Consider the following 55,618-nt stretch of genomic DNA (forward strand, 5'->3'; position numbering starts at 1 on the left):
ATCCTCGACGGCGTCCGGGACGGCAACATCGTCGTCCTCGAGTCGGGGCTGACGCCCGACGAGGAGTCGAAGCTCATCGAGGTGACGATGAGCGAGATCAACCCGGACGGCTTCTCGGGCATCGAGATCGAGAGCTTCCCGCAGGACCAGGCGTCGGACACGAGCCTGCTCGGGCGCCTGATGGGCAAGCAGGAGACCTCGAAGCTCACGGTCATCGGGCCGGCCAACCAGATCCAGTCCCTGCACAAAGACGAGACGCTCATCAGCGCGCTCATCTCACGCAAGTAGAATGCCCCACCAGTGCACGAACTGCGGGCACGTCTTCGAGGACGGCTCCAAGGAGATGCTGTCGGGGTGCCCGGACTGCGGCGGGAACAAGTTCCAGTACCACCCGGGCGAGGTGCCGGACGAACCCGCCGTCGACGACGCCGAGCAGTCGGAGCCGCCGGAGCCAGAGGGCGGGTCGGTGACCGGTGCGGTCGGTCGCGCCGCGAACCGGGTCCGGGACGCCGTCTCCAGCGGGCCGCCGTCCACGGACGCCGTATCCGACGAGGACGAAGCCACTGACGACGGTGCTACGGTCGACACTGCCACCGGCGACGACGGTGCTACGGTCGACGCTGCCACCGGCGAGGACAGTGCCAACGCTACGGCGACTTCCGACGACGAGGACAGTGCCAACGCTACGGCGACTTCCGACGACGAGGACGCAGTCCCGCAGTCTGGTGGGCCGACGTCGTCGACGGCCGACCCGGACCGCGCCGGGTCGGGCGCTGCACCCGAAACGGAGGAGGTCGAGCGCGCCGACTCCGGTACCGACCCCGCCGTCGACGGGGTCGACACCGGCGACACGGCGACCACTGCCGACGCCGCCGACGAGGCCGGCGTGCAGGCGTCGACGGCCGACGAGGAAGACGGCGCGCAGGCCGACGCCCGAAGCGAGGTCGTGGACATGTCCTCGCTCCCGGACCGCGCGGACGATGGCCGCGTCGTCAAGGAACCCGACGACTCCGAGGACCGCCCGGACATCGAGGACCTCCGCCAGGAGCTCAACGACCAGTTCGAGTCCATCCGCATCGTCGCGCCCGGCCAGTACGAGCTCAACCTCATGGAGCTGTACGACCGCCAGGAGTACATCATCGCGCTCCAGGAGGACGGTCAGTACGTCATCGAGGTACCCGACGCCTGGGAGGCGCCCGACCCGACCGAGACCGAGTAACGCGACACCCCCATCCACCACCGGATGGACAAGTCGGTCCACCCGGTGGCGCGAACGAGCGAGCGCCCGACGCGAACAGTCCCACTACTCCATCCTCGCGCTCGTTTACGCCGCTACAGAACCCTCCAGCCACAGCTTCGGCTCCTCCACTCACTCGCCACGACCGACACCAGCCACAGCTCCACCGCTTCTCGCCCGCGGCCCGATAGCCGTCGGCGTCCTGGCTTGCCGGGTGCCGAAGTTGTTTTCCGCTGTGGCTCCCCCAGTCGGATAGATGCCGTCCCTCCGCGACCGCGCGCAGGCCGTGCTGGCGCTGTTCCCCGCGTACCTCGCGCGCTTCGGGCTCGTCGACCGCCGGAAGGGCGAGGAGGCGTTCGACCTCGCCGTCCCGGCGATGGTCACGGGGGGCTTGCGGACGCTGCTGCGGACGGCCGACTTCTTCATGGTGAGCATCGCCGCGGGGTCGACGGCGGTCGCTGCCCTCGAGTTCGGGTTCCAGTACTACTTCATCCCGTTCGGGCTGGCGCTCGCGCTCACCTCCGGCACCATCAGCGTCGTCTCCCGGTTCAAGGGCGCCGAGGACCACGGCGAAGCAAACTTCGCGCTGAAGCAGTCGCTGTGGCTCTCGCTGGTCATCTCGGTTCCCATCACGGTGGGGACGTGGGAGTACGCCGACGTGCTCGTCGGCCTGCTCGCGAACGACCCCGAGACAACGCGGCTCGGCGCCGCCTACCTCCGCGTCGTGATGCTGTCGGTCGTGTTCCGGTTCTGGAGCATGACCGCCGCCCGGGCGCTCGCGGGCGCCGGCGACACCCAGACACCGATGTACGTCCGGCTCGTCACGCTCCCGACGAACATCGTGTTGAACGCCGTGCTCATCTTCGGGCTGTGGCTGTTCCCCGAACTCGGTGTCGTCGGCGCGGCGTGGGGGACCGCAATCGCGAACGCGGTCGCGGGGCTCGTGTTCTTCGCCATCCTCGTCTCCGGGCGCTGGGACGTCACGCTGGAACTCGGCGGCAAGCAGTGGGACTGGGCGGTCGCGGCCGAAATCGTGCGGGTGGCGTTGCCGCTGGCGGGCACCCGGCTGTCCCGAACCTTCGGCCGGTTCCCGTTCCTGTTCGTGCTCGGGCTGTTCGGGCCGGCGGTGGTCGCCGCGTACGCCATCGCCCGTCGCGTGATGTTGCTGGCGCTGATGCCCGCGTGGGGCTACTCGACGGCGTCCTCGACGCTCGTCGGGCAGCGCCTCGGCGCCGACGACCCCGACGAGGCCGCCGAGTACGGCTGGCAGACGCTGCGCATCGCGCTCGTCACCCAGCTCATCATCGGCGCCGTGCTGTTCGCGGCGGCGGCCCCGATTTCGCGGGCGTTCGACGCCGGGAACCTCGACCTGACGGTGACGTTCGTCCGGGTATTCGGGCTGAGCGTCGCCGGGTTCTCGGTCGCTCGCACGCTCCGTGGCGGCCTCCGGGGCGCCGGCGACACCCGCTGGCCGCTGTACGGCGGCCTGCTCGGCACGTACGTCGTGCGGCTGCCGCTGGCGTTCCTCGCGCTGCCGGCCAGCCAGATTATCGCCGCGGGGCCGTGGGTCCTCGACTTCACTCTGCAGTCGTTCTCGCTGGGGCCGCTGACGGTGCCGACCGTCGCGCTGGGCGCGCTGACGGTTCCTGGCGTCTCGTTCGCGCCCGGGATGGGGTGGGGACTGGCCGCCATCTTCGCGGCCATCCTCGGCGACATGTACACGCGCGCCGCCGTCAACTTCGTCCGGTTCCGGTCGGGCGCGTGGCGAGCGTACGGCAGACCGACGACCGCCGACTGACAACCCGAACCGGTGCCGTCCGACCGACGCCCCGGTCGCCGTCGACGGCCGCGAACCGTCTCACTCGCGGCGAACGCCACGGATTTAAGGGACGCCGGCCGAATCCATCGGACATGAGCACGTCAACGAAGCTGGTCGTCGCGACGGTCGCCATCGCCGCCGTACTGTCGGTCGCCGTGATGCTGCAGGTCGGGTGATGTTCTCCGAGCGCGAGCTCGACGGCGAACTCGCGGCGGTCCGGGACGCCTACGCGCCGGGCGCGGTCGTCCTCGACTGCGACCGCGACTTCGAGACGCTGCCGCCAGAGCACCGCGAGGACCTGCTGTTGCTCGTCGACGAGCTGACGCCACGGGAGTACGACCAGTCGTGGCTCCCCGCGGACAGCCCCGAACTGCTCCGCCAGCTCGCGACCACCGACTTCGTCGTCGGGATGCCGGGGGACGGGGCGGTCGCGTGGACCACGCAGACCGACCCGCCGCTCGTGTTCGTCAAGGCCCGCATCGAGGGCACTCCCGCGGCCTTCGCGGACTTCCTCGTCGCCGAGGCCCTCGTCGAAGCGGGCCTCGGGCTCCCCGAGCAGTTCCTCGGCTTCTTCAGGGAGGAGTACCCCGACTTCGCGGCGGCCGTCGACGGCGACCCGGCGACCGCCTACCAGCTCGGTGCCGCCGTCGCGACCGCGTTCCGGGGGCTGCACACGCGCCGCGAGTTCGAGACGTGGGACGCCGACTTCCCCGGCCTGCACGACGCCTGGGTGGACGCCGGCGAGCGAATCCATCCCCGGCTGGACGGGCTTGCGGGGGAACTCGCGCACGGCGAGACAACGTTTGCGGACGCCGCCGAACTGGCGTGCAGCGCCGTGAAACACGACGCCGACGTGCCCGCGCCGTTCGCCGCACTCGACTCGCCGGCGTTCCGCCGGCACGGCGCCGAGTACGCCGTGACGTGGGCGCAGAAAGTGTTCGACGCGGAGTGAGCAGCTGCCGGCGGCCGGCAACAGCGACCCGCCTTCTCAGTCGTCGGTGACGGCGACGCCGCCGTCCTCGTCGAGTTCGATGACGAGGTCGCTGGCGTCCCGGAAGTTCGCGAGGGCGTCCTCGTCGTGGACCTCCTCGGAGACGTGGACGAGCGCGACGGCGTCGTGCCGGTCGAGGAGCCCGTCGAGCCGCTGGAGGGCGTCGAGCGCCTGCGCCTCGTCGGCGTAGTACGCGAGCTCGGTCAGCGAGTCGAAGCTGACGCGGCGCTTCCCGGGATTGTCCGTGAGGAACTGGTCGACGGCGGAGAGGATGCCGTCGACGTCCTCGGGCCGGGAGACGTAGTGGATGTGGCTGGCGCCGCGCCGCGAGTAGCCGCGCTCGACCGACAGCGTGTCCAGGATCTCCGCGCTGTCTTCGTCGACGTCGTAGTACTCGAGCTTCTGGGTGACCTCGCGGGCGGTAGTGCGCGTGGAGACGACGAGGAAGTGGTCGGTGTCGGTCTTCAGGAAGTCGGTGTCCATGCGGTCGGTCTCTCCCGTGGACGGGTGCACGAGGAGGACGACGGTGCCGCCCGGCACGGAGTCGGGCGCACCCTCGATCGCGAGGTCGTAGTCCATACCGGGGCGAAGCGCGCCCGTCGTCTTAACGCTGCGGGTGACCGCGGACAGCCCCAGTGGTCTCCCGGTTTCGCCTCACAGCAGGCTGTCGGCGGTCGCGGCGCCGACGACGCTGAAGATTGCGCCGACCGACACCGCCTTCGCGGTCAGGGGTGCAATCACGCCCATTCCGGCGCCGAGCTCGAGCTGTCCGGCGAACGTCGTCGGAGCGGTCAGCGCCAGTGACAGCACCAGAACCGAGCCGAACGACACCACCATCAGGGAGACGAACCGAACCGGGACGCCGACGACCTCCGCCTCGCGGTCGGGGTCGCGGCCGTCGTCGGTCTTGTACAGCGCGCCGTAGCCGATGACGGCGACCATCAGCACCGTCACGGCGGCGTGGTACCAGTGCATCCGGCTGGCGAGCAGCCACACCTCCTCCGTGACGACGAACGGCCCCGCGAGCACGAACCCGCCGACGATCTGCTGGGCGGTGTCGGCGTACGCGTACCGCTTCCGACCTCTGGCCATACCCAGAGCCACGCGAACCACTGGCAAAACGCCATCGGGTGCGGCGGGCTCGAACCCGCATCCGCGTCAGCGGAACGTGGCCCCCACAATTCCGCCCGCGAGCAGGCTGCCAACGTGTGGGACGTGAGCGATGCCGAACGCACCGACACCGTAGACGAATACGACCCCGACCGAGACGCCACAGACGAGTGCAGCGATGGCCCACACAGGTCCGGGAGGTACTGTCGGCAGGCTTCGCTGGGGGTTTTGGCCCGCGAGCCACCCGAGCATCCCGAACGCGCCGCCGCTCGAACCGACGTAGGACTCGGCGCCACCGATTGCGGTCTGGAGCGCGAACCCGGCGCCGAGTGCGCCGAGGGCGCCGGCTGCGAACGCGGCGAGCAGTGGCCCGGTCCCGTAGTCGGGTTCGATGATGCTTCCGAACCCGAGCACCAGCTGGACGTTGATGACGAGGTGGAGGAATCCGCCGTGTGCGACGGCGCTGGTCGCCACTGCCCACAGCCACGCGGGACGGTTCGTGTGGAAGTAGAACGCGCGTTGAAGGACCGGTTTCGGGACGCCGAGCGCCGGCAGCAAGACCTGCTGGAGCGTGGCGACGGCGACCATGACGGCGACGAGCGCGGTGGCGCCGGGGGCGCCAGTGCGGTCCACCGCCGCACGCCACTGTGTTTCGACTCTGCTGGCGACTGACATCGCCGGGTGGACGCAGGGTCGGGTGTTAAGCGTTGGCTTGGAGGCCGCCAGGACTCGCCGCTGGTCCGCGTCCGGTGGCGTTTTGCCGCCCGCCGTTCACCGTACTGGCATGAGCGTTCGCGAGGAGTTCGACGAGTGGGCGGCGTCCGGCCGCGACAGGGGGATGGAGGACCGCCACTGGCACACCGCCAAAGACGTGCTCGCGCGGATGCCCGTCGAGGCCGACGACACCGTGCTCGACCTCGGCACCGGCAGCGGGTACGCGCTTCGCGCGCTCCGCGAGCGCGGGGTCGCCCGGGGCTACGGGCTCGACGGCGCGCCGGAGATGACCCGGAACGCCCGGAGCTACACCGACGACGACGACGTCGGCTACGTGGTGGGCGACTTCGGGAGCCTGCCGTTCGCCGACGACTCGGTCGACCACGTGTTCTCGATGGAGGCGTTCTACTACGCCAGCGACCCCCACGAGACTCTCGAGGAGGTCCGGCGCGTCCTGCGGCCGGGTGGGACGTTCTACTGTGCGGTGAACTACTACGAGGAGAACGTCCACAGCCACGACTGGCAGGAGTCGATCAGCGTGGAGATGACGCGCTGGGACCGGACGGAGTACCGGGAGGCGTTCCGCGAGGCGGGGCTGCACGTCGCCGAGCAGGACAACGTCGCCGACGAGGAGACCGAGATTCCGCCCGCGAGCGAGTTCCCCCACGAGGGCTTCGACACTCGCGAGGACATGGTCGAGCGCTACCGCACGTTCGGGACCCTGCTCACCGTCGGCGTCGCGCCCTGAGCCGGGCGCCAGACCACTACTACTCCGGGAGCACGTCGGCGGCCTCGGGCGGGAAGGTAACGGTCGCCGGCCCCGGCTCGGGCGCGTCGGTGGTCTTCACGAGCAACTGGGTGCCGTGCCAGTCGCAGTACACCTTGTAGGCGTCCCCGAGGAACTCCGCGCGCTCCACGACGACGTCGAGTTCGTTTCCACCCGAACCGAAGGACAGTGCTTCGGGTCGGAGGCTAACGGCAACGTTGCCGGATGCGGATTCGGCCACGTCGAAGGACGCCGAACCGACGGCCACCGAAGACCCCCTCGTTTCGAGTGGAGACGCCGATCCGTCGACGACGTTGTTGTCCCCGACGAACTCCGCGACGAACCGAGAGGCGGGCTCCCGGTACACCGCCTCGGGTGTGCCGACCTGCTCCACGCGGCCGTCGTGCATCACCGCCACCCGGTCCGAGACCGACAGCGCCTCCTCCTGGTCGTGGGTCACGTAGACGGTCGTGATGTCCAGTTCGCGCTGAATCTCTTTGACCTTCCCGCGCAGCCGCTCGCGGAGCCGGGCGTCCAGCGCGCTCATCGGCTCGTCGAGCAACAGCACGCTCGGCCCCGGCGCGAGCGCGCGAGCCAGCGCCACCCGCTGTTGCTGGCCGCCGGAGAGCGCCGACGGCTCACGGTCCTCCATCCCGGGCAGGTCGACGAGCTCCAGCAGTTCGGCGACGCGCTCCGCGGTCGACACGCCGTCCGGCGGGTCCCGGAACCGCAGCCCGTAGGCGACGTTCTCGCCCACCGTCATGTGCGGGAACAGCGCGTAGCTCTGGAACACGATGCCGACGTCGCGGTCCTCCGGTGGCACGCCGGTCGTCGACTCGCCCCCGAAACGCACGTCCCCGCCGTCCGGGTTCTCGAACCCCGCGATCAGGCGCAGCGTTGTCGTCTTCCCGCAGCCGGAGGGCCCGACGAGCGTGAAGAACTCGCCGTCCGCGACGGTCACCGAGACGTCGTCGACGGCCCGGGTCGGCCCGAACTCGCGGACGAGGCCGTCCAGTTCGACGCTGGTCACGCTCGAAGCACCCCCTGGTCGACGCCAGTCATGGTCGGTACCGCCCCCCGACGCGGTCGATGACCACGAAACTGGCGGCCGTCACCGCCAGCAGCACCGTCCCCATCGCGGCCGCCGGGCCAGTGCTCGGGCCGGCGGTCCGGTCGACGAGGAACCGCTTCAGCGCGACCGGCATCGTGTAGACGCCGTCGCCCGCCAGAATCACCGTCGAGTCGAACTCGCCGATGCTGATTGCGAACGCGAACGCCGCGCCCGCGAGCACGCCCGGCCACACGAGCGGGAGTTCGACGTCCCAGAGCGCCCGCCCTCTGCTCGCGCCGAGCGCACGCGCCGACTCCACGAGCCGGCTGTCGACGGCCGACAGCATCGGTGCGACGTTCCGGACGACGAACGGGTAGCCGGCGACGGCGTGGGCCATCACCACCACGACCGGCCCGACGAGGCTCACCCGGTAGTCGCCGACCTCGACGCCGAACACCAGCGAGCGCAGCAGCCCGAACCCGACGACGATGCCGGAGACGGCGATTGGCGCCATCAGGACGGCGTCGACGACCTTCCGACCGCGCCCCCCTCTGGCGGAGAACGCCCCGACGACGACACCCATCGGCAGCGCCACGGCGAGCGCCGCGACACCGAACTGCAGCGAGTACCGGACCGCCGTCGCCGGCTGCGTGCGGCCCCCGCTGGCCTGCCGGTCGACGAGGAACCGCCACCAGCGCAGCGTCGGCTCCTCGAGGCCGCCGACGCTCGCCAGCACCATCGACGCCAGCGGCGCGACGAACACGGCCGCGACGACCACGCCGTAGACGCCGATGCCGGACCGGACCAGCCACTCCCGGGGCCCGGACGCGTCGAACAGCCGGTGGCGGGCCAGCGGGTTCGCGGTGCCGTCGGCGGACTGGCTGCCCTCGTACCGGAGGTAGGCGTACGTCAACGCCAGCGAGACGACCGTCTCCAGCGTCGCGAGCCCGGCCGCAGTCGCGTAGTCCAGTTGCTGGATGCGGGCGTACAGCCACACCTCCACGGTCGCCAGCTGGAGGCCGCCGAGCGCGAGCACGATGGGGAACGACATGAACGTGAACACGAACGTCAGCAGCGCGCTCGCCGCCAGCGCCGGCACCAGCTGGGGCGCGACGACGTCCCGGAACGCCCGCAGCGGGCTGGCGCCCAGCGAGCGCGCGGTCTCCACGGCGCTGGCGTCGACGTTCTCCCACGCCGTCGCCACCATCCGCGTGACCAGCGGGGCGTTGTAGAAGGCGTGTGCGAGTACGACGACCTCCAGCGTGTAGAGGAACTGCACGCGCTCGAGGCCGAGCGTCGACAGGACGCCGTTCAGCGTGCCGAACTGGCCGAACGTCGCGACGAACCCGACGACGACCATGATGGAGGGCAGGACGAACGGGAGAATCGTCAGTGACTGGAGCGTGCGCCGACCCGGGAACTCGAAGCGCGCGAGGACGTACGCGCCCGGCAGCCCGAGCGCGACGCTCGCGAGCGTCGACAGCGCCGCCTGGTAGGCCGTGAACCCGAACAGCCCCTTCCTGACGCCGGGGTGGACGACGAACAGGTCGGGCAGCAGCCCGGTCCAGCCGGCGACGATGTGGACCTCGGCGAGCCACGCAGCGACGTCGCCCGGCACCCGCAACGGGTGGGCGAACACACCGTGGGCGGCCCCCATGTAGAACTCCGAGGTGAGAATCGCCCAGACGGGGTTCTCGGGGCCGAGCGCCTCCACGAAGACGGTCCAGACGGGGTAGTAGAACACCGCCGCGAGCACGGCGAGTGTCCCTGCCCCCGCCAGCGGGAGCGCGAACCGGTCGGCGGCCCGGCTCAGCGTCGCCCATGCGCTGGCGGCGGTTCGGCGGCTCCCCCGCACTAGTTCGTGGCGACCTGCCGCGCCCACGCCTCGGTCCACTCGCCGACGTTCCCGGCGAGCTCGTCGTACGTGAACGTCACCGACTCCGGCGGCTCGTGGGCGTACTGGGCGTACTCTTCGGGGAGCTCGGCCGTCGTCGTCGCCGGGAACTGGACGTTGTTCACGGCGATGTTCCGCTGGGCGTCGTCACCGAGCGCGAACTCCACGAACTCGGCCGCCAGCTCCGGCTCGTCGGAATCGGCGAACCGTGCGACTGCCTCGGGGTTCGCGTACCCCTGGTCGTTCAGGAAGCCGACCTGGTGGCGGGGGAGCTGGTCCTCGTCGTTGTAGTACACCTGGTCGGTGGAGTAGGAGACGACCATCGGGCGTTCACCGTTCAGGAACGCGTCGTAGGCCGGCTGCCAGTCGTCCAGCACGCGCACGTCGTTGTCGACGAGGCGCTGCCAGTAGTCGAGGTACTCGTCGGGCCCGTACTCGTGGACGGTCCACAGCAGGAACGCCCGCCCCGGGTCGCTGGTCTGGGCGTTCTGCGCGAGCAGCGCGCCCTCGTACTCGTCGGTGGTCAGCGCCTCGAACGTCTCCGGGTCCTCGACCGTCGTGCCGTCGTACACGAGCGAGATGTACCCCGTGTCGTAGGGGAGCGCGCGGTTCTGCGGGTCGATGCGGAGGTCGTCTTTGATGCGGTCGCTGGCCGCGACCTCGCCGGCGAGCTCGTCGAACAGCCGCTGGTCGTCGCCGAGCGCCTCGTCGACGCGCACCAGCTCGCCCGTGTTCAGGCCGACGAAGAGGTCGGCGTCGATGCCCACGCCTTCGCGCTTGCGCTCGATGAACTGGTTGACGCCGTTGCTCGGCGCGCTGAACTCGACGGTCGAGTCGTGTTCGGCCTCCCAGGCCGCTTTCAGCCAGCGGCCGGCGGTTCCCTCCTCCCCGAAGAACGAGTCGTAGGTCGCGACGCGGAGCGTCTCGGCGTCGCCGCTGGTCGTGCCGCCGGTCGTGGCTCCCTCCGTCGTCGTCGCGTCGTCGGTCGTCGTGGTCGCCGTGCTGTCGTCGCCGGTGTCCTCGACCTGGAGACAGCCCGCGACGGCGATGCCGGCCGCCCCTACGCCGACGCTCCGGAGGTAGTCCCGACGCCTCATTAGCCGGTTGTTCCACGCGGTTGTGGTTAAGCTCGTCGCTCTCTGTGCCGTCGCAGCGAGCGAATACTTATCCCACTCCCGTCGGTACTGCCGGCAGTGCAACTGTCTCGGACCTCCTGGCTCGCCGTCCTCCTCGCCGCCCTCGCCGTGCTGTCGACGCTCGTGCTCGGCGCCGTCGTCGGCACCGTCTTCTTCGCCGGCACGGTCGCCTACCTCCTCATCCCCGCCGTCCGGCACGTCGAACGCGTCGGCGTCTCCCGGTGGGTCGCCAGCGCCCTCACCGCAGCCGCCGTCTCGGCCGCCGCTGTCGTTCCGTTCGCGCTCGCGGTGTCGGCCGGCCGCGGCCGCATCGCGGACGCCATCGACGCCGCCGGCGACCTCCCGGAGACGTACTCGGTGAGCGCGTTCGGCTACGAGTACGTCGTCGACGTCAGCCTCGCCATCGACGCCGTCACCTCGTACGGCGCCGACCTCGCCGTCGAACTCGCCGGCCAACTCCCCGTGCTCGCGCTCAAACTCACGCTGTTCGGCGTGCTCGTCTTCGGCCTGCTCGTCGCCCACGAGGACGCGGAGCGAGCGCTGCTCGCGGTCGTCCCGCCGGACTACCGGGACGTCGCCGGGGCGCTCGGCCGGCGCGCCCGCGCCACCCTCTACGCCATCTACGTCCTGCAGGCAGCTACCGCCGTCGCCACGACGCTGCTGGCGCTGCCCGTCTTCTACGTCTTCGACGTCCCCTACCTGCTCACGCTGTCGGTCGTGGCTGGCGTCCTCCAGTTCGTCCCCATCGTCGGCCCGTCCGTCGTCGTGTTCGGCGTCGCCGCCTACTGGGCGGCGACTGGCGCGGGCGACGCCGCCCTCGTCTTCCTCGTGGTCGCGGGCATCCTCGTCGCGTGGCTGCCGGACGTGCTCGTCCGCCCTCGGCTCTCCCGGGAGACCGCCGACCTCCCCGGCAGTCTCTACTTCATCGGGTTCACCGGCGGCCTGCTCACGGTCGGCGCGGTCGGCGTCATCGCCGGCCCGCTGGTCGTCGCGCTCACCGCCGAGGCGGCGTCCCTGCTGGCGTCCGAGCGCAACAGCACCGCCCAGACCACGCTGTCCGGCGGCGAGGCCGACCCCTGGGACGAGACGGCGCCGAGGACCGCCGAGAGAGAGGACGGCCCCGCCGAGTCCCCGCCGCCGGGTGCTGGAGACGGAACCGACGCCGACGCCGGAACCGAGCAGGACGGCTTCGGCGCAGGGGGCGATGGAGACCCCGGAGACACGCCAGACCTCGGAGACCACGACGACGACACCGTCGACGCCGCTGGCGACCCCTCGTGACTACGCTGTCGGCCGGCCGTCGCCCTCCCACTCGGTGAGACTCCCCTCGTAGAACGCCACGTCCGGGAACCCGAGCCAGCGCAACACGACGAACGTGTGGCTGATACGGCGGGCGGTGTTGCAGTACAGCACCACGCGCTGCTCGCGGGTGACGCCGCGCTCGGCCAGTAACTCCTCGAGGGCGTCCCGCGCCTTCAGCCCGCGCGTGTCGTCGTCGACGAGCTCCTTCCAGTCGACGTTCACCGCGCCGGGGATGTGTCCCTCTTCGAACTCCCACGGCTCGCGGGTGTCCACGACGACGGCGTCGTCGGCGTCGGCGGCGGCCGCCACGGCGTCGGCGTCCACGAACACGTCGGTGTCCGCCGTGCCGGCCTCGTAGTCGGTCCGTGTCACGTCGGGCGCGTCGCTGCTCGCCTCGTGGTCCCGAATCCACGCGCTGTAGTCACCATCGAGCAGCGCCAGGTTCTCGTGGCCGTAGTAGCGGGCCGTCACGAGGAACCGCGCCGCGAACACGCCGTGGGTGTCGTCGTAGGCGACGAGTGTGTCCCCGCCCTCGACGCCCGCTTCGGAGAGCAACGTCTCCCAGTCCTCGCGGGCGGGCAGCATCCCCTCTGGGCCGCCCTCGGACCGGAACGAGTCGAACGGGACGTTCACGGCGCCCGGCACGTGTCCGATGCCGTCGTACTCCCACGCGTCCCGGACGTCCACGACCCGCACCGAATCGCGGTGGTCGGCGAGCCAGTCCGCGGCAACCACCCAGTCGTCGGTCATCGACTGCGTGTTCGCGCTCCCGACCTAAAGCAGTCCGGCCCGCGGCACGGCCGCCCGTCACCACGCCGCCCGGAACCGAGAAACGAGCAACGATTGCCGGTTTCGGGCCGGCCGCCACCCCTGTACCACGCGACCAGACCGCGACACCGGCGAACCACGCCGAGACCCGGCACGGACGGGGGAACTCGCCGCTGAGACGGAGAGTTATGTAGGTGGCAACACACTAGCCGTCCATGGCAGATTACGCCAACGACGTACTCGTCACTGCGGACTGGGTCGAAGACAACCTCGACCAGTTCCAGAGCGACGACCCCGGCCACCGGCTCGTCGAAGTCGACGTCGACACCGAGGCCTACGAGGAATCGCACGCCCCCGGCGCCATCGGATTCAACTGGGAGACCCAGCTCCAGGACCAGACCCAGCGCGACATCCTCGACAAGAGCGACTTCGAGGAGCTCCTGGGCAGCCACGGCATCACCGAGGACTCCACGGTCGTCCTCTACGGCGACAACTCCAACTGGTTCGCCGCCTACACCTACTGGCAGTTCAAGTACTACGGCCACGAGGACGTGAAGCTCCTCGACGGCGGCCGGGACTACTGGCTCGAACACGACTACCCGACCACTGACGAGGTGCCGGACTTCCCGGCGGCCGAGTACAACGCCCGCGGCCCCTTCGAGGGCATCCGCGCGTACCGCGACGACGTCGAGCACGCCATCGACAGGGGCCTGCCGCTCGTCGACGTGCGCTCGCCAGAGGAGTTCAGCGGCGAGATTCTCGCGCCGCCGGGCCTCCAAGAGACCGCCCAGCGCGGCGGCCACATCCCGGGCGCCAGCAACATCTCGTGGGCCGCCACGGTCAACGACGACGGGACGTTCAAGTCCGCCGACGAGCTCGAGGAGCTCTACGGCACCGAGGGCATCGACGGCGACGAGACCACCGTCGCGTACTGCCGCATCGGCGAGCGCTCCTCGATCGCGTGGTTCGCGCTCCACGAACTGCTGGGCTACGAGAACACCGTCAACTACGACGGCTCCTGGACCGAGTGGGGGAACCTCGTCGGCGCGCCAGTGGAAACAGGCGAGGGCGAGTGAGGGACGAACGAGCCCTCGAAGTGTAGCGGGGAGCGAAGCGACCCGCGAAACCGGCAGCGGCGACGACTGACTGAGTAGCCTCGCAGCCACACCAGCCCACGTTTCTTCCCCGACGCCAGCATACAAGCCGCCAGCGACCCACACCCGTAGTATGGACGCCAGCGAACTCCACGAGTCCGTCCGTGCGGACAACGACACGGCGCTGTCCCGGCTCGGCTCCTCGAAGTCCCTGTACGCCGACACCGGCGGCGAGATGGCGGCCGGCCCGGTGCTGGAGGCCGCCGCCGACGCCGAGTACGCCGCCGCCGAGACGTTCGAGGCGTGGGCCGACAGCGAGGACGACCCGGACGCCCGCGAGAGCTTCGCCACCACCGCCGGCGAGGAGCGCGACCACTACGACGCCGTCGCCGCTGAACTCGACGCCCACGACCCCGGCGCGGTCGAACGTGCCAGCGGGCACGCGAGCGCGATGCAACAGCACCTCCGCAGCCTCGACGGGACCGCCGCTCGCGCCGGCGGCCTCCTCGGGCGGCTGCTCGCCACCGAGAAGTCCAAAGAACAGCTCACGGGCTTCTTCGTCGGGCAGGCCGACCCCCAGACGGCACAGCTCTTCCGAGACCTCAAGGGCGACCTCGACGACCAGCTGGAACGCACCCTCGACCTCCTCGACGCCGTCTGCGAGACGGACGAGGACTGGGACGCCGCGAAGGCCGCCGCCGACGCCGCCATTCAGGCTGCTTACGACGAGTACACCGAACAGCTCGAAGCGATGGGCGTCAACCCCAAGCCGGTCTGCTGACGGACGTCTCTTTCCTGTCGCTCGCTCCCCGCTCACGCATTCGACGGTCCCGCGTCGCTCTGAACCGCCCGCCGCTCGGCTCGCGACTGCCGGTGCCGACCGGCTGTCCGGTCGCGACTACACGCCCTCGACGCCCGACCGGTACTCGCGCAGCTCCGCGAGCGCGTGCTCGACTGTGTCGGCCGTATCGTCGTCGACGCCCTCGCTCACGTCCGTGAGCACGTGCTCGATGCGTGCGAGTCGGCCGTGGTCGGGGCCGCGGTCCCGGGCGGCCAGCGCCGCCACGGCATCGGACTGTTCACGGAGTCGGTCGCCGGCGTCTCCGGACGCGCGCTCGGCGGCGTCGTCGAGCAGTTCCGCTGCGGTCGCGAGGTGGTCGCTGGGCATAGTCGAACGTCTGACCGCGAGGGACAAATAGCTACGCGAGCGCGAGCGCCGCCGCGGGCTGTTGGTCGAGTCTCGTCGGGCACGCGCTCCTCGGCTCACTCCGTTCGCCGCTCCGCCTCGTGCCCGCGCCGAGCGCGGGCACGCTGCTCGCGGCTCCCGCTGGTCACCGCTCGCTGTCCCGTGCCCTCCCTTCGGTCGGGCACGCTCCTGAAGTACGCTGCGCCCCTACCCCGGCGCAATGAGTGACGCCAGCGGCCCACTGCAGCCGGACCGGCCGGAGGTCGACGTGCCGTTCCGCGTGGACGCACCCTTCGACCCGGCGGGCGACCAGCCGGACGCCATCGAGGAACTGGTCGCGGGCTACGAGGAGGCGGGCGCCGAGAAGCAGACGCTGCTCGGCGTGACCGGCTCGGGGAAGACGAACACGGTGTCGTGGGTCGTCGAGGAGCTCCAGCAGCCGACGCTGGTCATCGCGCACAACAAGACGCTCGCGGCCCAGCTCTACGAGGAGCTCCGGAACCTCTTCCCGGACAACGCCGTGGAGTACTTCGTCTCCTACTACAACTACTACCAGCCGGAGGCGTACGTCGAGCAGACGGACAAGTACATCGAGAAAGACGCCTCCATCAACGACGAGATCGACCGGCTGCGGCACTCCGCGACGCGCTCGCTGTTGACCCGGGACGACGTCATCGTCGTCGCGTCGGTGTCGGCCATCTACGGGCTTGGTGACCCGCGGAACTACGAGGGAATGAGCTTGCGCCTCGAGCGCGGCCAGACAATCGAGCGCGAGCAGCTGCTCGCGAAGCTCGTCGACCTGAACTACGAGCGCAACGACGTCGACTTCACGCAGGGGACGTTCCGGGTGCGCGGCGACACCGTCGAGGTGTACCCGATGTACGGCCGGTACCCCGTCAGGGTGGAGTTCTGGGGCGACGAGGTCGACCGGATGGCGAAACTCGACCCCCTCGAGGGGACCGTCGAGAGCGAGGAGCCAGCAGTCCTGTTCCACCCGGCGGAGCACTACTCGGTGCCCGACGACGAGATGCAGCAGGCCATCGAGACGATTCGCCAGGACATGCACGAGCGCGTCCGGCACTTCGAGCGCGCCGGCGACATGGTGGCCGCCCAGCGCATCGAGGAGCGCACCACCTTCGACCTCGAGATGATGGAGGAGGCGGGCTACTGCTCGGGCATCGAGAACTACTCGGTGTACCTCTCGGACCGCGAGGTCGGGGACGCCCCCTACACGCTGCTGGATTACTTCCCCGACGACTTCCTCACCGTCATCGACGAGTCCCACCGCACCGTCCCCCAGATCAAGGGCCAGTACGAGGGCGACAAGTCCCGCAAGGACAGCCTCGTGGAGAACGGCTTCCGGCTGCCGACGGCCTACGACAACCGCCCGCTGACCTTCGAGGAGTTCGAGGAGAAGACCGACCGGACGCTGTACGTCTCCGCCACACCGGGAGACTACGAGCGCGAGCAGTCCGCGAACGTCGTCGAGCAGATCGTGCGCCCGACGCACCTCGTCGACCCCGAAATCTCGATTGCCGACGCGACGGGGCAGGTCGAGGACCTCATGGACCGCATCGACGAGCGCGTCGAGCGCGACGAGCGCGTGCTCGTCACGACGCTCACGAAACGGATGGCCGAGGACCTCACCGAGTACCTCGAAGAATCGGGTGTCGCCGTCGAGTACATGCACGACGAGACGGACACCCTCGAGCGCCACGAGCTCGTCCGCGGGCTGCGCCTCGGCGAGTACGACGTCCTCGTCGGCATCAACCTCCTCCGGGAGGGACTGGACATCCCCGAGGTGAGTCTGGTTGCCATCCTCGACGCCGACCAGCAGGGGTTCCTGCGCTCGGAGACCAGCCTCGTGCAGACGATGGGGCGCGCAGCGAGAAACGTCAACGGCGAGGTCGTGCTGTACGCCGACGAGACCACCGACGCGATGCAGGCCGCCATCGACGAGACCCAGCGCCGTCGCCGCATCCAGCGCGAGTTCAACGAGGAACACGGCACCACGCCGACCACCATCGAGAAGGCCGTCGGCGACATGAACCTCCCCGGCGCCGAGACCGACACCTCCGACGTCGCCGGCGACGGCCCCAGCGACGAACAGGAGGCCGCCTTGCTCGTCGAGGACCTCGAAGAGCGCATGGAGGAAGCCGCGAACAACCTCGAGTTCGAGCTCGCCGCCGACATCCGCGACCGGATGCGCGAACTCCGCGAGGAGTTCGACCTCGACGGCGGCGATACCCCCGAGGACCCAGGCGGCGTCGCACCCGAGACCGACGACTGGTAGCGGGTCCGCCGGCTCAGGTGGTTGCGGTGGTGGCTCTCTCGCGGGCGTCTCAGTCGCTGCAACCAGTGGGGGCTTTGATACGGCTAGTTACCCGAACAGGTGACACATGCCTGCAATCGAGACCGACGGCCTGACGAGGCGCTTCGGCGACCTCACGGCCGTCGACACCCTGGACCTCACAGTCGAGGACGGCGAGGTGTTCGGCTTCCTCGGGCCGAACGGCGCCGGCAAGTCCACGACCATCAACATGCTGCTGGGGTTCCTCAAGCCGACCGACGGCGCCGCGACGGTGCTGGGCCACGACGCCGCGGGCCAGTCCCGCGCGGTCCGCCAGCGCACCGGCCTGCTCCCGGAGGGATTCGAACTGTACGAGAACCTCACCGGCCGCGAGCACGTCGTCTCCGCAATCGACACGAAGAACGCCGACGACGACCCGGACCACCTCATCGAGCGCGTCGGCCTCGACCCCGAGGCCGCCCAGCGGCGCGCCGGCGGCTACTCGAAGGGGATGACCCAGCGGCTCGCGCTCGCCGTCGCGCTCGTCGGCGAGCCGGACCTCCTCATCCTCGACGAGCCGTCGTCCGGTCTCGACCCGAAGGGCGCCAAGCTCCTCCGGGAGATCGTCCGCGAGGAGGCCGACCGCGGCGCGACCGTCTTCTTCTCCAGTCACATCCTCGGGCAGGTCGAGCAGGTCTGCGACCGCGTCGGCATCATGAACCAGGGAGAGATGGTGGCCGTCGACACCATCGACGCGCTCCGCGACCAGATGGGCGCCGAGTCCCTCGTCGCGGCCGAGGTCGCAGCGAGCCCCGACCCGGACGCGGTCGCGGCGGTCGACGGCGTCCGCGAGGTCACCGTCGACGGCAATCACGTCGAAATCGCGTGCACGCAGCCCCGGGCGAAGATGCCGGCGCTGCGCGCGCTCGACGACGCGGCCACCGTCACCGACATCGCCGTCGAGGACGCCGACCTCGAGGCGCTGTTCGAGCGGTACACCGGCGACGACCCGGGCGACGGCAGCGGCGCAGAGGAGGCCGAAAAAGCGCCCGAGTCCGCCGCGACAGCCGGAGGTGAGGACGTGTGAGCCTGCTGACGGTCGCCCGCGACGACTTCACGAACGCCCGCCGGTCGTACGCCGTCCTCGGCGTCGTCGGCGTGCTCACGAGCATCGTCGCGCTCATCTTCGTCTCCGAGATCGGCGTCTACGACGACCCCTTCCGGACGCTGTTCGACGTCTCCTTCTTCCTGTTCCTCGTGTTCCCCATCGTGCTCGCGCCGCTGACGTACCTCGCCATCGCCGGCGACCGCGACGGCGGCGCCATCAAGTACGCGATGGGGCTGCCGAACTCGCGGGCCGAGTACGTCTTCGGGAAACTGCTGTCCCGGCTCGGCGTCACGCTGTTCGCAGTCCTGTTCGCCGTCGGCGTCGGGTTCCTCGTCGCGCTCGCGACGTTCGTGAACGCCCCCGACGTCGTCATGTTCGCGACGTTCGCGGGCGTCTCCCTGCTGTTCGCGTTCGCGTTCGTCGGCGTCTACGTCGGCATCTCCGCGGTGACAGCGAGCCGGTCTCGGGCGATGCTGGGGGTGTTCGGCGCGTACTTCGTGCTCGTGCCGTTCTGGTTCGGCTTCCTGCCCGTCATCTCGCTGACCGAACTCCTGCGGACGGCCGCCGACCTGCTCGGCGTCACGCTCTCCCAGAACACCGTCCAGTTCGTGCAGGCGCTCTCGCCGGCCACCGCCTACCTGTACAGCACCGAGGTCGTCTACCAGAGCGTCCTGCCGAGCGCGACCTATCAGAACATGACGGCGACGTTCACCGAGGTCCCCGACGAGATCTACCGCGAGTTCTGGTTCAACGCCGCGACGATGCTGGTCTGGGGCGCCGGGTCGATGCTCGTCGGCTACCTCTCCTTCCGCCGGTCGGAGCTCGGCTGACCGGCCTGCGGCCCGCTCGCCGGTTTCTGCGGCAGTGTTCGCCGCTTCGCTCGTCGAAGAAATCAACGCTTTTCAGGCCTCGACTAATTAGCCGGCGGCACTATGTCGACTGTCGCCGCGACCGAGCGTAGCCGCCCTGGACACCCGATTCAGCCGCCCACAGCGGAGGGGTCCGCGGCGTGACCGACCCCGGCGCTCCCTCCAGCCGAGAACGAGCGACGAAGCTCTTCCTGAAGTACCAGCACGTCTTCGTGTTCCTGGCGCCCGCCGTCTTCGTCGTCGGCGTCTTCTTCGGGCCGCTGGCGCCCGCCGACCCGGCGCCGGGCTACTGGACGAACTACTGGTGGCTGTTCCCCGTGTTCCTCACGGGTGCGACCATCGTGAACACCGTCGGCATCAGCGGGTCGGCGCTGTTCGTGCCGTTCCTCATCTTCGTGTTCCCGCTGTTCGCGGAGCCACTGGAAGCCGAGACGCTCGTGAAGATCGGACTCATCAGCGAGTCCTTCGGCCTCTCCAGTTCCTCCATCGCGTTCGTCCAGTACGGGCTCGTCGACCGGAAGCTCGCGCTGTCGCTGGTCGCCGGCGGGCTGCCGTTCGTCGTCGGCGGCGCGCTGCTGTCGTTCGTCATCCCCGAGCCCGTGTTCCACGCGTTGCTCGGTATCGCACTGCTCGCGGCGTCCTATCTCCTCTTCAGGGCCGACCTCGGGCACGGCGACACCGCCGACAGCGACAACGACCAGCCGACGGCGGCCGCCGACGGCGGCTCGAACCTCCCGGACGACCCCGGCAAGCTCGGACCGGCCGGCGTGCGCGTCGACGACGACGGCGCCGTCACGCGCGTCGACCGCGACGGCGACACCTACGAGTACGACCGCGGCGGCTACCTCCGGCGGTTCGCGAACTACAGCGTCGGCGGCACCTTCCAGGGACTGGCCGGGTTCGGCATCGGCGAACTCGGCATCATCTCGATGCTGTCCTCGAAGATTCCCGTGCGGGTCGCCATCGGCACGAACCACATCGTCGTCGCGAGCACCGCCATCATCGCGTCGCTCGTCCACGTCTTCGGTGGCGGGCTGGTCGGCGCCGGGCACTCGATGGACCTCACGACGACGCCGTGGAACATGGTCGTGTGGACGGTGCCGGCGACCGTCACCGGCGGTCAGGTCGCGCCGTACGTCTCCGCCGCGCTGGACACGGAAACCATCAAACAGGGCGTCGGTGGACTGTTCGCCATCATCGCGACGGCGCTGTTCCTGATGGCCACGGGGGGAATCTGACGTGTACGAGACGATTCTCCTCCCGACCGACGGCAGCGAGGGAACGGCGGCCGCGGCCGAGCACGCCGCGACCGTCGCGGCGGCGTTCGACGCGACCGTCCACGTCGTCTCGGTGGCCGACGAACGCAACCGCTTCGAGTCGCCGAGCGCCGGGCTCGCCGGCGAGGCGTGGGCGGAACGCGAGCACGAGCGCGCCGAGACCGCGGCGCGCGAGACGGCAGCCGCGCTCCCCGATGATGTCCCCACCGAAACGGCTGTCGTCGAGGGCATCCCTCACGAGGCCATCGTGGAGTACGCCGACGACGCCGGCGTCGACGTGGTCGTGATGGGCACCCACGGCCGCACGGGGCTGGACCACTACCTCGTCGGGAGCGTCGCGGAGAAGGTCGTTCGCACGTCGCCCGCCCCGGTGTTGACGGTGGGTCTGGACGACGACCCGGCGGACGGGACGGACGGCGAGTAACTGTCGGCGCTACTGCTCGTACAGTTCGGCCTGCTGGTCGACGTAGCGGCCGGGCCACTCACGGACGTGGCGCTGCAGGCGAGCGACGACGCGGGAGAACGGGCGTGCGAGACGCCAGCCGAGGCTCTCGTCGGACCGTCCGCCGTCGCCGTCGATGCGGCCGCGAGACCCGCCGTCGTAACTCATTACACGTGGGCATACGCCACCCCTGCCAATAAATATCATGGTCGTTCCTGCAGGCTGGGGCGGCGTGCGCTCCGCGACCTACAGCCGGCTCGCGATGGTCTCGGCGGTCGCCTCGCCGACGCCGTCGACGTCCCGGAGGTCGTCGACGGAGGCCTGCCGGACGCTCTCCACGCTCCCGAACCGGCGCAGCAGCCGCTTCCGGAGCTCCGGCCCGACGCCCTCGACGCCGTCCAGCGCCGTCGACACGTCGTCCCGCAGCGTCTGGTGGTACGCGACCGCGAACCGGTGGGCTTCGTCGCGCACGCGCTGCAGGACGTGCAACTGTGGCGCGTCGTCGTCCCAGTCGTACGTGCGGTCGGGCGTCACCACGACCTCCTCGTCTTTCGCGAGCGCGACCACCGCCTCCGGACCGTCCCAGCCAGTCGCCTCGACGGCGTCCAGCGCGGCGTCCAGCTGGCCTCGTCCGCCGTCTATCAGGAGGAGATCGGGGTCCGGACGGTCGTCTCTCCCGTCGACGGCGCGCTCGGCGCGCCACCGCACCAGCCGGCGCATGTTCGCGTAGTCGTCGTTCTCGTCGTCGAGTTTCTTCCGGCGGTAGTCGGCCGTCTCCGCGCTCCCGTCCACGAAGCAGACGTCGCTGCCGACGACCGCCTTCCCCTGCGCGTGGCTCACGTCGAACCCCTCGATGCGCTCGGGCCGCGGGACGCCCAGTGTGTCCGCGAGCGCGCCGAGCTCGTCCTCGCCGCCGGACCGCCGGTGAGCGTTCTTCAGCGCGAGGTCCACCAGCGTCGCCTCACGGCCGGCGCCCGGTACTGTGACCTCCACGCCCGCCGCCTCCAGCCACGCCGCCACCTCGTCGTCGCCGTGGGGCTCCGGCAGCAGGATTCGGTCCGGCAGCTCGCGCTCGGCGTAGTACTGCGTGAGGAACGCCGCCAGCACGGCAGCCACGCGGTCCTCTCCCTCGGGCGCGTCCAGCCGGTGCTGGTCCCGCTCGACGAGCTGGCCGTACTCGGCGTGCAACCGCGCCACGGTCGCCGAGTCCCCCTCCACGGCGACGCCGAGGACGTCCGTCGTCGCGGCGCCATCGTCCTCGTCGCCAGCGGCGACCGCCGCGCCCGCGCCGTCGTGGAACCCCTCGACGACGGCCAGCCGGTCCCGGAGATTCGCCGCGCGCTCGAACTCCTGGGCCTGGGCGGCCTGCTCCATCTCGCGGCGAACCGGGTCCGCGAGCGCACCCGTCTCCCCCTCGAAGAACCGCCGCGCGCTCTCCACGTCCGCCCGGTACTGCTCGGCGCCTATCTCGCCCGTGCAGGGCGCCGTGCACAGCCCCATCTCGTAGTCGAGACACGGCCGGTCACGGTTCCGGTACTTGTGTTCGGAGCACCCCCGGAGGCCGTACACCTCCCGAATCGCCTTCAGGACCGTCTCCACGCGGCCCTTGTCGGTGTACGGCCCGAAGGCCACCGCACCCGGGTCCGGGTCGCGGGTCACCTCGATGCGGGGCGCGTCGTGGTCCGTGAACTGCACCAGCGGGTAGGACTTGTCGTCTTTCAGGCGGACGTTGTACCGCGGCTGGTGGCGCTTCACGAGGTTCGCCTCCAGCAACAGCGCCTGCGTCTCGGTATCCGTCACCGCGAACGCGAGGTCGTCCGCGCGCTCGACCATCCGCGCGATGCGCTCGCTTCGCGCGTCCGCGTACGACCGCACCCGGTCCCGGATGTCCACGGCCTTCCCGACGTAGAGGACGGTGCCGTCGCCGCCCCGCAGGTCGCTCTCGCTGCCCGCGTCGCTGGCAGCTTCGCCGCTCGCGCGTTCGTCGTCGCTGCGCGCCGACCGCTCCACGAACTGGTAGACGCCGGGCTCCGCCGGCAGGTCGCTGGCTCGCCCCCTGACCTCGTCGGCGTCCATCGCGTCGACGTAGGTGCGTCCCGGCTTTCAACCACGCGGTCGCCGCCGCCGTCGCTGGCGCTGCGAACCGTCGCCACCCTTACGAGCGCTCCCGGAGTTTCATCGGCCGATGACCTCCGCTCCCACCCCGAACCCCGACACAGCCGACTCGTCGCCGTCGTCGTCGTCGCTGTTCTACGACACGTGGCTGGACTACCTCCTCGTGGCGTTGCTCGCCGTCGAGGGCGTCGTCGGCGCGTGGCTCGGCGTCCTCCTCGCCGGACGCGTCGACCGGTCGCTCGCCGACGACGTCGCCGCCGAGTTCCTCGCGGACCCCGAGGCGGCGTCGTTTCCGCTGTCGGAACCCGAACTCGCCGACACCCTCTACACGCTGCTCACGTGGGTGAGCGGCGCCCTCGTCGGCGCCGGCGTCCTCACCGTGCTCGTCGCCGTCCTGTTCTACCGGTACCGCGGCGACGTCCGCGACCGGCTCGCCGACGGGCGGCGACCGCCGCGGTGGCACGCGCCCCTCCTCGGCGGCCTGCTCGCGACCGCACTGGTGTTCGTTCCGCCGGCCCCACAGGCCCTCGGCGGCGCCGTCGCGGGCTACGTCTCCGACCGCAGCGCCACCGTCGACGGCGCGCTCGCCGGCCTCGTGTTCGGCGCGCCCGCCTACCTCCTCTGGCTGGCCGTGCTGGCCGCCGCGGTCGTCGCCGGCGTCCCGGCGCTCGCCGGCATCGCCGCCATCGCGATGGCGCTGTACCTCGCCTTCGACGTCGTGCTGTCTGCGGTCGGGGGACTGGTCGGCGGGTTGCTGTCCTGACGCGGCGATTCTCGGAATCTTAGAACGTGTATCAGCTTTTCTGTGGGTGTTCGGGGTAGGTTCACGTGGAGCGCTGCCTGCCAGCGCGCCCAGGAGGGACCCACAGTGACAGTAGACGCCGACTGGACCATCGTCGTCCCCGTCAAGCAGGTGCCCGACGCGGACGACGTCACGATCGACCCCGAGACCGGGACGCTGAACAGGTCGGACGCGCCCGCGGTGCTGAACGCCCCCGACTACAACGCCGTGGAGGCCGCGCTCTCGCTGCGGGAGCGCGCCGGCGGCGAGGTTGTCGCGGTGACGATGGGGCCGCCGTTCGCCCGGGCCGTCCTCGAGACAGCCGTCGCGCTCGGCGCCGACGACGCCGTGCTGTTGACCGACCGCGCGTTCGGCGGCAGCGACACGTGGCCGACGAGTCTCGCGCTCGCTCGCGCCGCCGACGAACTGGACGCCGACGTCGTCGTCTGCGGCGAGGAGTCGACGGACTCCTCGACGGGCCAGGTGCCGCCGGGCATCGCCGCGCACAACGGCTGGGCGCAGCTCACGTACGCCGAAGAGCTCGAACCCCGGCCCGACGACGACGAGCTGGTCGCCGTCCGCGACGTGGAGGGCGGCCACGAGCGCGTCGCCGCCGAGACGCCCGTCGTCGTCGCCTTCGAGTACGGCGAGAACGAGCCGCGTGCGGCCGGCCTGCACCGGAAGATCTACGCCGAGACGGAGTTCGAGCCCGAGGAGTGGTCCGCCGAGGACCTCGGCATCAGCGAGCAGGTCGGGCTCGTGAACTCCCCGACGAAGGTCGGCGGGATGGACACCGCCGACCCCGTCGAACGCGAACAGGCGGTCGTCGACGACGTGGACGCGCTCTCCGACCGCATCACGGAGGTGACTGCCGATGACTGACGACGACACCGTCCACGAGGACGTCTGGGTGTTCGTCGAGGAGCACGGCGGCGACGTCGCCGGGGTCTCCTGGGAGCTGCTCGCGAAGGGCCGCGAGCTCGCAGACGAGACCGGCGAGGACCTCGTCGCGCTCGTCGTCGGCGAGGGCGTCGACGACGTCGGCGCCGAGGCCGTCGAGCGGGGCGCCGACCGCGCGCTCGTCGCCGACGACCCCGTGTTCGAGCCGTACCGCGCCGGCCCGTACGGCGACCAGTTCCGGGCGCTGGTCGAGGAGCGCCGGCCGTCCATCGTGCTCATCGGCGGAACGACCACCGGTCGGGACTTCGCCGGCCGGGTCGCGGTGCCCGCCGACGCCGGCCTCACCGCCGACTGCACCGAACTGGACGTCGACGACGAGGGGCTGTTGCTCGCCCGCCGGCCGACGTTCGGCGGGGACGCGATGGCGACCATCAAGTGCCCCGACCACCGGCCGCAGATGGCGACCGTGCGGGCCGGCGTCTTCGACGCCGCCGAGCGCGACCCGGACCGAGACGGCGACGTCGAAGCCGTCGACGTGGTCGTCGAGGCAGACGACGCGCTCTCTCGCGTCCTCGAACGCGAGGTCGGCGACGTGGCGGACATCACGGACGCCGACGTCGTGGTCGCGGGCGGCGGCGGCACGGAGGGCGACTTCGCGCCCGTCGAGGCGCTGGCGGACGCCCTCGACGGCGAGGTTGCGGCGTCCCGGAAGGCCGTCGACGAGGGCTGGGTCGAACCCGCCCGGCAGGTCGGCCAGACCGGAAAGACGGTGCGGCCGGACCTCTACGTGGCGGCCGGCATCAGCGGCGCCGTCCAGCACGTCGAGGGCATGAACGACGCCGAGACGGTCGTCGCCGTCAACACCGACCCGAACGCGCCCATCTTCGAGCACGCCGACTACGGCATCGTCGGGGACCTCCACGAGGTTCTCCCAGAACTGACCGACCGACTCGGGGGCCGAAGCCCCCCGGAACCCACTGCCTGAGGTGACACACATGGAGACACCAGACTACGACAACGAGTTCGACGCCATCGTCGTCGGCGCCGGGCTGGCTGGCAGCGCCGCCGCGCTCGCGATGGCGAACCAGGACCTCGACGTCCTCGTCCTCGAGCGCGGCCAGTCACCCGGCACGAAGAACGTCTTCGGCGGCGTCCTGTACACGCCGACCGTCCGCGAACTGGTCGACATCGACGACGCGCCCCTCGAGCGGTACGTCGCCGAGAAGCGCTACGGGGTGCTCACCGAGACCGACGAGACCGCCGTGACGATGCGGCCCGGCGAGTGGCTGGAGGAGCCACACAACGATTCGTACACCGTCCTCCGCGGGAGCTTCGACGAGTGGTTCGCCGAGCAGGCCGTCGACGCTGGCGCCACGCTCCTGACCGAGACGACCGTCACCGGTCTCGTGCGCGAGCCCGGCGGCGGGGCGGCCGAGGGTCGCGTCGTCGGCGTCGAGACGGACCGCCCCGACGGCACCATCCGCGCACCCGTCGTGGTCGTCGCCGAGGGCGCCAACTCCCTCGTCAGCGAGGGCGCCGGGCTCCGCGACCACCACGACCGCGAGGACGTCGCCGTCGCCGCCAAGGAAGTCCTCAAGTTCGACCGCGAGACCATCGAACAGCGCTTCCGCCTCAACGGCGACCAGGGCGTCGCGTACAACTACTTCGGCGAGGGCGCCGTCGGCGACGCCGTCGGCGGCGGCTTCATCTACACGAACAAGCGCACCGTCAGCGTCGGCGTCGCCTACAGCATCGAGGACGCCGTCGCCAGCGACCAGAACCCCGAGGAGACGCTGAACGACTTCAAGCAGCACCCGGCGGTCGCGCCGCTCGTCCGGGGCGGCCGCACCGTCGAGTACTCCGCGCACGCCATCCCCGAGGGCGGCATCGACGCCGTTCCGGACCTCGTGAGCGACGGCGCGCTGCTGGCCGGTGACGCCGCCGGCCTCGTCCTCAACAACGGCGTCCACCTCGAGGGCACGAACATGGCCGTCGAGTCCGGCTATCAGGCCGGGCGCGCCGTCGCGGCGGCGGTAGACGGCGACGACGGCAGCGTCGACGACCGTGCGCTCGCGACCTACCCCGAGGAGCTGGCCGACTCGTTCGTCGTCCAGAACCTCCAGCACTACGACTTCTTCCAGGAGCTGGCCGTCGAGGACCGCGAGTTCCTGTTCTCGGAGCTGCCGCGCGCGCTCGCCGACGCGGAGACCGAGTACTTCGCCGTCGACCGCGACCCGAAGGAAGCCCACGCCGAAGCCGCCAAAGACCGGCTGCTTGACGCCGCCGGCGGCTACGTCGGCGCGGCGAAACGAGCCTGGAAGTACCGGAAGCTGCTGTCGTGACCACTACCAGACAATGAGCACCACGTCACCCACCACTGACCGCGACGCGCTGCCCGACGTGCCGGACGTCGAGAACGCCTCGACGGAGGACCGGCTGTACGCGGACAAGTACACCGACCACGAGGACTCACACCTCGGCGTGAAGGTCGCCGGGTTCTGCACCGACAAGTGCGACACCGACGACTGCGTCGCCGTCTGTCCCGCCGACGTCTGGCGGGTCGAGGGCGACGACGAGGTGCCGACCATCGCCTACGAGAACTGCCTCGAGTGCGGGTCGTGTCGGTTCGCGTGCCCGCACAACAACGTCGCCTGGGAGTACCCGGAGCGCGGCGCGGGCGTCTCCTACAAGTACGGGTAGGAGTGACAGGCCCGCGTCACGACGAACGCTTCAAGGACACCCTCGGCGAACGGTTACACATGAGCGACACCGAGCGGGTCTGGCTGGTCTTCCGCGAGTACACCGACAAGGGCCTCCTGAGCCTGACGTACGCCACGCCGGACGGCGAGTACGTCCACCACAAGCAGCGCTCGCTGAACGCCGGCGACCCGACCGCAGCCATCGACGTCGACGCCGACGACCTCGACCCGGTCGAGGACGCCGAGGACGTCGAACGGTACGGCCACGAGGCCGCCCGGATGGCCGAGGAACACGACCCCGACGACACGGTCTGAGGCCCGAACCGAGCGACAGCCACGCCTCCTTCTCGCGCCGCCGCCGCGCTGGCGGTCGGCTGCAGGCCGCTCGCTGCCCGACGCTTCGACCGCCTCGGGCGCTGAAACACCGACTCGCGGTCGCTGCGTCTGAGAACCACCACAACCACTTTATAAACGGATACAGACGTTCCCACGTATGCCAGCCATCGAACTGCACGGCGTCACCAAGCGCTACGGTGACGTCACCGCCCTCCACGACCTCGACCTCACGGTCGAGGACGGGGAGATATACGGCTTCCTCGGCCCGAACGGCGCCGGGAAGTCGACGACCATCGACATCCTCCTGGACTTCGTGCGACCGACCAGCGGCACGGCCAGCGTGCTCGGGATGGACGCCCAGACCGACTCGCAGGCCATCCGCCGGCGCATCGGCGTGTTGCCCGAGGGCTTCCACGTCTACGAGCGGCTGACCGCCCGCCAGCACCTGAACTTCGCCATCGAGTCGAAGGGCGCCAGCGACGACCCCGAAGCGCTCCTGGAGCGCGTCGGCATCCCGGACGCCGTCGACCGCAAGGCGGGCGGCTTCTCGAAGGGGATGCAACAGCGGCTCGCGCTCGCCATCTCGCTCGTCGGCGAGCCCGACCTCCTGATTCTGGACGAGCCGTCGACGGGGCTGGACCCGAACGGCGCCCGCGAGATGCGCGCCATCATCACGGAGGAGGCCGACCGCGGCGCGACCGTCTTCTTCTCCAGTCACATCCTCGAACAGGTCGAAGCGGTCTGTGACCGCGTCGGCATCCTGAAGAGCGGCGAACTGGTCGCCGAGGACTCCATCGAGGCGCTGCGGTCGGCCGCCGACACCGGCACCACGCTGACCGTCACGCTGGACGCCGTCACCGACGCCGCCGCCGACGCCGCCCGCGACGTCCCCGGCGTCTCCGAGGTGTCCGTCGACGGCGACCGGCTGGTCGTCCGCACGGACAGCGCCGCGAAGACCGACGTGCTCGACGCCGTCGAGTCGACCGGCGCCGACGTCCGCGACTTCTCCACCGAGCAGGCGTCGCTGGACGACGTCTTCGCCGCCTACACCGAGGAGGTGATGGCGTGAGCTGGCTCGCCGTCGCGCGCAAGGACTTCCAGGACGCCGGCCGGTCGAAAGCGCTCTGGGGGCTCACCGCCCTGTTCGTGCTGTTCATGGCCGGGATGGCGTACGTGTTCACGCTGCTCGGCAACAGCGGCGGTCAGGCCGCCCCCGAACTGGAGAGCGTCGGCCTGCTGTTCTTCCTCATCAGCCCCGTGACACTGCTCATCCCCATCACCGGCCTCGTCATCGCGCACAAGGCCGTCGCCGGCGAGGTCGAGTCCGGCTCCGCGAAGTTCCTGCTGTCGCTGCCCCACACCCGCCGGGACGCCGTCGTCGGGAAGGTCGTCGGCCGCAGCGCCGTCATGTGCGTCGCCGTGCTCGTCGGACTCGTCGTCGCGGCCGCCGTCGTCCTCGGCCTCTACGACTCTTTCGACGGGATGGCGTACGCCGGCTTCTCGCTGCTCGCGTTGCTGCTGGCGGCGCTGTACACCGCCATCGGCGTCGGCCTCTCCGCTGCCACGAAGGACAGCGGCCGGGCGACCATCCTCGCCGCCGCCTTCTTCGTCGTCTTCGAGGTCGCGTGGGGACTGGTGTCCCGCGGCATCTACTACCTCCTCAACGGCTCGTTCAGTCCGCCGATGGGCGCCACGCCCCCCGACTGGTTCCTGCTGCTGGACCGCATCCCGCCGTCGGCGGCGTTCTCCAGCGCAGTCTTCGGCTTCCTCCCCGGGAACGCCGGCACTGTGGCGCAGTACTTCCCGCAGGACGTCCCCCTGTACCTCTCGAAGTGGGCGGCCGTCGCGACGATGCTGCTGTGGTTCGTCGTCGTGCCCGCGCTCGGCTACCTGCGCTTCGAGGGCGCCGACCTCTAGGTTAGGGCGCCCACCGGAACCGCATCGTTCGTTCCCCGTCGAACACCGGTCCCGGCCCCGTCTCCTCGAACCCCTCCTCGGTGAGGAGGCCGGCCACGCCGTCGTCGCTCTCCGGCACCACCATCTCGACGGGCAGCGACTCCCGGGTGGCGAACTCCCGGGGGGCTGCCAGCAGCTCCGCGACGGCGTCGCCGTCGCCGCCGAACCGCGTGACGTGGACCGCGCCACGCCACGTGTCGTAGGCGAGGAAGCCGACCACTTCGTCGTCGACGCACGCCACCCGAACGGTGCGGTCCCGGACGAGGCGGTCGGCGTCGACGTCGGTCGCCGCCAGCCGCGTCACCGCGTCGGCGTCGTCGGCTGTCGCGTCCCGGACGTGCATGTCCCCACGTACGCCTCCAACCCTCTTGAAGCCCGCGCGGCGACCACGGCTGGCTCGCGGCACGGCTGGGGGCGGCTGCGGCTGCTCGCCGTGCGCTGGCAACCTTCTCACCCATGCAAGCAGTTATCTAGGCTGGCTCTCCTAGACGCGGGCAATGAACACGGTACGTCGTACCGGTGAGTGCCGGTGCGCGTAGTCGCGAAGTTCGGGGGGACGAGTCTCGGCAGCGGCGACCGCGTCGAGCGGGCTGCCGACTCCATCGCCGCCGCCGTCGACGCCGGCCACGAGATCGTCGTGGTCGCGTCGGCGATGGGGAACACGACCGACGAACTCCTCGACGAGATCACGTTCGACGCCGACGAGACGGACCGCGCGGAGATCGTCTCGATGGGCGAACGCACATCGGTCCGGATGCTGAAGGCGGCGCTGGCCGCCCGCGGCGTCGACGCCGACTTCCTCGAACCCGGGGTCGGCGACTGGCCCATCGTCACGAACGACCGCGGCGAGGTCGACGCAGACGCGACGAAGGGCCGCGTGGACGACCTCGTGGACCGCCTCGACGACACCGTCCCCGTCGTCACGGGCTTCCTCGCCGAGGACGACGAGGGCAACGTCACGACGCTCGGCCGCGGCGGCTCCGACACGTCGGCGGTGATGCTCGGCCGCTACCTCGACGCCGACGAGGTCGTCATCGTCACCGACGTCGAGGGCATCATGACCGGCGACCCCCACGTCGTCGAGGGCGCCCGGAACGTCGGCGAGATCACGGTCGACGAGCTCCGGAACCTCTCCTTCCGGGGCGCCGAAGTCGTCGCGCCGTCGGCGCTCTCGTTCAAGGACGACGAGCTCGACGTCCGCGTCATCCACTACCAGCACGGCGACCTGCTGTCGGGCGGCACGCGCGTCGAGGGCACCTTCGAGAACATGGTCGACATGCGGGAGTCGCCGCTGGCCTGCTTGACGGTCGCTGGACGCGCCATCCGGAACCGCCCCGGCATCATGTCCACGCTGTCCACGGCGCTGTACGAGAGCGACATCAACGTCGACGCGGTCGCCTCGGGCATGGACTCGATGACGTTCTACGTCGACGAGTCCGTCGCCGAGCGCGCCGAGAACGTCCTCCACCAGGAGGTCATCGAGGTCGGTGAGCTGTCCTCGGTGACGGTCACCGACGACATCGCCGTCATCCGCGTGCTCGGCGGCGAACTCCCGAACCGGCCCGGCGTCCTCCGGCGCATCGTCGACCCGCTTGCCGACCGCAACATCAACGTCATCGACATCGTCTCCTCGGCCACCTCGGTCGCGGTGTTCGTCGCGTGGGACGACCGCGAGGCCGCCCTCGACGTCGTCCAGAACGGCTTCCAGTCCTGACCGGCCGCGAGACAGACGACGGCCCCCGGTCCTGACCGCCGCGCCCCGACTCCGGGCAGCGTCGTACAGTCCTGTACGCCGCCGAACAGCCCTCTCACGCCGGAACTAAGCCGCTCGGCACCCGTCTCTGTGCCATGCGTTCCTACACGGCCACGATGGTCGACGACGTCGAACTCCTCCCCCGGGCGGACCGCGAGGCCGCGCTCGCGGACGCGGGCTACAACGTCTTCGAGCTCGCCAGCGACGCCGTCGCCGTCGACCTGCTGACCGACTCCGGCACCGGCACGATGAGCAACGACCAGTGGGCCGCCATGCTGACTGGCGACGAGGCCTACGCCGGCAGCTCCAGCTTCGCCGACCTCGAGACCGCCGCCGCGGACGTGATGGGCTTCGAGCACATCGTCCCCGCCCACCAGGGCCGGGGCGCCGAGAACGTCCTCTACGGCGCGCTCGTCGACGAGGGCGACACCGTCCTCAACAACGCCCACTTCGACACCACGCGGGCGCACGTCGCCGCCAACGGCGCCGACCCCGTCGACTGTCCGGTCGACGGCGCCCGCGACCCCGACAGCGACGACCCATTCAAGGGCGACTTCTCCGTCGAGACCGCCCGCCGCGTCGTCGACGACGTCGGCGCCGACAACGTCCCCGCCGTCGTCCTCACCGTCACGAACAACTCCATGGCCGGCCAGCCGGTCAGCGTCGCCAACACCCGCGAGGTCGCCGCGTTCGCCCACGACATCGACGCCACGTTCGTGGTCGACGCCTGCCGGTTCGCCGAGAACGCGTACTTCGTCCAGCAGCGCGAACCCGAGTTCGCCGACGACGCCGTCGCCGACATCGCCCGCGAACAGCTCTCGTACGCCGACGCCTGCGTCATGAGTGGGAAGAAAGACGGCCTCGTCAACGTCGGCGGGTTCGTCGGCCTCCGCGAGGAGGGGGAGCTGTTCGAGCAGTGCCGCCAGCGCGGCATTCTCTACGAGGGATTCTCCACGTACGGCGGCATGTCCGGTCGGGACATGGCGGCGTTCGCAGTCGGCCTCCGCGAGGCCGTCGACCCGCCGTACGTCGCCGAACGCGTCGAGCAGGTCCAGCGCCTCGCCGCCCTGCTCGACGACCGCGGCGTCCCCGTCTACGAGCCGGCCGGCGGCCACGCCGTCTACGTCGACGCCAACGAAGCACTCCCCCACCTCGCGCGCGAGGCGTTCCCGGGCCAGGCGTTCGTCTGCGAACTCTACCTGGAGGGCGGCGTCCGCGGCGTCGAACTCGGCCGGTTCGCCTTCCCCGGCACGGACCGGCGGGACCTCGTCCGCCTCGCGCTCCCTCGCCGCACCTACGGCCCCGACCACCTCGAACACGTCGCCGACACCGCCGCGGCGGTCTGCGAGCGCGGCGACGATGTGACTGGCTACGAGATCGTCGACGAACCCGAGATGCAGGAGCTCCGGCACTTCTCCGCACAGCTCCGGCCGCTAGCGTAGGACGCTGCTGATCCCGACGGCCACGCTCGAAAGCCCTCGGCCGGCTCGCGTACGTTCGTCGGTATATCGCTCCCGAGGGTCGCGATAGGGACCGACGAGCCCACGAGGCCTCCGGCCGCGAGCTGGGCGGTCGGCTCTGCCGACCGCCCCATTCCGTGGCGGCGTAGCCGCCACGCGCGCCTCGCCCTTTCGGTCCACCAGGCTACTGGCTGTCGAATCGGCAGCCTCCGCCGGCCGGCTGGTCGGGCTACCGCCCTTCGGTCAGCCGGTCGGCCGTCCGCGGCGGCAGGCCGGCGTCCCGGACCGCCTCCTGGACGGCCTCGACGTCGTACTCGACGCGGTGCTCGGTCACCGACAGGTCGTCGAGGTCGACGACAGCGTAGGCAGCCCGGGGATCGCGGTCCCGGGGCTGGCCGACGCTGCCCGGGTTCAGGACGACGCCCTCGCCGTACACCTCGTGGTGCTGGACGTGCGTGTGCCCGAGAATCAGGACCTCCTCCTGCTCCTCCTCCTGGTCGCCGCTGGAGCCGTCCTCGCCGCGACCGAGCAGGTGTGGCCCGAACTCCTCGGGGTACGTGTACTTGTCCGTCACCTCGGGGTGGTCGTGGACGACCTTCACGCGGCCGTCCGCCAGCCGGCGCTCCCGGGGAAGGTTCTCGACCCACGTCCGCTGGACGTCGTTCAGCGCCTCGCTGGCGTGGTCGACGCCGGCCTGGGCCATCCCGTTCCCGCGGAAGTTCCGGCCGGCCGCCACCATTCGGTCGTGGTTCCCCATCACCGTCGGGACGCCGCGCTCGCGGAGTTCGTCGACGCACTCGGCGGGCCACGGATTGTACCCGACGACGTCGCCCGCACACACCAGCCGGTCGACGGCCGGCATGTCCGCGAGCACGGCCTCCAGCGCGACGAGATTCGAGTGGATGTCGGAGACAACGCCGAGTTGCATGCCCGGCACTCGGGCGCCCTCGGCCTTAGTTCTCCGCCCCGCTCTCGGTCCGGCTACTCGCCGTTCTCGATGGCGGTCTCGTAGCCGTCGTCCTCGCCGTCGCGGACGACGCCGACTGCGCAGACGGCGTGCTCGAACGCCGCGCTGTACGCCTCGCCGGCCGCCGCGTCGGCCGTCTCGGCGTCGAACCCGATGGGCTCGGGCGCGTCCTTCTCGTAGGTCGCGACGAGCGTCGGCTCCTCGACCTCCCTGACGAGGAGTGCGTCCCTCCGGACGGTCCCGACGAACGCACGCCCGTCGGCCGCCAGCACGCCCGCGACCCGGGGCGTGTCGTAGTCGTCTTTCTCGTAGTCCAGCGCGAGCAGCGCCTCGGCGAGCGCGTCGCGGGGCGGATACCCCAGCTCGAGCTTCTCCGCGATGGGGTCGACGTGGCTGCCGTTCCCGACGACCGCGTGTCCGCCGCCCGTCCGGTAGCAGTTGTACGATACGTAGGGGTTGTCCGTGTCGGGAGCGTCCGGCGTCGGCGCGACGGTCAGCGCACCCTCGCGCTCGACGACCTGCCGGTTCGGGAACGACCGCGACGACACCCGGTAAGCCGCGACGTCCGGCCCCACGACGACGAATCGTCCGACGTACATACGCGAACGTGCATCCTCGCCGGGCAAATAGCCGTCGGTGTGTGCACGAACGAGTGTTGGCCACACGTTTATACAGGAACGCGACGCCAGCCCACCCGTGGCGACGAGAGAGGACTGTCTCAGCGCGCTCGAAGATGCTGCGAGCCGTCTCGACGAGTCACCGACGAAAGCTCAGTACGAGAGACTCGACATTACGCCCGCTGCGTCGACGATTCTCAGACACTGCGGCAGCTGGAACGACGCGAAAGCACAGGCCGGGCTGTCGACGAACCGGTCCACGGGGCCGCGCGTCGAACCCAAGCCCGACGACGTCTCGGTTCCCGACGGCGAGACGTGGTCGTCACTCAGCCAGGACCAGCGGTGGCACTACCGCAACCGAGACCTGAACGCGCAGCGGTCACGGGACCGGTGACGGCGGCTCCGCGAGTGGCTCCACCAGTACAGAACCGACCGGTCCGGGTGCGTTCGGTGTGCGGAATCGTCGCCGTTCTGCCTCGACTTCCACCACGTCGACGACACACGAAAACGGCTGAGCGTCAACGAGATGGTGGCGTCCGGATACTCGCGAGAAACAATCCGCACGGAAATCGAGGACTGTCAACTGCTCTGCGCGAACTGTCACTGGCGGGAACACAACGATGCACCGGTAGTGTTGTCCGAACTCGATACGGCCGAACTCGCCGACAGCCCTGGGGACGCGCTGGAAGCACGTCTGCTCGGCGAACGACCCGGGTCGGTCGACAAGGAGTCGTGGGTTCGCGCCTGGACCTACGCCTACCAGCAGGTCCGTGGCTGTCAGCGCTGCGGTGAAGGAGACCCGGTGTGTCTGCAGCTCCATCACCCAGACGACGAAAAGACGGCGGCCGTCGGCGAGATGATTACGAACAGCCGTCCGGTCGAGGCGGTTCACGCCGAAATCGAGAAGACGGCGGTCCTCTGTGCGAACTGCCACCGGACGGAACACCACCCAGCAACGCCCGCTGCCCTGGACTGAAACGACAACGTTTAGTGAACCAACCTCGTTTCGTGAGATGCGAGCAGTCCCGTGGGGTAGCGGCCAATCCTGAAGCCTTCTGGGGGCTTCGACGGAAGTTCGAATCTTCCCGGGACTACTTCTGGCGACGAGTTGAGCGAGGAGCCGATAATCCAGATTCGAGCCCTGCGAGTCGCGCGCAGCGAGACGAGAAGCGACAGCGAGCACGTCTCGCTCCGGTTCGAATCTTCCCGGGACTATTCTCCTGGCGATCCACGACGAACAGTGTTCCGTCCGTTCGTGTGATTGCTAGCGGTGGTTCCTGCTCGCTCCCGAAGCGGGGGTACCGGGGACTCGCCCGACTACTTTCACTTTCACTGCGCGGCAGGATTCGGTACTTGTGGCGGCGGCGCCTCAGACGCTGGCAGGTGACCGATGGATGGCGAGCACACGGACGCCGGCTGGCGCGTCAAGTGCCCGCGGGGGCACACGCGGCTGCGCCGGCTCTGCGACGGCCGGTACTACTGCCGGAGCTGCGAGCAGCACTACGACCGCGGCGACCTCCGGGGGTGACCGGGGGTGGCCGTAGACCCGCGGTCGAACAGCGTCCCGAACGGCGCGCGCAGCGTCCTGCGCGGGAACCCGGACGCGACAGCCCGGCTCCCGCCGCCCGGCGAGCCGTTCCGGCTCGCGGAGGCGCCCGGTGAAGTCCGGCGGGTCTTCCGGCAGTTCCGCGCGCACGGCGTCCTCGACGTCGTCGAGAATCCCAGGGACGAGCCGAAACGCTACCGCACGAATCCGGCCGCCTTCGAGGCCGCCCGCGAGATTCGGGCGAGTCGCGACACGCTGCCCTGCGGCCACGGCGGACTGCGGAACCGCCGCGACGAGGACGGCTACACGTGTGGGTACGGCGGCTGTGACGCTCGGTTCGACCGGCGGACGGTGCTCGACTGTATCGGGTAGCGTCTGACGGCCGTCCGCTCTCCGCGGGCGGCGTTTCGGGTGCAACTCACTCACACACGCCACCGGTCGTGATACGGGGTGGACTACATTCTCCCGGAGAGAACCGCAAGACGAAGAGACGACCACACCCCTTCGTTTCGACTGGAACGGGGTGTGCTAGCGCGTCACTTCTCGACGTCGAGCAGCGCGACGCGCTCGCGCACCACGCCGGCGAGGTCGCCGCCCGCCGCAGCCACCTCCGCCGCGCTCACGTCGAAGAACTCCCGGAGCGTCGCCTCGTCGCGTTCCTCCCCCAGCGTCGGGCGCACTTCGGCGAGCAGGTCGCCCACCGCGTCGGCAGCCGCCGCCTCGCGCTCGTCGGCGTCGGCTGCGCCGTCCGTGTCGGCGGCGACCACGACGACGACCGGCTGCTCGCCCTCGCCGACGCCCATCGCCAGCGCCTGCCGGATCTGGCGGCGGCCAGCGGCGTACAGCAGAATCTCGACGGCGCGCTCGCTGGCGACGTTCTCCCCGCGCTCGAACGCCCGGCTGGCGTGCGCCACCGCGCTCACGAGGTGCTCGCGGTCCGCGACGTAGCCGGCGTCGAACGCCTGCACCGCCACGCCGTGCTCGTCGCCGACCGCGCCGAGGTCGGCGACGAACGCGTCGACGTCCTCGACCGCGGCGACGCCCTCGACGACCCTCACGAGAAGTCACCCAGGTTCGCCTGGTTCTCGCCGGTGTCGGCGCCCCCACCGGCGCCGCTGCCGCTGCCCTCGGGGTCGGGGGTCGCGTCCGCGTCGGCGTCCACGCCGTCCATCCCCGGATTCGGGTGGCCGACGTTCTCCAGGATGCGCTCTGCCGTCGCCTCGCGGCCCCGGACGGCGCCGAGCACGAGGCTCTTGTCGGCGTCCCGGAGGTCGGCCCGCGACTCGATGCCGGCGTCGTACAGCCGGCGGGCGCGCTTCCGGCCGACGTCCCGCACGCCAGCGAGGTCCAGCAGTTCCTCCCGGACGCCGTACTCCACACGCTTGCGGGCCTCGCGGACGGCGGTCGCGCAGTTCACGTCGAGTTCGCCGGCGAGCCGCTCGGCCGCGTTCAGCAGCCACTCCGCCGTCTCCACTTTCCCCCGGATGTCGCCCGGGCCGACGTCGTAGCGCTCGGCGATTCGGTCCTCGTCGAGCTCCGACGCCCAGTCCTCCATGAGCTTCGCCGTCTTCAGCGCCGACAGCCAGTCCTCGAACTCCGCCTGCTCCTCGCGGGGCGTCGACCCGAGCAGTTCGTCCTCGCGCTCGTAGGCGAGTTCGGTGTACTGCTCGCGGTCCCCGGACCGGAGGTAGAGCTCGTACATGTCCGGCGTCCGGCTCACGAGGTGGTAGAGCCCGAGCGGCGACGGGTCTACGGTCGCGTCCTCCGGGAGGTCGCTGTCGGCCTCCATCTCGCTGGCCGGCTGGAAGCCCGCGGGCCCGTCGCTGTCTGCGGTTCCTGCGTCGTCGCTCGCTCCAGACGCGGCCCCGCTTCGCGCGGCCGCGCGCAACCCGTCGATGACGGTCGCCGCGCTCATCGGGTCGACGTACAGCTGGCTCACGAGGTGGCCGGTGGCGGTCGCGCGCAGCGCGCCGCCGTCCTCGCGCTCGACGAACCCGTTCCGGTCGAGGTAGACGAGCACGTCCCGCGTGACGGACTGCAGCCGGCCGGGGTCGTCGGTCTGCGTGGCGTACAGCGTCTCCCCGAGGAACTCGTGGAGGCTGTCCTCGGTCGTCGTGAACCCGGTCGCGATGGCGGCCAGCACGTGGGTGCGGAGCGCGGGCTCGGCCGCGAGCTTCGAGCGCACGGGCTCCGGGTCGGCGTACACGTACCGGTCGAACAGCTCCTCCAGCTCGTCGTGGCTGTTCGCGAGCAGCACGGCCTCCCCGTAGGGGTCCAGTCCGGGGCGCCCCGCACGCCCGAACATCTGGTGGACCTCCAGGACGTCGAGGGGCTGCATCCCGCCGGCGGTGCCGTCGTAGCGCTGCCAGTCCCGCACGACGACCCGGCGGGAGGGCGTGTTCACGCCCGCCGCGAGCGTCGGCGTCGCGGAGACGACCTTCACGAGGCGGTCTCTGAAGGCTTCCTCGACGAGTTCGCGGTGCTCGCGCGCGAGGCCGGCGTGGTGGAACGCCGCGCCCTTCGCGACGGCGTCCGCGAGGTCGTCGCTGGTCTCGGTGTCGCTGACGCCCCGTATCTCCTCGGCGACGTCGGCCAGCCGGTCGCGCTCCTCGGGCGACAGCGTGTCGCCGGTGACGTCCGCGAGCCGGCGCGCCGACGCCTCGGCGTTCCGGCGGGAGTTCACGAACACGAGCGTCGACCCGTCGTCCTTGAGGGTGTCCGCGACCACGGCGGCCGTCTGGCTCCCCGAGCCGACCGAGAGTTCGGCCTGTGTGCCGTCGTCGTAGTGCAGCGCCTGTCCGTAGTGGACGCCGGTCTTCAGGTCGATGGGCCGCCAGTCCGAGTCCACGAGCTCGGCGTCCAGCCAGTCCGCGAGTTCGTCGGCGTTCCCGATGGTCGCCGACAGCGCGACGACCTGGAGACCGTCGACGCGCTGGCGGAGCTTCGCCAGTGTCACCTCCAGCGTGGGGCCGCGGTGGTCGTCGTCCACCAGGTGGACCTCGTCGGCGACCACGCAGGACAGGTCGTCGATCCAGTCGGCGCCGTTGCGAACCAGCGAGTCGACTTTCTCCGAGGTGGCGACGACGATGTCGTTGTCCGACAGCCGGGAGCCATCGCTCTCGTAGTTCCCCGTCGAGACGCCGACGGAGAGGCCGAACTGCTCGAAGGCCTCGAACTCGCTGGCCTTCTCCCCCGCGAGCGCACGCAGCGGCACGATGTAGAGGGCGGTGCCGTCGCCGTCGAACCCGAATTTGTCGTCCCCGTCCTCGTCCGCGATGGCCGACAGCATCGCCAGCTGGGCGACCAGCGTCTTCCCGCTGGCCGTCGGGACGCTCGCCACGAGGTTCGAGCCCTCGGTGACTCCCTTCTCGACGGCCTCACCCTGCGGCGGGTACAGCTCCTCGATGCCCTCCCCCTCGAAGTACTCGGCGACGCCGCCGGGGAGGCCCGGCACGTCCGCGACTCTCATTGGGCCGGGATAGGCTCGTCCCGCGGTTTAAACTGTCGGGCGGGGCCACCTGCCGTCTCTCTCGCGGGCGCTCGCCGTCGGGCCGCCAGACGGCGTCGGCCAGCCGGCGGTCGCGCCGTGACTGGCCCGGCAACGATATACGCCGGGCGCCACCACGTGGCGGTATGCGAGTCGAGTTCGACCGGGACACCTGCATCGGGATGTTCCAGTGCGTCGCGGAGTGGGGCGACGGCTTCGAGGAGGACACGGACGCCGGGAAGGCGGTGCTCGTCGACGGCGAGGAGGTCGAGGAGGACCTCTTCGCCGTCGAGGTACCGGACGGCGACGAACTGGACGCGAAGTTCGCGGCGAGAGCCTGTCCCGTCGACGCCATCACCGTCTACGACGACGACGGCGAACAGCTCGTTCCCTGACTGTCGGTAGCGTCGCTGCACCGCCCGGGATAGTTTTATGATAACACGACACATACCATCGGGTGCGATGTGCCACCACTGGGAGGAGCTTCCGATCGAACAACTCGAAGCGGAGGCCGAACGCGACGCCGAGGACGCCGACGACGTCGAACAGGAAGTCGCACCCGCGTAGTCGCACTGCCGGCCGGCGCACCGCCTGCGAACCACCGAACAGCGACGCACAGCCGCCCGTCCTCCCCGCCTCGTTCCTCGTCGGCGCACAAACCGCCAGCAGCAGGGAGCACAGCAGGCTACTCGCTCGCTCGGGCCCCGACGCTTACACAGCAGTGACCGCACCAGAAGAAACCGCTTGCCGCGGCGTTACGCGATCTCGTCGTACTGCTCGGAGAGCTTCTCTGCGGCCTCGCCGAGCTGGTCGCGCTCGTACTCGGTGAGGTCCCACTCGACGACCTCCTCGACGCCGTTCGACCCGAGCTTCACCGGAACGCCGAGGCCGACGTCGTCGAGGCCGTACTCGCCGTCGAGCACGACGCTACCGGGCAGCACTTCGCCCGTGTCGTTGAGGATGGCTTCGACCATGTGGGCGACGCCGGTCGCCGGCCCCCACTGGGTCGCGCCCTTCTTCTCGATGACGTTCATCGCGGACGCCTGGAGGTCCGAGAGGATCTCCTCCTTCTCGTCGTCGCTGAACTCGGGGTCCGCGCCGTTCACGCGGACCTTCGAGAACACGGGCACCTGGGCGTCGCCGTGCTCGCCGAGGATTGTCGCGTCGACGTTCTGGACGGGCGCGTCGAAGCGCTGGCCGAGCACGTACCGGAAGCGCGCGCTGTCCAGACGGCCGCCGAACCCGACGACCTTGTGGCGGTCGCGGTCGCCGCTCTCGTAGAGGTGGCGGTTCAGGAGGTCGACGGGGTTCGACGTCGTGACGGTGACGAAGTCGTCGTTGTGCTCGGCCAGCGAGGAGCCGATGTCCTCCATGATGGGCGCGTTGTCGCCCGCGAGGTCGATGCGGGTCTGGCCGGGCTGGCGCGGGATGCCGGCCGTGATGACGACGACGTCGGAGCCGGCGGTGTCCTCGTAGTCGCCCTGGTAGACGTCGGTGTTGGCGTCGTAGGCGACGCCGTGGTTGGCGTCCGCGGCCTGCCCGATAGTCTCCTCCTCCTTGTCCGGGATGTCCACGAATACGAGCTCGTCGACCACGTCACGGAGCGCGAGGTTGTAGCCTGCGGCGGCGCCGACCGTCCCGGCGGCCCCCACGATGCTGACTTTCGTCATATCACGTCAAACACCTCCGGGCAAGCCGTTAAGCGCTTCGATACCCCCGCCCCAGCGCCCCGAAACCGCCCTACAGCGGCCGACAGCCGCCGAACGACCCTTCGACTATCGACGAACTTCTGTCGGGGTCGTGGGGTCACGCTCCCCCGCAGCCTTTTCGACGCTCGCCGCCGTCCCACCGACCATGAGCGACAGCGACGACGGATTCGACGAGGAAGCCGTGCGCGAGGAACTCCGAGAGAAGTACGAGAACGAACAGGAAGACCGCGAGGCGACCGCGCGTATGAGCGAGTTGCTCCTGCAGGGCGCGACGATGACCAACGACCACTGCGACCGCTGTGGCAGCCCGCTGTTCCGCTACGAGGGCCAGACGTTCTGTCCGACCTGCCAGCACGAGGCCCAGCGCCAGCAGGCGGACGCCAGCCAGCCCGACGCACAGCAGGCGCAGGCCGGCCAGCCAGAGACTCAGCAGGCCGACTCCGGCCCGACCGGGGGCCAGCAAGCCTCGCCCAATCAGTCCGAATCCGGGGTCGCGGGCGGCGACAGCCAGCAGCCCGCCTCCGGCGACGCCGGCCGAGACACTGACACCCGACGAGCACCGCCGTCCCGGAGCGGCGGCGAGCACGCACCCGACACTGGCCGGAGCGGCGAGCGCAGCCGCGACGTCGTCGAGGACGCCCCCGCTCGCGACGACCCCTCGACGCGCGACCTCCCCGAGCACGCGCCGACGGCCACCGCCAGCGGTCCGGCCGCCGACGCGCTCGAATCGACCATCGCCGCGCTCGCGCGCCGCGCCGGCAGCGCCGACGACCCCCGGACCGCCCGCGAGTACCTCGAAGCCGCCCGGGAGGCCGCCGAAGCCCTCGCCGCGCTCCGCCAGTAGCCGGAACCGACTTTTCCCCGCGTTCCCACCGGCACGTATGGACGTCCTCGTGCCCGTCGACGACTCGGACTGTAGCTTCCGCGCGCTGGACTTCGGCGCGGACATGGCAGCCCGCTACGACGCCACGCTGCACGTCGTCCACTTCGCCGACGAGTCGACCACCACGACCGACGCCGTTCTCGAGCGCGCCCAGCGCGTGCTCGACGCTCGCGGGGTCGACGCCGACCCGGAAGTGAACGCGGACGTCGACGTCCGGTCGGCCGGCCGCGTCGGCAGCGACATCCTCGACCTCGTCGACGAGCGCGGCTACGACCACGTCGTCATGGGCCACCACGGCGCCGGCACGATCGAGCGCGCAATCCTCGGTAGCGCCGCCGAGACGGTGCTTCGCGCCGAGAAAGTTCCGGTGACGGTGATTCCGTAGCCTCAGTCGGGCTGGTAGGCCGTCCCGACGACCTCCCGGATGCGTTCGGCGGTGACGCCGCCGACGCCGTCCGCGTCGGTGAGGTCGTCCTCGCTGGCGGTCATCACCGCCTCGACGCTCCCGAACGCCTCGAGTAACGAGCGCGCCGTCACCGGCCCGATGTCCGCAATCGAGGAGACGACGTACTCCTGCTGTTCACCGAGGGTCTTCGCGGCCTTCTCGCCGTGCGCACTCACCTCGCGGTCGCTGACCGTCTGCTCGCGCTCGGCGATGGTCTCGACCATCTCGGCGGTGTCGTCCTCGCTTCTGGTGTGGACGACGCTGACGCCCCAGTCGACCGCAAGCGACGCCAGCGCCGCCCGAATCGCGTTCGGGTGGACGTTCCGCTCGGCGTAGAGGTCGCCGTCGCCCTCCAGCAACAGGACGGGCCGCGTGTAGTGGCGTGTGAGGTCTCTGGCCTGCTCGAAGATGGAGCGGTCGCCGCCCAGCAGGGTGTCCATGAAGTCGCCGTGGGACTTCCGCTCGACGGCCACGCGGTCCGAGAGCACGTAGTCCCCGACGGCAAGCGTCTCCAGACGGGTCTCGACGCCGTCGCGCTTCGAGAGCTCGCGGGCGATGTTCGAGTCCAGCTCGCGCTGGTCGACGACCACCTCGACTGCATCCTCGTCGTCCGGGTCGCTGCTCGCGCGCGCCGCCACACCGTCGTCGTCGCCGTCCTCGGTGCTTCCCGCCACGTCCTCGGGGTCCGGCGCGTCGAAGTCGTCCAGGCCGACCTGCCCGTCGTCGGCGCTGGCCGTACTCTCCTCGCCGCTCCCGTTCGCGGCGGTCGGCTGCTCCACGTCGCCGTCGGGGGACTGGGCTGTCGACGCCTCGCCGTCCTCGTCGGCGAACTCGTCGAGGGCCTGCTGGTCGCCGCCGCCGAGCTCGGTCTCCAGCTCGTCGGCGAGCCCCTTCAGCTTCTGGAGCTCCTCGGTCATCTCCTGTTCGCGGCGCCGCGAGATCCAGAAGTACGCCTCGTCGCGGGTGTCCTCGGCCATCAACACGACGACCCGGCCCTCCGTCTGGCGGCCGGTCCGGCCCTTCCGCTGGACCGACCGGATGGCGGTGGGGACGGGCTCGAAGAACAACACGAGGTCCACCTCCGGGACGTCGAGTCCCTCCTCGGCGACGCTCGTCGACACCAGCACCTCGAATTCGCCGCTCCGGAAGTCCTCCAGCGTCTCGCGCTGTTCGGTCTGGGTCATGCCGTCCGAGCCGTCGGCGTCGCCCTGCCCGACGAACCGCCGGGTGTCGAAGTGCTCGCCGAGGAAGTCGGTCAGCGCCTCGGCGGTGTCTCTGGACTCGGTGAACACGATGACGCGGTCGCCGCCCTCGATGCCCAGCGTCTCCGCCAGCAGCATCCGGGCCTTCCGGAACTTCGGGTGGAGGCCGTCGAAGTCGTCAGCGGTCCGCATCGCCTGCTTGACCTTCGCCTCGCTCACGAGCCGCTGGCTGGCCTTCGACGCGCTCGCGGAGTTCGCGGCGTTCCGCTGGCGCTCGAAGTACCGCCGCACCGATTCCACGCTCTGCGTCTCGACGAGCTCGACGGCGCGCTTGAGCTTCATCACCTCGGCGTGGACGCTCATGCCCTGGTAGCCGTCGCTGTCGTCGTTGTCGATGAGCTGCTGGAGGCGCGCGCGGATCTTGTTCAGGTCCTTCTGGCTGATGTCCGGGCTGGACGCCTTCGTCACGCCGAGGTCCCGGAGCTGCTCCAGGCGGTCCTCGATGACCTCGTTGATGGCGTCCCGTATCTCCAGAATCTCGTCGGGGAGCGTGATGCGCTCCCACTGGACGTCCGTGTCGTACGTGTGCTCGCCGACGTCCGCGTCGTCCTCGGTCATCACCTCGACGTTCCCGACGCCGAGGTTCTCGCAGACCGTCCGAATCTCCTCCTCGTTGCCGCCCGGAGAGGCGGACATCGCCGTCACCAGCGGGTCGGCGGCGTCGGCGTGGTAGCGCTCAGCGATGTACGTGTACGCGTAGTCGCCGGTCGCCCGGTGGCACTCGTCGAACGTGCAGTGGACGACGTCCCGCAGGCTGATGCGACCGCCGACGAGGTCGTTCTCCACGACCTGCGGGGTGGCGACCACGACGCGGGCGTCGTTCCAGGCGTCCTCGCGGTCGTCGGGCCGCGTCTCGCCCGTGAACACGACCACCTCGTCGTCGGGCACTGTCAGCGCCTCCCGGTAGAAGGCGGCGTGCTGTTCGACCAGCGGCTTCGTCGGCGCCAGCAGCAGGGACTTCCCGGCGAGGTCCTCGTCGAGGCGGTACGCGGTCACCAGCAGGCTCACCGTCGTCTTCCCGAGGCCCGTCGGCAGGCAGACGAGCGTGTGGCCCTGCCGTGCTGACGCCGCCAGCTGCAGCTGGTACTGGCGCGCCTCGATGACGCCATCTGTGAGCATCGGGTGGTCGACGTAGCCCGTCTCCTCCGGCATTCACCGCCGGATACGTCGCTCTCGCGGTTAAGCGTTCGCGTACCGCGGTGGAAGTGGAGACGCGGCCAGACCCCTCCTACTTCCAACACGTATAGTTACACACGAAATGGTGTGATATTTAGCATTGTGCTACTATGTACCAAACAACACCGTTCGGTCGGCCGGCTCGCGCGCCCCCACCCCGCCACTGGTGCGAGCGGCCGACCGTCGGCACACTCCCACATGACTGACCTCGAGCGCAGCCCCGGCCACGACCACTTCACCCACGTCTACAGCAGCCGCCGCGAGCAGTTCGAGACGGTCGTCCCGTACCTCCAGGCAGGCCTCGAAGCGGGCGACAAGTGCGTGTACGTCGCCAGCCAGAACACGCGCCGGGAGGTGCTCGACGCGCTCGAAGACGGCGGCATCGACGTCGAGACCGCGCTTGCGGCCGGGGACCTCGCCGTCTACGACAGCCACGAGGTCTTCCCCGAGGGCCGCGACGTCACGGCCGCCGAGCTCCTGGACATCCTCCAGGCCGCCGTCGAGGACGCGCTCGCAGACGGCTACGACCGCGTCCGCTCCACCGGGGAGATGTCGTGGCTGCGCGACCACGACCTCGACGCGGCGGCCGCCGCGGCGTTCGAGGACCACCTGAACGACATCGCACCCGACTACCCCTGGGTCATTCTCTGCCAGTACCACCGCGACCGGTTCTCGCCGTCGTTCCTCGACGAAGTGCTTCGCACCCACCCCCAGATTCTCCGGGCGGGCACCGAGTGCCACAACGAGTACTACCGGGGGCCGGACGCGCCAGTCCCGACCGAGGCGACCATCGACCGGAAGCTGCAGGCGGCGTTCGACCGCGAGGGCCTCGCCACCGCCCCCGGCGACACCGCGCCGCCGCTGGTGGCGCTGGCGAACGCATCGAGACAGCTCGTCGACGCCGACCGCCCGGCGGCCCGCCAGCTCCTCGTCGACGCGGCGGCCGACGTCCTGTCGGCTGCGTACGTCGCCGTCTGGACGTTCGACGCCGGCAACCTCGAACCCGCCGTCTCCCGGACGACGACCGCAGTGGCGCACGCGGACCCCGCCCGGGCACTGGCCGACGTCGCGTGGACCGCCTTCGAGGACGACGAACCCCGGGAGTTCTCCGCCGGCGCGCCGACCGGGGTCGCGGACGCCACGCTCTCGGCCGGCGTCGCCCACCCGGTCGGGCCGGAGACCGTCCTGCTGGTCGCGACCGAGGACGGCGCTCCCGGGCTCTCGGACGCCGAACGGACGTTCCTCGACGCGCTCGCGGCGACCGCCCGGACCGCACTGGCGCGGCGCGCCGCCGAGACGGAACTGGACGAACACCGCGCGAAGCTGTCGACGCGGACGGAGCGCGCGGACCGGCTGCGCCGCATCACCGCCGCGTTCCGCCGCATCAGTCGCGCGGTCGTCGACGCCACCACGACGGACGAGGTGCTTGCGTCGACCTGCGAGGCGCTCGTCGACGTCGGCGACGCCACCTTCGCGTGGGTCGGGACGTTCGACGCCGCGGCCGGGACGCTCACGCCAGCCTACTCCGCTGGCGACGAACGGGGCTACCTCGACGCCGTCTCGGTCCCGGCCGACTGGGTCGACCGCGAGCCCACCGGGCGGGCCGCCCAGACCACGACCGTCCAGCGCGAGGCGACCATCCGCGACGGCCCGGCGCTGGCTCACTGGCAGAAACACGCACTCCGCCGCGGGTTCCAGTCGGTCGTCAGCCTCCCGCTGGCCTACGACGAGTATCGGTACGGCGCCCTCTCGGTGTACAGCGACGCCCCCGGGACGTTCGACGAGGAGGTGACGGAGGTCCTCGACGAGGTCACGGACCTGGTCGCGTACGTGCTCTCGGCGGTCGAACAGAAGCGGGCGCTCGTCGACGACGCGGTCACGGAACTGGACGTCCGTGTGCGCCACGGGGGGAGTCTCGCAGTCTCGCTCGCCGAGCGCACCGACTGCGAGCTGTCGATGGACGGCGTCACGTCCGACGGGGACAGTGCAGCGCGCCTGTTCCTGACCGTCCGGGGGATGTCGCCCGAGGCGGTCGACGAGGTGGCGAAGCGAGCCCGGGACGTCGAGTCGGCCGAGCTCGTCGCCGAGGGCGCGGACCACGCGCGCTACGAGTGCGTCCTCGTGGACGAGAGTCTGGTCGCGACGCTGCTCGACCACGGGGCCTCCCCCACGGAACTGACGGCTCGGGACGACGCCGCACGGTTTACCGTCCAGTTACCCCGCGAGCGCTCGGTCCGCAAGCTCCTGGACGTGCTCACGGAACAGTACCCGGAGACGGAACTGCTCGCGCGCCGCGACCGCAACCGCTCGCCGACGGCGACCCGCGACTTCCCCAGTCGGTTCGAGGACGAGCTCTCGGAGCGCCAGCTCGAGATTCTGGAGGCGGCGTACTTCGGCGGCTACTTCGAGTGGCCTCGCGAACAGACCGGTGAGGACGTCGCCGACTCCATGGGCGTCACTCAACCCACGGTCAACCGCCACCTCCGTGCGGTCCAGCGGACGCTGTTCGCGGAGCTCCTCGAGGACGGCTGAGACGCATCGTTTAGGTGTATAAACGCAGCCGGGCGGCGGCAGTAATGCATCTAGCGACAACGGGTATCTGGTGACCAGTCCCTGCTTGAAAGTGGCATGGCAAAGCATCCAGGAGCGGCCGTCGAGCGACGCGCGCCAGAAGGCGACGTCTGTGCCTCCGTCGTGGCTGCCGTCTCGGAGGCCACCGGCGCCGAGAACGACTCTCTGGATCCGCTGTACACCGTGGTCGAACCCGGCGTACTGCGGTCGCTATGCCAGACGCGACCCGGTGTCGAGGGGCACGTCACGTTCACCTGGGCTGGTTGCGAGGTCACGGTCCACAGCGACCGCCGCGTCCTCGTTCGAGAGCGGACTGCCGGCCGCCCCGCCGACTGACGCCACGGCGGGCCGGCGGCAGTCGACACGGCGACCGACAGCCGACACTCAGACCGCGAGCACCAGCCACATCGCGGCCGCCGACCCGAGTGGGATCGTCGCGTTGTCGTCGAGGACGTACCCCCGAACCACGGGCGTCGTGCCGTCGGCGAGCGTCGCGGCCAGCGCGCCCGCCACTGCTGCCGGCAGCGGCACCGCCAGCAGGCTCGCGATGGCGAGACAGACGCCGAACGTCGCCAGCAGCACCCAGCCCGCCTTCAGCCCGGTGCCGCCCGAGGACAGCAGGCCGCTGACCGGGTCGCCCAGCGACAGCATCAACAGCGCCGGCACCGCGATGGGCGGCGCGAACACGAGCACCGTCGCCGCCGCTGCGAGCATGTACAGCGCGTACCCAGCGGGGTTGTCCTGTTCGTACTCGCGCGTCAGCGCGTCGTAAATCCACCAGCTCACGCGCCCCGACAGCCGCAGGGCCTCGAGGACGACGGCGACGCCGGCGCCGACGACGAACACCGCCTGCACGACCGGCCACCCGACGACGCTCGCGAGGAACGCACCGGGGACGAGCGCGCCGCTGGCGTGCACGAGCCGGCGGCTGAGCTCGCTCACAGCTCCTCGAAGCTGGCGTCGCCGTCCCGGAGCCGCGTCAGGACGGTCGGCAGGTCCTCGACGGGGACCCGGGTCTGCTCGGTGGTGTCGCGGTCCCGCACTGTCACCGCGCCCTCCTCGAGGGCCTCGTAGTCGACAGTGACGCAGTACGGCGTGCCGACCTCGTCCTGCCGGCGGTACCGCCGGCCGATGTTCCCGGAGTCGTCGTACGTCACCGACAGGCCGGCCTCCCGGAGGTCGGCGGCGAGCTCGCGGGCGCGCTCGCCGAGCCCGTCCTTGTCCATCAGCGGGAACACGCCGACGGTCGTCGGCGCGACCTCCGCGGGCAGCCGCAACACGTCCCGGCTCTCGCCGTCGACCTCGTCGGTCTCGTAGGAGTGGGCCAGCGCCGTGTAGACGGCGCGGCCGACGCCGAACGCCGGCTCCACGACGTGCGGGACGATGTGGCGGCCGGACTCGGTCTCCTCGGCGACCTCGAAGCCGGTCTGCTCGGTCGGGACGGTGTACTCGGTGCCGTCGACCTCGACGGTCACCTCCTCGCCGTCGAACGCCGACCGGTCGCGGGCGGCGAGGTCGGCGAGCGCGTCCGCCACCTCGCCGGCGTCACCGCCGAACTCGGGCCCGAGGTACGACATCTCGGGGTCGACGGTCGCGCGCTCGACGGTCTTCGGCTCGTCGTACGCCTGGAACACGGTGAAGCTGTCGTCGGCGTGCTCGTCGTGCTTCGTGAGGTCGTAGTTCGTCCGCGACGCCACGCCCTCCAGCTCCACCCAGTCGCCGCCGACCTCGCCCTCGGCGTCCCAGCAGTCCGAAGCGTAGTGTGCGAGCTCGCCGGGCAGGTGCTGGCGGAACCGGAACCGGTCCATGTCCACGCCGACGCGCTCGAACCACTGCTTCGACCGCGCGAGGAAGTACGCCACCCACTCGCCCGCCACGACGCCCTCCGCGAGGGCCTCCTGTGGCGTCAGTCGCAGGTACTCCTCGCCGTCCGCCTGCTGTGCCTCGACGGGGTACAGCGGCAACTCTACGTCGGCCACCCGGTCGAGGTTCGGGCCGTCGTCCTCGGGGTCCACGAAGAACTCAAGCTCCGCCATCGTGAACTCCCGCGTCCGCAGCAGAGCGTTGCGCGGCGAGATCTCGTTGCGGTAGCCGGCGCCGATCTGCGCGACGCCGAACGGCAGCTGGTTGCGGGCGTACTCCTTGAGCCGCGGGAACTCCGTGAACATCCCCTGGGCCGTCTCCGGCCGCAGGTAGCCCGGGTCGCCGTCGCCCGGCCCGATGGTCGTCTCGAACATCAGGTTGAAGCCCTCCACGGGCTGGCCGACCAGCGACACGCCACACTCCGGACAGACGAGGTCGTGCTCGGCGATGAGCGCCTCGACCTCGTCGGTCGGCACGGACTCCGCGTCCTCCACGTCCGTGTTGTCCTCGACGACGTGGTCGGCGCGGTGGCTCTCCCCGCAGTCCGGGCACTCCACGAGCATGTCGTCGAAGTCGTCGAGGTGGCCCGACGCCCGGAACACGGGCTCCGGCGTCACCGTCGGCGAGTCGATCTCCATGTTGCCCTCGCGGGTGACGAAGCGGTCGCGCCACGCGTCCTCGACGTTCCGTTTCAGCGCCGCGCCCTCCGGGCCGTACGTGTAGAAGCCCGCGACGCCGCCGTAGGCCTCGTTCGCCTGGAAGAAGAACCCGCGGCGGCGCGCGAGCTCGCTCAGCTCCTCACTCATCGCTGTGGCCGTCGACGAGTGCGGACAGCAAGTCGACGTCCCGCACGATGCCGGCGAGCTCGTCGCCGGACACCAGCGGAATCTGCTCGATGTCCTTGTTCAGCATCGTCTGTGCGGCGTCGCGGGCCGTCCGCTTCCCGGTCACAGTCACGACGTCGTCGGTCATGAACTCCCGGACCGGCTCCGCGGGAATCTGGACGTTCCGCGTCGGCAGGTACCGGCTGCCGACGGCCTTGATGGACTCCCACTTCCAGTCGTCGTCGTCGGCCGCCATCGAGTCGCCGGTGTTGTCCTCGCCCTCGACGACCCGCGCCACCTCGATTACGTCGACCTCGGTCAGCACGCCGACCATGTCGCCGCTGTCGCCGAGCACGACCGAGTACGGCACCTTCGCGTACGAAATCTGGCGCTCGGCGACCGTCAGCGGCGTCCCCTCGTAGGTGGTGTTCACGTCACGTCGCGCGAGCCCGCCGACCTCCGTGTCGCCGTTGGCCTGCCCGTCGGCGATGGCTCGCACCACGTCTGTCACCGTCACGATGCCCTCGAGGTGGCCGTCGTCGACGACCGGCACCCGCCGCGTCCCCGACTCCACCATCAGCGCCGCGACCTCGGGGATGGTCGTATCCTTGCTGGTGGTCGGGACGTCCCGCATCAGAATCGCCAGCTGGTCCTCCTCGGGGCGCTCGATGAGGTCGTCCCGCGAGATGAGTCCGCGGTACTGCTCGCCGTCCTCGTCGGACTTCACGACGGGCACGGAGGAGAATGCCCGCTCCTGGAGGTACTCGAGGATGTCGTCCCGCGTCCCCGGCAGTTCGACCGTCACGACGTCAGCCCGGGGTGTCATCGCGTCAGCGACGTTCATGTAGCCGTCGTAGTCTCCCCACCCATTTGTAGGCTACGACACCGCGTGACACCGACTCAGGGCCGTCTACACCAGCTCGAAGTCCATCGGGTCCTCGGGCAGGTCGTCGGCGCGCGGGAAGAACTTCTCGTAGCCCTCGTGGCGGAACGTCCCCAGCCGCGTCTTGTCCAGCGTCCGCACGAACGTGAACGTCTCGCCCTCCTCGCGGGCCGCCCACGCCGCCATCTTGGTGTCCCGGAGGTGGTACGCGCCCGCCAGCAGGATGACGCGCTCGACCTCGTGGTCGACGAGCTCCTCGACGATGAACGCGTCCGCCTGTACCTCGCCGCGGTAGACGTCGTACTGGCCGTACTCGCCGGCCTCGAACGCCTCGACGAACTCGTCGGCGTCGTCGTCCGGGATGACGAACTCCATGCCGTACTCGCCGTCCTCGTCGTTCGAGTCCCGGCCGATAGGACCGGCGTCGACCGCGACGATGTCAGTGACCTCGTAGCCCTCCTCGCGCCACTCCTCGGCGATGGCGCGCATGTCCGCGATGGTGTCCTCCCAGGCGGCCTTCAGCTCGCCGGCGGTGTCCTTGAGCTCTGCTGCGCGTCGCTCGTGCTCCTCGACTGCGGCCGCCGTCTCGGTGACGGCGTCGTCGGACACGTCCGGGTCGTCCTCGGCGTGACCGGGTGCTTCAACCATACCGCTGGGTTAGCGAGTCACACTCAAGTATCCTTTCGTGACAGCTGTACCGTGCGTGTCGCCGAGTACGCGGCGCTACCGATTCGGAGAGCACTCCCGTGAAAACGTACCGCGAACTGGGCCCGGCCGACTCGGACTCGGCGTCGGCCAGCTACGGCCCGATGCCGAACAGCTGCTCCATAGCCAGCGACACCAGCAGCGTCACCAGCGCGCCGAGGAACACGCGAGCGCCCGTCGGCAGCCGCCCCGACGGCGGCAGCGGCCGGAACCGGGCCGGCGGTACCCGCTGGACGAGGTGCTGGAACTTCGTCTCCGGGTCGTCGGCCGCCGTCTCACCGAACGCCAGCAGGCCGCTGTCGTCGTCGTCTTTCCACGCGGCCGTCGGCCGCAGCATCATCGTCCCGGCGAACAGCGTCAGCCACCCGAACGCGAACAGCCCGAACTTCACGCCCGGCGCGACCGCACTACCGACTGCTAGCGCCGCCAGCGCCGAAATTGCCACGAACACGGCCACGAGCACGACCACGTACGACACGAGGTCGAACAGCTGCGCGACCCGGTCGGGGTCGACGTCGGCCACACCGGACTGTCCCGAATCGCTGGAGGGCGCAGACATCGCTTACGAGAAGTCGTGGACGTCCTGGTACGTTTGCGTGCCCATGTACTCCTCTCGGTGGCGGTGACACCGGCTCACGCGGCCCGTGTCACCGACTGCGAGCTGCTCGGGCTCCTCGTTCTCGCAGACGCTCCCGAACTCCTCGTGGAGCACTTCCTGTGCGGAGACCAGGTCGTCGCGCTCGACGTGCTCGACTGCCTCGTCGATGTACTGCTGGACGTCGCTGGGTACGTCCAGCTGGTCGAAGGTGTCCGCGACGACCTCCTCGACGTCCATGCCAGTCGTCTCCATGCCGAGCAGCCCCCGGAGCCGATCGCGGACGGACTTCGTCACGTCGCCGCGCTCCCGGAGCACCTCGCGGAACACCTCGATGCCCTCCCAGACGTCGTCGTCGAGGTTCTCGTAGGCGTCGGGCCGAATCTTGTACGGGCACCGCGTGCTGAACACGCAGCCCGACGGCGGGTCCCGCGGGCTCGGCGGCGTCCCGCGCAGCGTGATGCGGCTCTTCTCCGCGTTCGGCTTGGGTTCGGGAATCGCCGACAGCAGCGAGTTCGTGTACGGGTTCGCGGGCTCGTCGAAGATCGCGTCGACCGGCCCGATCTCCATGATGTTCCCGAGGTACATCACGGCCACCCGGTCACAGATGTGCTCGACCACGGAGAGGTCGTGGGCGATCAGCAGGTACGTCAGCCCGAACTCGTCCTGGAGGTCGTCCAGGAGGTTCAGGATCTTCGCCTGCACGGAGACGTCCAGCGCCGACACCGGCTCGTCCAGCACCAGGAAGTCCGGCTCCAGCGCGAGCGCGCGAGCGATACCGATGCGCTGCTTCTGGCCGCCGGAGAACTGGAACGGGTACCGGTAGTAGTGCTCCTCGGACAGCCCGACGACGTCCAGCAGCTCGCGGACGCGCTCGCGGCGCTTCTGTGGCGTCTTCCAGCTGTGGACGTTCAGGGGCTCCATGACGAGCTCCCCGACGGTCATCCGCGTGTTCAGGCTGGAGTCGGGGTCCTGGAACACCATCTGGACGTTCTGGCGCCACTCCTTGAGCTTCTTTCCGGAGAGCGTCGTGATGTCCGTGCCGTCGTACTCGACGGAGCCAGCCGTCGCGGTCTCCAGTTGCATCAGCGTCCGGCCGAGCGTCGACTTCCCGCAGCCGGACTCGCCGACGAGCCCGAGAGTCTCCCCGCGGTGGACGTCGAACGTCACGCCGTCGACCGCCTTCACGGGCTTCCCGCCGAGCAGGCCGCCCTCCTCGCCGTAGTACGTCTTCAGGCCGTCGACCTCGACGAGCCGCTCGCCGGACTGTGCCCCCATCGCCTCGTCTTCGCGTCGCTCCTGGTACAGTGACGTCATTCGGTCACCTCCTGTTCGGTCGCGTCCTCACGCGACTGGTGTAGTTCCACGGCCTCGGTCTGCCCGACGTCGTCGGGGTACAGCAGGCACGCCGCCTCGTGGTCGTCCGTCTCGTCGTCGACCTCGACGGGCACCGGATGCACCTGTTCGCAGTCGTCGAACGCCTTCGGGCACCGCGGCGCGAACCGGCAGTACGTCGCCGGCTCGTTCGGCGTGGGCACCTCGCCCTCGATAGTCGTCAGCGCCGACCCGCGCTCGTTCCGGCTCGGGATGGACTCCAGCAGCCCCTGCGTGTAGGGGTGCTTGGGGTTGTTGAACAGCTCCTCGACCGGCGCCGACTCCACGACCTCGCCCGCGTACATCACGTTCACGCGGTCGGACACCTCGGCGATGACGCCCATGTCGTGCGTGATGAACATGATGCCGAGGTCGTGTTCGTCTTTCAGCTCGTGCAGCAGGTCCAGAATCTGGGCCTGAATCGTGACGTCGAGTGCCGTCGTCGGCTCGTCACAGATCAGGAGGTCGGGGTCGCAGGCCAGCGCAACCGCGATGACGGCGCGCTGGCGCATCCCGCCCGAGAACTGGTGTGGGTACTCCTTGATGCGGCGGGGCGCGTCGGGAATCCCGACGTCTTCCAGCAGCTGGATGGCTTTCTCGGTGGCCTCCCGGCCACGCATCCCCTGGTGGAGCCGCAGCGACTCCTTGATCTGGTTCCCGACTGTGTAGACGGGGTTCAGCGACGACAGGGGGTCCTGGAACACCATCGCGATTTCGCCGCCGCGCATCCGCTGCCACTCCTTCTCGGAGTTACCGACGAGCTCCTGGCCCTTGTACTGGATGGACCCGCCGACCACGCGGCCCGGCGAGTCGATGAGACCCATGATGGACCGCGCCGTCACGGACTTCCCGGAGCCGGACTCGCCGACGATACCGACGGACTCGCCGGCCCGGATGTCGAAGCTCACGCCGTCGACGGCGCGAATCGTCTCCTTGTCGGTGAAGAACGCCGTCTGGAGGTTGTCGACCGACAGCAGCGGCTCTTCCTCGGCGCGACCCTCGGGTGCGTACGCGCTGTCGCTCATCACGCACCACCCCCTGCGGCAGCGGCCTCACCGGACGAGTCGCCGCTGCTGCTCTGCGGGTCGATCGCGTCACGGATGCCGTCCCCGAGCGCGTTGAACCCGAGGACGAGCAGCGTGATCATCACGCCCGGCAGCACGGAGATGTGCCAGGACTTCGTCGTGATGAGGTCCTGTCCGCCCGCGATGGCGCGGCCGAGTTCGGGGGTCGGCGCGGTGACGCCGAGCCCGAGGTACGACAGGCCGGCGGCGCCGATGATGTAGCCACCGAGGCTCATCGAGAGGTAGATGAGCAGGTAGCCGATGACGTACGGCGCCACGTGTTTCTTCACGATGCTCCACGGCCGGTCACCGAAGCCTTTCGCGGCGGTCACCCACTCGTTCTCGACGATCTGGAACGAGGGTCCACGGATGGCGCGCCACAGCCCCATCCACCCCCATATGCCGAAGAGGAACGCGAGGAGGAACGCGCCACTGTAGATGTCTGAGATCCAGTGTTCCTGTAGTACTGTAACCAACATGATGAGCACCAGCAGCCGGGGCATCGCGGAGAACGCGTCGCTGGTCAACACGGTCGCGAGGTCTACCAGCCCCTTGTAGTACGATGTCAGTAGCGCCAGCGACAGCGCGATGCC

58 protein-coding genes and 1 tRNA gene (2 of these 59 cut by a window edge) are annotated in these 55,618 nt (G+C 70.3%); 34 read left to right on the plus strand and 25 right to left on the minus strand.

The features are described 5' to 3' along the window. The 5 genes from dipB to LT971_RS00600 form a co-directional block, all read left to right on the plus strand. A protein-coding gene (gene dipB / locus LT971_RS00580) for a divisome-positioning protein B (protein ID WP_237004906.1) crosses the window boundary here: on the plus strand, positions 1–288 show its 3' portion. 108 nt of this gene lie to the left of the window's left edge; the window shows 288 of its 396 coding nt (coding positions 109–396); its start codon lies beyond the left edge, outside the window; the stop codon is at positions 286–288. A 1-nt stretch (position 289) separates the two neighbouring features. Then, the gene (locus LT971_RS00585; RefSeq protein ID WP_237004907.1) at positions 290–1,219 is read left to right on the plus strand and encodes an OapC/ArvC family zinc-ribbon domain-containing protein; all 930 of its coding nucleotides are present in this window, start codon (positions 290–292) and stop codon (positions 1,217–1,219) included. A gap of 274 nt (positions 1,220–1,493) precedes the next feature. After that, positions 1,494–3,035, plus strand: a complete 1,542-nt coding sequence (locus LT971_RS00590; RefSeq protein ID WP_237004908.1) for an MATE family efflux transporter — start codon at positions 1,494–1,496, stop codon at positions 3,033–3,035. Further along, complete coding sequence (locus LT971_RS00595; protein ID WP_237004909.1) at positions 2,999–3,232, plus strand: hypothetical protein; 234 nt, start codon at positions 2,999–3,001, stop codon at positions 3,230–3,232. Before LT971_RS00590 ends, LT971_RS00595 begins: the two co-directional genes overlap by 37 nt. Next, the gene (locus LT971_RS00600) at positions 3,232–4,008 is read left to right on the plus strand and encodes a DUF7089 family protein (protein WP_237004910.1); all 777 of its coding nucleotides are present in this window, start codon (positions 3,232–3,234) and stop codon (positions 4,006–4,008) included. The genes LT971_RS00595 and LT971_RS00600 overlap by 1 nt, the downstream gene beginning before the upstream one ends. Positions 4,009–4,044: 36 nt before the next feature. Here the strand turns inward: LT971_RS00600 and LT971_RS00605 are convergent, their stop codons facing one another. The 3 genes from LT971_RS00605 to LT971_RS00615 form a co-directional block, all read right to left on the minus strand. Then, complete coding sequence (locus LT971_RS00605; protein ID WP_237004911.1) at positions 4,045–4,626, minus strand: DUF7090 family protein; 582 nt, start codon at positions 4,624–4,626, stop codon at positions 4,045–4,047. A gap of 75 nt (positions 4,627–4,701) precedes the next feature. Next, positions 4,702–5,139 carry a DUF2391 family protein gene (locus LT971_RS00610; protein ID WP_237004912.1) on the minus strand — a complete coding sequence of 146 codons (438 nt, stop codon included), beginning with the start codon at positions 5,137–5,139 and terminating at the stop codon, positions 4,702–4,704. 66 nt (positions 5,140–5,205) lie between these two features. Beyond that, on the minus strand, positions 5,206–5,832 hold the full coding sequence (locus tag LT971_RS00615; protein WP_237004913.1) for a rhomboid family intramembrane serine protease: 627 nt from the start codon (positions 5,830–5,832) through the stop codon (positions 5,206–5,208). 109 nt (positions 5,833–5,941) lie between these two features. Here LT971_RS00615 and LT971_RS00620 point away from each other — a divergent pair, with 109 nt between their 5' ends. Then, positions 5,942–6,619, plus strand: a complete 678-nt coding sequence (locus LT971_RS00620; RefSeq protein WP_237004914.1) for a class I SAM-dependent methyltransferase — start codon at positions 5,942–5,944, stop codon at positions 6,617–6,619. A gap of 19 nt (positions 6,620–6,638) precedes the next feature. On the opposite strand, the gene LT971_RS00625 is transcribed toward LT971_RS00620, so the two are convergent. The 3 genes from LT971_RS00625 to LT971_RS00635 are packed head-to-tail and all read right to left on the minus strand — an operon-like array spanning position 6,639 to position 10,679. Next, positions 6,639–7,667: an ABC transporter ATP-binding protein gene (locus LT971_RS00625; RefSeq protein WP_237004915.1), complete on the minus strand. Its 1,029-nt coding sequence runs from the start codon at positions 7,665–7,667 to the stop codon at positions 6,639–6,641. Between the two features lie 28 nt (positions 7,668–7,695). Continuing rightward, entirely contained in the window at positions 7,696–9,543 is a 1,848-nt protein-coding gene (locus LT971_RS00630; RefSeq protein ID WP_425293257.1) for an ABC transporter permease, read from the minus strand. After that, positions 9,543–10,679 carry a thiamine ABC transporter substrate-binding protein gene (locus tag LT971_RS00635; protein ID WP_237004916.1) on the minus strand — a complete coding sequence of 379 codons (1,137 nt, stop codon included), beginning with the start codon at positions 10,677–10,679 and terminating at the stop codon, positions 9,543–9,545. The genes LT971_RS00630 and LT971_RS00635 overlap by 1 nt, the downstream gene beginning before the upstream one ends. Positions 10,680–10,775: 96 nt before the next feature. On the opposite strand from LT971_RS00635, the gene LT971_RS00640 reads away from it, so the two are divergent. Beyond that, complete coding sequence (locus LT971_RS00640) at positions 10,776–11,999, plus strand: AI-2E family transporter (RefSeq protein ID WP_237004917.1); 1,224 nt, start codon at positions 10,776–10,778, stop codon at positions 11,997–11,999. Here the strand turns inward: LT971_RS00640 and LT971_RS00645 are convergent, their stop codons facing one another. Next, positions 12,000–12,770 carry a sulfurtransferase gene (locus LT971_RS00645; protein ID WP_237004918.1) on the minus strand — a complete coding sequence of 257 codons (771 nt, stop codon included), beginning with the start codon at positions 12,768–12,770 and terminating at the stop codon, positions 12,000–12,002. Positions 12,771–13,003: 233 nt separating this feature from the next. On the opposite strand from LT971_RS00645, the gene LT971_RS00650 reads away from it, so the two are divergent. Continuing rightward, positions 13,004–13,864, plus strand: coding sequence for a sulfurtransferase (locus LT971_RS00650; protein ID WP_237004919.1), 861 nt, complete (start codon positions 13,004–13,006; stop codon positions 13,862–13,864). Positions 13,865–14,015: 151 nt separating this feature from the next. Continuing rightward, complete coding sequence (locus LT971_RS00655; RefSeq protein ID WP_237004920.1) at positions 14,016–14,663, plus strand: rubrerythrin family protein; 648 nt, start codon at positions 14,016–14,018, stop codon at positions 14,661–14,663. A gap of 117 nt (positions 14,664–14,780) precedes the next feature. Here LT971_RS00655 and LT971_RS00660 read toward each other — a convergent pair whose 3' ends face one another. Further along, positions 14,781–15,050, minus strand: coding sequence for a DUF7553 family protein (locus LT971_RS00660; protein ID WP_237004921.1), 270 nt, complete (start codon positions 15,048–15,050; stop codon positions 14,781–14,783). Positions 15,051–15,288: 238 nt separating this feature from the next. Between LT971_RS00660 and uvrB the strand changes: the two genes are divergently transcribed. The 5 genes from uvrB (at position 15,289) to LT971_RS00685 (ending at position 21,036) form a co-directional block, all read left to right on the plus strand. Beyond that, positions 15,289–17,361 (plus strand): excinuclease ABC subunit UvrB, encoded by a 2,073-nt coding sequence (gene uvrB / locus LT971_RS00665; RefSeq protein WP_237004922.1) that lies wholly within the window; start codon positions 15,289–15,291, stop codon positions 17,359–17,361. Positions 17,362–17,467: 106 nt separating this feature from the next. After that, positions 17,468–18,445: an ABC transporter ATP-binding protein gene (locus LT971_RS00670; protein WP_237004923.1), complete on the plus strand. Its 978-nt coding sequence runs from the start codon at positions 17,468–17,470 to the stop codon at positions 18,443–18,445. Beyond that, positions 18,442–19,296, plus strand: coding sequence for an ABC transporter permease subunit (locus LT971_RS00675; RefSeq protein ID WP_237004924.1), 855 nt, complete (start codon positions 18,442–18,444; stop codon positions 19,294–19,296). The genes LT971_RS00670 and LT971_RS00675 overlap by 4 nt, the downstream gene beginning before the upstream one ends. 179 nt (positions 19,297–19,475) lie before the next feature. Beyond that, positions 19,476–20,573: a TSUP family transporter gene (locus tag LT971_RS00680; protein ID WP_237004925.1), complete on the plus strand. Its 1,098-nt coding sequence runs from the start codon at positions 19,476–19,478 to the stop codon at positions 20,571–20,573. 1 nt (position 20,574) lies between these two features. Then, the gene (locus LT971_RS00685) at positions 20,575–21,036 is read left to right on the plus strand and encodes a universal stress protein (RefSeq protein WP_237004926.1); all 462 of its coding nucleotides are present in this window, start codon (positions 20,575–20,577) and stop codon (positions 21,034–21,036) included. Between the two features lie 9 nt (positions 21,037–21,045). Here the strand turns inward: LT971_RS00685 and LT971_RS00690 are convergent, their stop codons facing one another. Further along, positions 21,046–21,222 (minus strand): hypothetical protein, encoded by a 177-nt coding sequence (locus LT971_RS00690; protein ID WP_237004927.1) that lies wholly within the window; start codon positions 21,220–21,222, stop codon positions 21,046–21,048. Positions 21,223–21,300: 78 nt separating this feature from the next. Further along, complete coding sequence (locus tag LT971_RS00695; RefSeq protein ID WP_237004928.1) at positions 21,301–23,130, minus strand: excinuclease ABC subunit C; 1,830 nt, start codon at positions 23,128–23,130, stop codon at positions 21,301–21,303. A gap of 109 nt (positions 23,131–23,239) precedes the next feature. Here LT971_RS00695 and LT971_RS00700 point away from each other — a divergent pair, with 109 nt between their 5' ends. From LT971_RS00700 to LT971_RS00735, 8 genes are all read left to right on the plus strand, one after another. Next, positions 23,240–23,932, plus strand: a complete 693-nt coding sequence (locus tag LT971_RS00700) for a DUF5518 domain-containing protein (protein ID WP_237004929.1) — start codon at positions 23,240–23,242, stop codon at positions 23,930–23,932. A gap of 105 nt (positions 23,933–24,037) precedes the next feature. Next, positions 24,038–24,832, plus strand: coding sequence for an electron transfer flavoprotein subunit beta/FixA family protein (locus LT971_RS00705; RefSeq protein WP_237004930.1), 795 nt, complete (start codon positions 24,038–24,040; stop codon positions 24,830–24,832). Further along, positions 24,825–25,835: an electron transfer flavoprotein subunit alpha/FixB family protein gene (locus tag LT971_RS00710; RefSeq protein WP_237004931.1), complete on the plus strand. Its 1,011-nt coding sequence runs from the start codon at positions 24,825–24,827 to the stop codon at positions 25,833–25,835. The genes LT971_RS00705 and LT971_RS00710 overlap by 8 nt, the downstream gene beginning before the upstream one ends. 10 nt (positions 25,836–25,845) lie before the next feature. Next, positions 25,846–27,192, plus strand: a complete 1,347-nt coding sequence (locus LT971_RS00715; RefSeq protein ID WP_237004932.1) for an FAD-dependent oxidoreductase — start codon at positions 25,846–25,848, stop codon at positions 27,190–27,192. 13 nt (positions 27,193–27,205) lie between these two features. Beyond that, positions 27,206–27,550: a ferredoxin family protein gene (locus tag LT971_RS00720; protein ID WP_237004933.1), complete on the plus strand. Its 345-nt coding sequence runs from the start codon at positions 27,206–27,208 to the stop codon at positions 27,548–27,550. A 59-nt stretch (positions 27,551–27,609) separates the two neighbouring features. Further along, complete coding sequence (locus tag LT971_RS00725; RefSeq protein ID WP_237004934.1) at positions 27,610–27,864, plus strand: DUF7967 family protein; 255 nt, start codon at positions 27,610–27,612, stop codon at positions 27,862–27,864. Between the two features lie 178 nt (positions 27,865–28,042). Continuing rightward, positions 28,043–28,954, plus strand: a complete 912-nt coding sequence (locus LT971_RS00730) for an ABC transporter ATP-binding protein (RefSeq protein WP_237004935.1) — start codon at positions 28,043–28,045, stop codon at positions 28,952–28,954. After that, positions 28,951–29,802 (plus strand): ABC transporter permease, encoded by an 852-nt coding sequence (locus LT971_RS00735; protein ID WP_237004936.1) that lies wholly within the window; start codon positions 28,951–28,953, stop codon positions 29,800–29,802. The genes LT971_RS00730 and LT971_RS00735 overlap by 4 nt, the downstream gene beginning before the upstream one ends. 1 nt (position 29,803) lies before the next feature. Here LT971_RS00735 and LT971_RS00740 read toward each other — a convergent pair whose 3' ends face one another. Beyond that, entirely contained in the window at positions 29,804–30,184 is a 381-nt protein-coding gene (locus LT971_RS00740; protein WP_237004937.1) for a hypothetical protein, read from the minus strand. Between the two features lie 186 nt (positions 30,185–30,370). Here LT971_RS00740 and LT971_RS00745 point away from each other — a divergent pair, with 186 nt between their 5' ends. Next, positions 30,371–31,555 carry an aspartate kinase gene (locus LT971_RS00745; protein WP_237006237.1) on the plus strand — a complete coding sequence of 395 codons (1,185 nt, stop codon included), beginning with the start codon at positions 30,371–30,373 and terminating at the stop codon, positions 31,553–31,555. 134 nt (positions 31,556–31,689) lie between these two features. After that, the gene (locus tag LT971_RS00750; protein WP_237004938.1) at positions 31,690–33,036 is read left to right on the plus strand and encodes a tryptophanase; all 1,347 of its coding nucleotides are present in this window, start codon (positions 31,690–31,692) and stop codon (positions 33,034–33,036) included. A gap of 247 nt (positions 33,037–33,283) precedes the next feature. On the opposite strand, the gene LT971_RS00755 is transcribed toward LT971_RS00750, so the two are convergent. Both LT971_RS00755 and LT971_RS00760 read right to left on the minus strand, forming a co-directional pair. Further along, positions 33,284–33,982, minus strand: coding sequence for a metallophosphoesterase family protein (locus LT971_RS00755; RefSeq protein ID WP_237004939.1), 699 nt, complete (start codon positions 33,980–33,982; stop codon positions 33,284–33,286). 53 nt (positions 33,983–34,035) lie between these two features. Further along, positions 34,036–34,620 (minus strand): IMP cyclohydrolase, encoded by a 585-nt coding sequence (locus tag LT971_RS00760; protein ID WP_237004940.1) that lies wholly within the window; start codon positions 34,618–34,620, stop codon positions 34,036–34,038. 97 nt (positions 34,621–34,717) lie between these two features. Here LT971_RS00760 and LT971_RS00765 point away from each other — a divergent pair, with 97 nt between their 5' ends. From LT971_RS00765 to LT971_RS00785, 5 genes are all read left to right on the plus strand, one after another. Further along, positions 34,718–35,032, plus strand: coding sequence for a homing endonuclease associated repeat-containing protein (locus LT971_RS00765; protein WP_237004941.1), 315 nt, complete (start codon positions 34,718–34,720; stop codon positions 35,030–35,032). A 240-nt stretch (positions 35,033–35,272) separates the two neighbouring features. Further along, positions 35,273–35,614, plus strand: a complete 342-nt coding sequence (locus LT971_RS00770; protein ID WP_237004942.1) for a hypothetical protein — start codon at positions 35,273–35,275, stop codon at positions 35,612–35,614. A gap of 45 nt (positions 35,615–35,659) precedes the next feature. Then, a tRNA-Gln gene (locus tag LT971_RS00775) sits at positions 35,660–35,732 on the plus strand. Between the two features lie 296 nt (positions 35,733–36,028). Beyond that, complete coding sequence (locus LT971_RS00780; protein WP_237004943.1) at positions 36,029–36,166, plus strand: hypothetical protein; 138 nt, start codon at positions 36,029–36,031, stop codon at positions 36,164–36,166. A gap of 6 nt (positions 36,167–36,172) precedes the next feature. Further along, positions 36,173–36,556, plus strand: a complete 384-nt coding sequence (locus LT971_RS00785; RefSeq protein ID WP_237004944.1) for a hypothetical protein — start codon at positions 36,173–36,175, stop codon at positions 36,554–36,556. Positions 36,557–36,720: 164 nt separating this feature from the next. Here LT971_RS00785 and cgi121 read toward each other — a convergent pair whose 3' ends face one another. Then, the gene (gene cgi121, locus LT971_RS00790; RefSeq protein WP_237004945.1) at positions 36,721–37,242 is read right to left on the minus strand and encodes a KEOPS complex subunit Cgi121; all 522 of its coding nucleotides are present in this window, start codon (positions 37,240–37,242) and stop codon (positions 36,721–36,723) included. After that, a complete protein-coding gene (locus LT971_RS00795; RefSeq protein WP_237004946.1) occupies positions 37,239–39,653 on the minus strand; it encodes an ATP-dependent DNA helicase in 2,415 nt (804 codons plus the stop codon). The genes cgi121 and LT971_RS00795 overlap by 4 nt, the downstream gene beginning before the upstream one ends. A gap of 164 nt (positions 39,654–39,817) precedes the next feature. Between LT971_RS00795 and LT971_RS00800 the strand changes: the two genes are divergently transcribed. Next, positions 39,818–40,066, plus strand: coding sequence for a ferredoxin (locus LT971_RS00800; protein ID WP_237004947.1), 249 nt, complete (start codon positions 39,818–39,820; stop codon positions 40,064–40,066). Positions 40,067–40,426: 360 nt separating this feature from the next. Here the strand turns inward: LT971_RS00800 and mdh are convergent, their stop codons facing one another. Further along, entirely contained in the window at positions 40,427–41,341 is a 915-nt protein-coding gene (gene mdh / locus LT971_RS00805) for a malate dehydrogenase (protein ID WP_237004948.1), read from the minus strand. Positions 41,342–41,525: 184 nt separating this feature from the next. Between mdh and LT971_RS00810 the strand changes: the two genes are divergently transcribed. Together LT971_RS00810 and LT971_RS00815 are read left to right on the plus strand one after the other, a co-directional pair. After that, the gene (locus LT971_RS00810) at positions 41,526–42,224 is read left to right on the plus strand and encodes an Sjogren's syndrome/scleroderma autoantigen 1 family protein (protein WP_237004949.1); all 699 of its coding nucleotides are present in this window, start codon (positions 41,526–41,528) and stop codon (positions 42,222–42,224) included. A gap of 37 nt (positions 42,225–42,261) precedes the next feature. Next, entirely contained in the window at positions 42,262–42,648 is a 387-nt protein-coding gene (locus tag LT971_RS00815; protein ID WP_237004950.1) for a universal stress protein, read from the plus strand. Between the two features lie 2 nt (positions 42,649–42,650). Here LT971_RS00815 and LT971_RS00820 read toward each other — a convergent pair whose 3' ends face one another. Beyond that, complete coding sequence (locus LT971_RS00820; protein WP_237004951.1) at positions 42,651–45,122, minus strand: DEAD/DEAH box helicase; 2,472 nt, start codon at positions 45,120–45,122, stop codon at positions 42,651–42,653. Positions 45,123–45,344: 222 nt separating this feature from the next. Between LT971_RS00820 and LT971_RS00825 the strand changes: the two genes are divergently transcribed. Beyond that, positions 45,345–47,678: an MEDS domain-containing protein gene (locus LT971_RS00825; RefSeq protein ID WP_237004952.1), complete on the plus strand. Its 2,334-nt coding sequence runs from the start codon at positions 45,345–45,347 to the stop codon at positions 47,676–47,678. A gap of 96 nt (positions 47,679–47,774) precedes the next feature. Continuing rightward, on the plus strand, positions 47,775–48,053 hold the full coding sequence (locus tag LT971_RS00830) for a HalOD1 output domain-containing protein (protein ID WP_237004953.1): 279 nt from the start codon (positions 47,775–47,777) through the stop codon (positions 48,051–48,053). A gap of 48 nt (positions 48,054–48,101) precedes the next feature. On the opposite strand, the gene LT971_RS00835 is transcribed toward LT971_RS00830, so the two are convergent. The 8 genes from LT971_RS00835 to LT971_RS00870 form a co-directional block, all read right to left on the minus strand. Beyond that, positions 48,102–48,659 (minus strand): dolichol kinase, encoded by a 558-nt coding sequence (locus LT971_RS00835; RefSeq protein WP_237004954.1) that lies wholly within the window; start codon positions 48,657–48,659, stop codon positions 48,102–48,104. Next, the gene (gene glyS, locus LT971_RS00840) at positions 48,656–50,386 is read right to left on the minus strand and encodes a glycine--tRNA ligase (protein ID WP_237004955.1); all 1,731 of its coding nucleotides are present in this window, start codon (positions 50,384–50,386) and stop codon (positions 48,656–48,658) included. The genes LT971_RS00835 and glyS overlap by 4 nt, the downstream gene beginning before the upstream one ends. After that, positions 50,379–51,248 carry a CBS domain-containing protein gene (locus LT971_RS00845; protein ID WP_237004956.1) on the minus strand — a complete coding sequence of 290 codons (870 nt, stop codon included), beginning with the start codon at positions 51,246–51,248 and terminating at the stop codon, positions 50,379–50,381. Before LT971_RS00845 ends, glyS begins: the two co-directional genes overlap by 8 nt. Positions 51,249–51,314: 66 nt before the next feature. Then, positions 51,315–51,935: a DUF7529 family protein gene (locus tag LT971_RS00850; protein WP_237004957.1), complete on the minus strand. Its 621-nt coding sequence runs from the start codon at positions 51,933–51,935 to the stop codon at positions 51,315–51,317. A 151-nt stretch (positions 51,936–52,086) separates the two neighbouring features. Beyond that, a complete protein-coding gene (locus LT971_RS00855; RefSeq protein ID WP_237004958.1) occupies positions 52,087–52,515 on the minus strand; it encodes a DUF7555 family protein in 429 nt (142 codons plus the stop codon). A gap of 39 nt (positions 52,516–52,554) precedes the next feature. After that, complete coding sequence (locus LT971_RS00860; RefSeq protein WP_237004959.1) at positions 52,555–53,904, minus strand: ABC transporter ATP-binding protein; 1,350 nt, start codon at positions 53,902–53,904, stop codon at positions 52,555–52,557. After that, on the minus strand, positions 53,901–54,986 hold the full coding sequence (locus LT971_RS00865) for an ABC transporter ATP-binding protein (RefSeq protein ID WP_237004960.1): 1,086 nt from the start codon (positions 54,984–54,986) through the stop codon (positions 53,901–53,903). The genes LT971_RS00860 and LT971_RS00865 overlap by 4 nt, the downstream gene beginning before the upstream one ends. Further along, positions 54,986–55,618, minus strand: partial view of an ABC transporter permease gene (locus LT971_RS00870; protein ID WP_442908488.1) — the 3' portion only. The gene runs 852 nt beyond the window's last position; the window shows 633 of its 1,485 coding nt (coding positions 853–1,485); the start codon falls outside the window, past its right edge; it ends in the stop codon at positions 54,986–54,988. Before LT971_RS00870 ends, LT971_RS00865 begins: the two co-directional genes overlap by 1 nt.

Source organism: Halobacterium rubrum (assembly GCF_021729015.1).
GTDB classification, from domain to species: Archaea; Halobacteriota; Halobacteria; order Halobacteriales; family Halobacteriaceae; genus Halobacterium; species Halobacterium rubrum.

What these genes read in the sequence shown, in the direction of transcription:
- LT971_RS00585 (WP_237004907.1), top strand. Translation starts at nt 290, where the DNA reads ATGCCCCACCAGTGCACGAACTGCGGGCACGTCTTCGAGGACGGCTCC.
- LT971_RS00590 (WP_237004908.1), top strand. Translation starts at nt 1,494, where the DNA reads ATGCCGTCCCTCCGCGACCGCGCGCAGGCCGTGCTGGCGCTGTTCCCC.
- LT971_RS00600 (WP_237004910.1), top strand. Translation starts at nt 3,232, where the DNA reads ATGTTCTCCGAGCGCGAGCTCGACGGCGAACTCGCGGCGGTCCGGGAC.
- LT971_RS00605 (WP_237004911.1), bottom strand. Translation starts at nt 4,626, where the DNA reads ATGGACTACGACCTCGCGATCGAGGGTGCGCCCGACTCCGTGCCGGGC.
- LT971_RS00610 (WP_237004912.1), bottom strand. Translation starts at nt 5,139, where the DNA reads ATGGCCAGAGGTCGGAAGCGGTACGCGTACGCCGACACCGCCCAGCAG.
- LT971_RS00615 (WP_237004913.1), bottom strand. Translation starts at nt 5,832, where the DNA reads ATGTCAGTCGCCAGCAGAGTCGAAACACAGTGGCGTGCGGCGGTGGAC.
- LT971_RS00620 (WP_237004914.1), top strand. Translation starts at nt 5,942, where the DNA reads ATGAGCGTTCGCGAGGAGTTCGACGAGTGGGCGGCGTCCGGCCGCGAC.
- LT971_RS00635 (WP_237004916.1), bottom strand. Translation starts at nt 10,679, where the DNA reads ATGAGGCGTCGGGACTACCTCCGGAGCGTCGGCGTAGGGGCGGCCGGC.
- LT971_RS00645 (WP_237004918.1), bottom strand. Translation starts at nt 12,770, where the DNA reads ATGACCGACGACTGGGTGGTTGCCGCGGACTGGCTCGCCGACCACCGC.
- LT971_RS00650 (WP_237004919.1), top strand. Translation starts at nt 13,004, where the DNA reads ATGGCAGATTACGCCAACGACGTACTCGTCACTGCGGACTGGGTCGAA.
- LT971_RS00655 (WP_237004920.1), top strand. Translation starts at nt 14,016, where the DNA reads ATGGACGCCAGCGAACTCCACGAGTCCGTCCGTGCGGACAACGACACG.
- LT971_RS00660 (WP_237004921.1), bottom strand. Translation starts at nt 15,050, where the DNA reads ATGCCCAGCGACCACCTCGCGACCGCAGCGGAACTGCTCGACGACGCC.
- uvrB (WP_237004922.1), top strand. Translation starts at nt 15,289, where the DNA reads ATGAGTGACGCCAGCGGCCCACTGCAGCCGGACCGGCCGGAGGTCGAC.
- LT971_RS00670 (WP_237004923.1), top strand. Translation starts at nt 17,468, where the DNA reads ATGCCTGCAATCGAGACCGACGGCCTGACGAGGCGCTTCGGCGACCTC.
- LT971_RS00690 (WP_237004927.1), bottom strand. Translation starts at nt 21,222, where the DNA reads ATGAGTTACGACGGCGGGTCTCGCGGCCGCATCGACGGCGACGGCGGA.
- LT971_RS00695 (WP_237004928.1), bottom strand. Translation starts at nt 23,130, where the DNA reads ATGGACGCCGACGAGGTCAGGGGGCGAGCCAGCGACCTGCCGGCGGAG.
- LT971_RS00700 (WP_237004929.1), top strand. Translation starts at nt 23,240, where the DNA reads ATGACCTCCGCTCCCACCCCGAACCCCGACACAGCCGACTCGTCGCCG.
- LT971_RS00710 (WP_237004931.1), top strand. Translation starts at nt 24,825, where the DNA reads ATGACTGACGACGACACCGTCCACGAGGACGTCTGGGTGTTCGTCGAG.
- LT971_RS00715 (WP_237004932.1), top strand. Translation starts at nt 25,846, where the DNA reads ATGGAGACACCAGACTACGACAACGAGTTCGACGCCATCGTCGTCGGC.
- LT971_RS00720 (WP_237004933.1), top strand. Translation starts at nt 27,206, where the DNA reads ATGAGCACCACGTCACCCACCACTGACCGCGACGCGCTGCCCGACGTG.
- LT971_RS00725 (WP_237004934.1), top strand. Translation starts at nt 27,610, where the DNA reads ATGAGCGACACCGAGCGGGTCTGGCTGGTCTTCCGCGAGTACACCGAC.
- LT971_RS00730 (WP_237004935.1), top strand. Translation starts at nt 28,043, where the DNA reads ATGCCAGCCATCGAACTGCACGGCGTCACCAAGCGCTACGGTGACGTC.
- LT971_RS00740 (WP_237004937.1), bottom strand. Translation starts at nt 30,184, where the DNA reads ATGCACGTCCGGGACGCGACAGCCGACGACGCCGACGCGGTGACGCGG.
- LT971_RS00750 (WP_237004938.1), top strand. Translation starts at nt 31,690, where the DNA reads ATGCGTTCCTACACGGCCACGATGGTCGACGACGTCGAACTCCTCCCC.
- LT971_RS00755 (WP_237004939.1), bottom strand. Translation starts at nt 33,982, where the DNA reads ATGCAACTCGGCGTTGTCTCCGACATCCACTCGAATCTCGTCGCGCTG.
- LT971_RS00760 (WP_237004940.1), bottom strand. Translation starts at nt 34,620, where the DNA reads ATGTACGTCGGACGATTCGTCGTCGTGGGGCCGGACGTCGCGGCTTAC.
- LT971_RS00780 (WP_237004943.1), top strand. Translation starts at nt 36,029, where the DNA reads ATGGATGGCGAGCACACGGACGCCGGCTGGCGCGTCAAGTGCCCGCGG.
- LT971_RS00795 (WP_237004946.1), bottom strand. Translation starts at nt 39,653, where the DNA reads ATGAGAGTCGCGGACGTGCCGGGCCTCCCCGGCGGCGTCGCCGAGTAC.
- LT971_RS00800 (WP_237004947.1), top strand. Translation starts at nt 39,818, where the DNA reads ATGCGAGTCGAGTTCGACCGGGACACCTGCATCGGGATGTTCCAGTGC.
- mdh (WP_237004948.1), bottom strand. Translation starts at nt 41,341, where the DNA reads ATGACGAAAGTCAGCATCGTGGGGGCCGCCGGGACGGTCGGCGCCGCC.
- LT971_RS00810 (WP_237004949.1), top strand. Translation starts at nt 41,526, where the DNA reads ATGAGCGACAGCGACGACGGATTCGACGAGGAAGCCGTGCGCGAGGAA.
- LT971_RS00815 (WP_237004950.1), top strand. Translation starts at nt 42,262, where the DNA reads ATGGACGTCCTCGTGCCCGTCGACGACTCGGACTGTAGCTTCCGCGCG.
- LT971_RS00820 (WP_237004951.1), bottom strand. Translation starts at nt 45,122, where the DNA reads ATGCCGGAGGAGACGGGCTACGTCGACCACCCGATGCTCACAGATGGC.
- LT971_RS00825 (WP_237004952.1), top strand. Translation starts at nt 45,345, where the DNA reads ATGACTGACCTCGAGCGCAGCCCCGGCCACGACCACTTCACCCACGTC.
- LT971_RS00830 (WP_237004953.1), top strand. Translation starts at nt 47,775, where the DNA reads ATGGCAAAGCATCCAGGAGCGGCCGTCGAGCGACGCGCGCCAGAAGGC.
- glyS (WP_237004955.1), bottom strand. Translation starts at nt 50,386, where the DNA reads ATGAGTGAGGAGCTGAGCGAGCTCGCGCGCCGCCGCGGGTTCTTCTTC.
- LT971_RS00845 (WP_237004956.1), bottom strand. Translation starts at nt 51,248, where the DNA reads ATGAACGTCGCTGACGCGATGACACCCCGGGCTGACGTCGTGACGGTC.
- LT971_RS00850 (WP_237004957.1), bottom strand. Translation starts at nt 51,935, where the DNA reads ATGGTTGAAGCACCCGGTCACGCCGAGGACGACCCGGACGTGTCCGAC.
- LT971_RS00860 (WP_237004959.1), bottom strand. Translation starts at nt 53,904, where the DNA reads ATGACGTCACTGTACCAGGAGCGACGCGAAGACGAGGCGATGGGGGCA.
- LT971_RS00865 (WP_237004960.1), bottom strand. Translation starts at nt 54,986, where the DNA reads ATGAGCGACAGCGCGTACGCACCCGAGGGTCGCGCCGAGGAAGAGCCG.